50 protein-coding genes and 2 tRNA genes (1 of these 52 cut by a window edge) are annotated in these 56,734 nt (G+C 73.0%); 17 read left to right on the top strand and 35 right to left on the bottom strand.

The features are described from left to right. Both P3T41_RS21950 and pyrE read left to right on the top strand, forming a co-directional pair. A protein-coding gene (locus P3T41_RS21950) for a hypothetical protein (protein WP_280691698.1) crosses the window boundary here: on the top strand, positions 1-508 show its end. It extends 512 nt beyond the left edge of the window; the window shows 508 of its 1,020 coding nt (coding positions 513-1,020); its start codon lies beyond the left edge, outside the window; the stop codon is at positions 506-508. A gap of 26 nt (positions 509-534) precedes the next feature. Then, complete coding sequence (pyrE, locus tag P3T41_RS21945) at positions 535-1,098, top strand: orotate phosphoribosyltransferase (protein ID WP_280691697.1); 564 nt, start codon at positions 535-537, stop codon at positions 1,096-1,098. A gap of 114 nt (positions 1,099-1,212) precedes the next feature. Here pyrE and P3T41_RS21940 read toward each other — a convergent pair whose 3' ends face one another. Beyond that, complete coding sequence (locus P3T41_RS21940) at positions 1,213-1,950, bottom strand: VTT domain-containing protein (RefSeq protein WP_280691696.1); 738 nt, start codon at positions 1,948-1,950, stop codon at positions 1,213-1,215. A gap of 327 nt (positions 1,951-2,277) precedes the next feature. Between P3T41_RS21940 and fbaA the strand changes: the two genes are divergently transcribed. From fbaA to P3T41_RS21925, 3 genes are all read left to right on the top strand, one after another. Further along, on the top strand, positions 2,278-3,300 hold the full coding sequence (gene fbaA, locus P3T41_RS21935) for a class II fructose-bisphosphate aldolase (RefSeq protein WP_280691695.1): 1,023 nt from the start codon (positions 2,278-2,280) through the stop codon (positions 3,298-3,300). 229 nt (positions 3,301-3,529) lie between these two features. Beyond that, positions 3,530-5,836 carry a glycosyltransferase family 39 protein gene (locus P3T41_RS21930; protein WP_280691694.1) on the top strand — a complete coding sequence of 769 codons (2,307 nt, stop codon included), beginning with the start codon at positions 3,530-3,532 and terminating at the stop codon, positions 5,834-5,836. A 92-nt stretch (positions 5,837-5,928) separates the two neighbouring features. Continuing rightward, entirely contained in the window at positions 5,929-6,348 is a 420-nt protein-coding gene (locus tag P3T41_RS21925; RefSeq protein WP_280691693.1) for a DUF3151 domain-containing protein, read from the top strand. A 78-nt stretch (positions 6,349-6,426) separates the two neighbouring features. On the opposite strand, the gene P3T41_RS21920 is transcribed toward P3T41_RS21925, so the two are convergent. The 4 genes from P3T41_RS21920 to purS form a co-directional block, all read right to left on the bottom strand. Continuing rightward, a complete protein-coding gene (locus tag P3T41_RS21920) occupies positions 6,427-7,266 on the bottom strand; it encodes a sterol carrier family protein (RefSeq protein ID WP_280691692.1) in 840 nt (279 codons plus the stop codon). Between the two features lie 95 nt (positions 7,267-7,361). Beyond that, positions 7,362-9,617 (bottom strand): phosphoribosylformylglycinamidine synthase subunit PurL, encoded by a 2,256-nt coding sequence (gene purL / locus P3T41_RS21915; RefSeq protein ID WP_280691691.1) that lies wholly within the window; start codon positions 9,615-9,617, stop codon positions 7,362-7,364. Between the two features lies 1 nt (position 9,618). Then, positions 9,619-10,317, bottom strand: coding sequence for a phosphoribosylformylglycinamidine synthase subunit PurQ (purQ, locus tag P3T41_RS21910; protein WP_280691690.1), 699 nt, complete (start codon positions 10,315-10,317; stop codon positions 9,619-9,621). Further along, positions 10,314-10,571: a phosphoribosylformylglycinamidine synthase subunit PurS gene (gene purS, locus P3T41_RS21905; RefSeq protein ID WP_280691689.1), complete on the bottom strand. Its 258-nt coding sequence runs from the start codon at positions 10,569-10,571 to the stop codon at positions 10,314-10,316. The genes purQ and purS overlap by 4 nt, the downstream gene beginning before the upstream one ends. Before the next feature lie 471 nt (positions 10,572-11,042). Here purS and P3T41_RS21900 point away from each other — a divergent pair, with 471 nt between their 5' ends. The 7 genes from P3T41_RS21900 (at position 11,043) to P3T41_RS21870 (ending at position 15,566) form a co-directional block, all read left to right on the top strand. Next, on the top strand, positions 11,043-11,360 hold the full coding sequence (locus tag P3T41_RS21900) for an Lsr2 family protein (RefSeq protein WP_184936468.1): 318 nt from the start codon (positions 11,043-11,045) through the stop codon (positions 11,358-11,360). Positions 11,361-11,499: 139 nt separating this feature from the next. Continuing rightward, positions 11,500-11,572: transfer RNA gene (locus P3T41_RS21895), tRNA-Gly, on the top strand. Positions 11,573-11,620: 48 nt separating this feature from the next. Beyond that, positions 11,621-11,693: transfer RNA gene (locus tag P3T41_RS21890), tRNA-Gly, on the top strand. Between the two features lie 154 nt (positions 11,694-11,847). Beyond that, a complete protein-coding gene (locus P3T41_RS21885; RefSeq protein ID WP_280691688.1) occupies positions 11,848-12,849 on the top strand; it encodes an ABC transporter ATP-binding protein in 1,002 nt (333 codons plus the stop codon). Then, complete coding sequence (locus P3T41_RS21880) at positions 12,846-13,682, top strand: ABC transporter permease (RefSeq protein ID WP_280691687.1); 837 nt, start codon at positions 12,846-12,848, stop codon at positions 13,680-13,682. Before P3T41_RS21885 ends, P3T41_RS21880 begins: the two co-directional genes overlap by 4 nt. A gap of 43 nt (positions 13,683-13,725) precedes the next feature. Next, positions 13,726-14,955: a histidine kinase gene (locus P3T41_RS21875; RefSeq protein ID WP_280691686.1), complete on the top strand. Its 1,230-nt coding sequence runs from the start codon at positions 13,726-13,728 to the stop codon at positions 14,953-14,955. Beyond that, entirely contained in the window at positions 14,952-15,566 is a 615-nt protein-coding gene (locus P3T41_RS21870; protein ID WP_280691685.1) for a response regulator transcription factor, read from the top strand. Before P3T41_RS21875 ends, P3T41_RS21870 begins: the two co-directional genes overlap by 4 nt. A 43-nt stretch (positions 15,567-15,609) precedes the next feature. Here P3T41_RS21870 and P3T41_RS21865 read toward each other — a convergent pair whose 3' ends face one another. From P3T41_RS21865 to purD, 4 genes are all read right to left on the bottom strand, one after another. Beyond that, the gene (locus P3T41_RS21865; RefSeq protein ID WP_280691684.1) at positions 15,610-16,509 is read right to left on the bottom strand and encodes a phosphoribosylaminoimidazolesuccinocarboxamide synthase; all 900 of its coding nucleotides are present in this window, start codon (positions 16,507-16,509) and stop codon (positions 15,610-15,612) included. Positions 16,510-16,586: 77 nt separating this feature from the next. Further along, positions 16,587-18,143 carry a N,N-dimethylformamidase beta subunit family domain-containing protein gene (locus P3T41_RS21860; protein WP_280691683.1) on the bottom strand — a complete coding sequence of 519 codons (1,557 nt, stop codon included), beginning with the start codon at positions 18,141-18,143 and terminating at the stop codon, positions 16,587-16,589. Positions 18,144-18,288: 145 nt separating this feature from the next. Then, positions 18,289-19,839 (bottom strand): hypothetical protein, encoded by a 1,551-nt coding sequence (locus tag P3T41_RS21855; protein WP_280691682.1) that lies wholly within the window; start codon positions 19,837-19,839, stop codon positions 18,289-18,291. A gap of 506 nt (positions 19,840-20,345) precedes the next feature. Next, positions 20,346-21,602 (bottom strand): phosphoribosylamine--glycine ligase, encoded by a 1,257-nt coding sequence (gene purD, locus P3T41_RS21850; protein WP_280691681.1) that lies wholly within the window; start codon positions 21,600-21,602, stop codon positions 20,346-20,348. A gap of 381 nt (positions 21,603-21,983) precedes the next feature. Here purD and P3T41_RS21845 point away from each other — a divergent pair, with 381 nt between their 5' ends. Continuing rightward, a complete protein-coding gene (locus P3T41_RS21845; protein ID WP_280691680.1) occupies positions 21,984-22,778 on the top strand; it encodes an SLATT domain-containing protein in 795 nt (264 codons plus the stop codon). 58 nt (positions 22,779-22,836) lie between these two features. On the opposite strand, the gene P3T41_RS21840 is transcribed toward P3T41_RS21845, so the two are convergent. From P3T41_RS21840 to P3T41_RS21830, 3 genes are all read right to left on the bottom strand, one after another. Further along, positions 22,837-23,484 carry a hypothetical protein gene (locus P3T41_RS21840; RefSeq protein ID WP_280691679.1) on the bottom strand — a complete coding sequence of 216 codons (648 nt, stop codon included), beginning with the start codon at positions 23,482-23,484 and terminating at the stop codon, positions 22,837-22,839. A gap of 97 nt (positions 23,485-23,581) precedes the next feature. Further along, the gene (locus tag P3T41_RS21835; protein ID WP_280691678.1) at positions 23,582-24,439 is read right to left on the bottom strand and encodes a GntR family transcriptional regulator; all 858 of its coding nucleotides are present in this window, start codon (positions 24,437-24,439) and stop codon (positions 23,582-23,584) included. 143 nt (positions 24,440-24,582) lie between these two features. Continuing rightward, positions 24,583-25,380 (bottom strand): carbon-nitrogen family hydrolase, encoded by a 798-nt coding sequence (locus P3T41_RS21830; RefSeq protein WP_280691677.1) that lies wholly within the window; start codon positions 25,378-25,380, stop codon positions 24,583-24,585. 121 nt (positions 25,381-25,501) lie between these two features. On the opposite strand from P3T41_RS21830, the gene P3T41_RS21825 reads away from it, so the two are divergent. Beyond that, positions 25,502-26,338: a maleylpyruvate isomerase family mycothiol-dependent enzyme gene (locus P3T41_RS21825; protein ID WP_280691676.1), complete on the top strand. Its 837-nt coding sequence runs from the start codon at positions 25,502-25,504 to the stop codon at positions 26,336-26,338. A 33-nt stretch (positions 26,339-26,371) separates the two neighbouring features. On the opposite strand, the gene P3T41_RS21820 is transcribed toward P3T41_RS21825, so the two are convergent. The 6 genes from P3T41_RS21820 to pdhA form a co-directional block, all read right to left on the bottom strand. Then, positions 26,372-27,643, bottom strand: coding sequence for an MFS transporter (locus P3T41_RS21820; RefSeq protein WP_280691801.1), 1,272 nt, complete (start codon positions 27,641-27,643; stop codon positions 26,372-26,374). A gap of 160 nt (positions 27,644-27,803) precedes the next feature. Then, on the bottom strand, positions 27,804-29,048 hold the full coding sequence (locus P3T41_RS21815; protein ID WP_280691675.1) for a M64 family metallopeptidase: 1,245 nt from the start codon (positions 29,046-29,048) through the stop codon (positions 27,804-27,806). A 135-nt stretch (positions 29,049-29,183) separates the two neighbouring features. Further along, complete coding sequence (locus tag P3T41_RS21810; protein WP_280691674.1) at positions 29,184-30,404, bottom strand: benzoate/H(+) symporter BenE family transporter; 1,221 nt, start codon at positions 30,402-30,404, stop codon at positions 29,184-29,186. 130 nt (positions 30,405-30,534) lie between these two features. Further along, positions 30,535-31,962 carry a dihydrolipoamide acetyltransferase family protein gene (locus P3T41_RS21805; protein WP_280691673.1) on the bottom strand — a complete coding sequence of 476 codons (1,428 nt, stop codon included), beginning with the start codon at positions 31,960-31,962 and terminating at the stop codon, positions 30,535-30,537. A gap of 13 nt (positions 31,963-31,975) precedes the next feature. Then, positions 31,976-32,947 (bottom strand): alpha-ketoacid dehydrogenase subunit beta, encoded by a 972-nt coding sequence (locus P3T41_RS21800; protein WP_280691672.1) that lies wholly within the window; start codon positions 32,945-32,947, stop codon positions 31,976-31,978. A gap of 6 nt (positions 32,948-32,953) precedes the next feature. Further along, complete coding sequence (pdhA, locus tag P3T41_RS21795; protein WP_280691671.1) at positions 32,954-34,105, bottom strand: pyruvate dehydrogenase (acetyl-transferring) E1 component subunit alpha; 1,152 nt, start codon at positions 34,103-34,105, stop codon at positions 32,954-32,956. Positions 34,106-34,459: 354 nt separating this feature from the next. Here pdhA and P3T41_RS21790 point away from each other — a divergent pair, with 354 nt between their 5' ends. Both P3T41_RS21790 and P3T41_RS21785 read left to right on the top strand, forming a co-directional pair. After that, the gene (locus P3T41_RS21790; RefSeq protein WP_280691670.1) at positions 34,460-35,119 is read left to right on the top strand and encodes a response regulator transcription factor; all 660 of its coding nucleotides are present in this window, start codon (positions 34,460-34,462) and stop codon (positions 35,117-35,119) included. Positions 35,120-35,228: 109 nt separating this feature from the next. Beyond that, positions 35,229-36,323: a phosphotransferase gene (locus P3T41_RS21785; RefSeq protein WP_280691669.1), complete on the top strand. Its 1,095-nt coding sequence runs from the start codon at positions 35,229-35,231 to the stop codon at positions 36,321-36,323. 12 nt (positions 36,324-36,335) lie between these two features. On the opposite strand, the gene P3T41_RS21780 is transcribed toward P3T41_RS21785, so the two are convergent. The 14 genes from P3T41_RS21780 to P3T41_RS21715 all read right to left on the bottom strand — a co-directional run bounded on the left by P3T41_RS21780 (position 36,336) and on the right by P3T41_RS21715 (position 53,394). Next, positions 36,336-38,063, bottom strand: a complete 1,728-nt coding sequence (locus P3T41_RS21780) for a protein kinase (protein WP_280691668.1) — start codon at positions 38,061-38,063, stop codon at positions 36,336-36,338. 135 nt (positions 38,064-38,198) lie between these two features. Beyond that, positions 38,199-39,653: a protein kinase gene (locus P3T41_RS21775; RefSeq protein ID WP_280691667.1), complete on the bottom strand. Its 1,455-nt coding sequence runs from the start codon at positions 39,651-39,653 to the stop codon at positions 38,199-38,201. Between the two features lie 116 nt (positions 39,654-39,769). After that, positions 39,770-40,405 (bottom strand): bacterial proteasome activator family protein, encoded by a 636-nt coding sequence (locus tag P3T41_RS21770; protein WP_280691666.1) that lies wholly within the window; start codon positions 40,403-40,405, stop codon positions 39,770-39,772. A 56-nt stretch (positions 40,406-40,461) separates the two neighbouring features. Then, a complete protein-coding gene (locus P3T41_RS21765) occupies positions 40,462-41,466 on the bottom strand; it encodes a hypothetical protein (RefSeq protein ID WP_280691665.1) in 1,005 nt (334 codons plus the stop codon). A gap of 157 nt (positions 41,467-41,623) precedes the next feature. Then, entirely contained in the window at positions 41,624-42,838 is a 1,215-nt protein-coding gene (locus tag P3T41_RS21760; protein ID WP_280691664.1) for a GNAT family N-acetyltransferase, read from the bottom strand. Positions 42,839-42,859: 21 nt separating this feature from the next. Further along, positions 42,860-43,750, bottom strand: a complete 891-nt coding sequence (locus P3T41_RS21755; RefSeq protein ID WP_280691663.1) for a pyridoxamine 5'-phosphate oxidase family protein — start codon at positions 43,748-43,750, stop codon at positions 42,860-42,862. Between the two features lies 1 nt (position 43,751). Beyond that, on the bottom strand, positions 43,752-45,092 hold the full coding sequence (locus P3T41_RS21750) for an MFS transporter (protein WP_280691662.1): 1,341 nt from the start codon (positions 45,090-45,092) through the stop codon (positions 43,752-43,754). Beyond that, positions 45,089-45,925, bottom strand: a complete 837-nt coding sequence (locus tag P3T41_RS21745; RefSeq protein WP_280691661.1) for an alpha/beta fold hydrolase — start codon at positions 45,923-45,925, stop codon at positions 45,089-45,091. The genes P3T41_RS21750 and P3T41_RS21745 overlap by 4 nt, the downstream gene beginning before the upstream one ends. Beyond that, the gene (locus P3T41_RS21740; RefSeq protein ID WP_280691660.1) at positions 45,918-49,121 is read right to left on the bottom strand and encodes an amino acid adenylation domain-containing protein; all 3,204 of its coding nucleotides are present in this window, start codon (positions 49,119-49,121) and stop codon (positions 45,918-45,920) included. Before P3T41_RS21740 ends, P3T41_RS21745 begins: the two co-directional genes overlap by 8 nt. Positions 49,122-49,123: 2 nt before the next feature. Further along, the gene (locus P3T41_RS21735; RefSeq protein ID WP_280691659.1) at positions 49,124-50,239 is read right to left on the bottom strand and encodes a pyridoxal phosphate-dependent aminotransferase; all 1,116 of its coding nucleotides are present in this window, start codon (positions 50,237-50,239) and stop codon (positions 49,124-49,126) included. Then, positions 50,236-51,177 (bottom strand): diaminopimelate epimerase, encoded by a 942-nt coding sequence (gene dapF, locus P3T41_RS21730; protein WP_280691658.1) that lies wholly within the window; start codon positions 51,175-51,177, stop codon positions 50,236-50,238. Before dapF ends, P3T41_RS21735 begins: the two co-directional genes overlap by 4 nt. A gap of 105 nt (positions 51,178-51,282) precedes the next feature. Continuing rightward, positions 51,283-51,990, bottom strand: coding sequence for a 2OG-Fe dioxygenase family protein (locus tag P3T41_RS21725; protein WP_280691657.1), 708 nt, complete (start codon positions 51,988-51,990; stop codon positions 51,283-51,285). A 43-nt stretch (positions 51,991-52,033) separates the two neighbouring features. Beyond that, positions 52,034-53,053, bottom strand: coding sequence for an iron-containing redox enzyme family protein (locus P3T41_RS21720; protein ID WP_280691656.1), 1,020 nt, complete (start codon positions 53,051-53,053; stop codon positions 52,034-52,036). 134 nt (positions 53,054-53,187) lie between these two features. Then, positions 53,188-53,394 carry a hypothetical protein gene (locus tag P3T41_RS21715; RefSeq protein ID WP_280691655.1) on the bottom strand — a complete coding sequence of 69 codons (207 nt, stop codon included), beginning with the start codon at positions 53,392-53,394 and terminating at the stop codon, positions 53,188-53,190. A gap of 262 nt (positions 53,395-53,656) precedes the next feature. Between P3T41_RS21715 and P3T41_RS21710 the strand changes: the two genes are divergently transcribed. Continuing rightward, the gene (locus P3T41_RS21710; protein WP_280691654.1) at positions 53,657-54,586 is read left to right on the top strand and encodes a helix-turn-helix transcriptional regulator; all 930 of its coding nucleotides are present in this window, start codon (positions 53,657-53,659) and stop codon (positions 54,584-54,586) included. 127 nt (positions 54,587-54,713) lie between these two features. Here P3T41_RS21710 and P3T41_RS21705 read toward each other — a convergent pair whose 3' ends face one another. The 3 genes from P3T41_RS21705 to P3T41_RS21695 form a co-directional block, all read right to left on the bottom strand. Next, entirely contained in the window at positions 54,714-55,322 is a 609-nt protein-coding gene (locus P3T41_RS21705; RefSeq protein WP_280691653.1) for an NAD(P)H-dependent oxidoreductase, read from the bottom strand. After that, positions 55,315-56,118: a 4'-phosphopantetheinyl transferase superfamily protein gene (locus P3T41_RS21700; protein ID WP_280691652.1), complete on the bottom strand. Its 804-nt coding sequence runs from the start codon at positions 56,116-56,118 to the stop codon at positions 55,315-55,317. The genes P3T41_RS21705 and P3T41_RS21700 overlap by 8 nt, the downstream gene beginning before the upstream one ends. Positions 56,119-56,122: 4 nt before the next feature. Next, on the bottom strand, positions 56,123-56,734 hold a 612-nt coding region (locus tag P3T41_RS21695), incomplete at its 5' end, for a DHHA1 domain-containing protein (RefSeq protein ID WP_280691651.1).

The following is a 56,734-nucleotide window of genomic DNA, read 5'->3' as shown; positions in this document are numbered from 1 at the left end:
GGACGACCGGGACGAGGACGAGTCGCGCGAGGAGGACGGCGACCAACTCCCCGACGACCTCTTCGCGGACGACCTCTCCGACCTGATCGCCTTCTCGCCGGAGACCCCCGCCGAGCCGGATGCCGGCAACGGCGAGGCCCCGGAGAGCGAGGGCACCTCCGAGCCGGTCGAGCCGGCTGCCCGGATGGACCTCCCCTACGGCTACCCGCGCGCCGTCGAGGAGCCGTTCTCCCCCGACGACCCGCTGGGCGGCCCGGTCCGCCGCAGCATCGTCGGTCGCTCGGCCGAGGAGGTCGACCACGCCCCGCCGCGCGGCCGCTACGCCCCGGCGCTGCCGGCCCGCAGCGCCCGGGCCCGGGCCGCCAGCCGCTGGTACGGCGACCAGCAGAGCACCGCGCCGGTGGCCACCCGGCTGCCGGGACGGATCAGCGCACCCTGGGTGATCGGTGGCGGCGTCGCCCTGCTCGGCGGTGCCGTCATCGTGGCCCGCGCCCTGCGCAGGCGCTGATCAGCGGCCACTTAGACTGACTGTCCATGAGCAACGAGCCGACCAACGCCCCGAGCACCGACCGCGACGCCCTGCTGGCCCAGATCAAGACCAAGGCCGTGGTGCACGGCAAGGTCATCCTCTCCTCCGGCCGTGAGGCCGACTACTACGTGGACCTGCGCCGGATCACCCTGGACGCGCAGGCCGCCCCGCTGGTCGGCCGGGTCCTGCTGGACGCCACCGCCGACCTGGCGTACGACGCGGTCGGCGGCCTGACGCTGGGCGCCGACCCGGTCGCCGCCGCGATGCTGCACGCCGCCGCCGCGCGCGGTCGCGAGCTGGACGCCTTCGTGGTCCGCAAGGCCGGCAAGGCGCACGGCCTGCAGCGCCGGATCGAGGGCCCGGACGTCAAGGGCCGCCGGGTGCTGGCCGTCGAGGACACCTCCACCACCGGCGGCTCGGTGCTGACCGCCGTCGAGGCGCTGCGCGAGGCGGGCGCCGAGGTGGTCGGCGTCGCGGTGATCGTCGAGCGTGGCGCCGCACCGGCGATCGAGGCCACCGGGCTGCCGTACTACACGGTCTTCACCGCCCAGGACCTCGACCTCGCCTGAGCCGTCGAGCCCCGCACAACGGCCGGGGGCCGCACGGTTTCACGTGAAACCGTGCGGCCCCCGGCCGTTGGTCCTGCGCCGTCGGTCCTGCGCCGTTGGTACTGAGCAGCCCGGTCAGCCCCGGCGGTGCCGCCCGCCGGCCTGCAACGCGTCGGCGGCCTCGGCCTCGGCCTCGGTGGCGTAGGCCGCGCCGCCCGCCTTGCGCTTCTTGCGCTCCCGCACCACCTCGACCAGGATCGGCGAGATCGACAGCAGGATGATCAGGGCCATCGCCGGGATCAGGTACTTGTCGATCACCGGAGCCATCGAGTCACCGAAGAAGTAGCCGATGCAGAGCATGGCCTCGGTCCAGATGACGCCGCCGATCGCGTTCCAGACGAAGAACTTGCGGGCCGGCATCTCCAACGTGCCGGCCACCGGGTTGAGGAAGGTCCGCACGATCGGGATGAAGCGGGCGATCACCACGGCCTTCTCCGGCCCGAACTTGTCGAAGTACTCCTCGGCCTTCTGCACGTACTCGCGCTTGAAGATCCGCGAGTCCGGCTTGTCGAAGAGCCTGCCGCCCACCTTCGCCCCGAGCAGGTGCCCGAGCTGCGCGCCCGCGATCGCGCAGAGCGGCGCGCCGATCAGCAGGGCGGCGATCGGCATCTGCACGCCGGGCCCGAAGGCCTTGGCGGCGGCCGAGGAGGCGGCCACGCCGCCCAGGATCAGCAGCGAGTCGCCCGGCAGGAAGAAGCCGATCAGCAGGCCGGTCTCGGCGAAGATGATCGCCAGCAGGCCGACCGTCCCGACCGAGCTGATCAGCGACTTGGCATCGAGGAGATTGACCGCTAGGTCGGTAGTGGTAGTCACGGGCGCAGAATAGCGCGGTCGGGTGTCCTGGACGGCAGAGCCTCGCACGGCGGACCGGTCCGCCGGCACCCGGCGTCGGGGCCCGGCGGGCCGCCACGGCGGGCCCACGGGCGGTCCCGCGGACGGTCCCGCGGACAGTTACAGTCGACTGCCGATCGCCCGGAATACCGCCCCCGACCTGCCCGAACGTTACCTTTCGTCCGCAAAGGTCCGGCCTTCTGTCCCGTGTGGCGAGCGGCATGATGAAGCCGACGGACGAGTCTGGGAGGATGTCACCGGCGTCCGGGCCGCGGCGCACAACATTCCCCCCGACAGGAGCGTTTTCGCATGCCTATCGCAACCCCCGAGGCCTACAACGAGATGCTCGACCGGGCCAAGGCAGGCAAGTTCGCCTACCCGGCCATCAACGTCACCTCGTCGCAGACCCTGCACGCGGCGCTGCGCGGCTTCGCCGAGGCGGAGAGCGACGGCATCATCCAGATCTCCACCGGTGGCGCCGAGTTCCTGGGCGGCCAGCACAACAAGGACATGGTGACCGGCGCCGTCGCGCTGGCCGAGTTCGCCCACATCGTGGCCGCGAAGTACGACGTCACCATCGCGCTGCACACCGACCACTGCCCCAAGGACAAGCTGGACGGCTACGTCCGCCCGCTGCTCGCGGTCTCCGCCGAGCGCGTGGCCAACGGCCGGAACCCGCTCTTCCAGTCGCACATGTGGGACGGCTCGGCCGAGACCCTGGCCGACAACCTGGCCATCGCCGAGGAGCTGCTGGCCCAGGCCCGCGCCGCCAAGATCATCCTCGAGGTCGAGATCACCCCGACCGGCGGTGAGGAGGACGGCGTCTCGCACGAGATCAACGACAACCTCTACACCTCGGTCAACGACGTGGTGCGCACCGCCGAGGCGCTGGGCCTGGGCGAGAAGGGCCGCTACCTGCTGGCCGCCTCCTTCGGCAACGTGCACGGCGTCTACAAGCCGGGCAACGTCGTGCTCCGCCCCGAGCTGCTGCGCGACCTGCAGGACGCGATCGGCGCCCAGTCGGGCAAGAAGGACCCGTTCGACTTCGTCTTCCACGGCGGCTCGGGCTCCTCGGCCGAGGAGATCGCCACCGCGCTGGAGAACGGCGTGGTCAAGATGAACCTGGACACCGACACCCAGTACGCCTTCACCCGCCCGGTCGTGGACCACATGTTCCGCAACTACGACGGCGTGCTGAAGGTCGACGGCGAGGTCGGCAAGAAGAACACCTACGACCCGCGCACCTGGGGCAAGCTGGCCGAGGCCGGCATGGCCGCCCGCGTGGTCGAGGCCACCAAGGCGCTGCGCTCGGCGGGCACCCGCCTGAAGTAGGCACCAGCGGTCAACGCACGAGCCCCGGTCGGCACCAGTCGACCGGGGCTCGTGCGTGCCCGGGCCCGTTGCCGCTCCGGGCGAATCCTGAGAGCGGGCTGTAAATCTGCCCGGCGAGCTGGAAGTAAAGAAGCCGGACGGCAAAATCTTTCCCTGGTACCGGTATGGATTTCGCCGAAATGCCCTGTCTGTCAGGTTCTTCTCATGGACGCCACGAAGGCTGTCACTCATGGCTACCACCGTGCTACCGATCGCCCCTGAGCTGCCGGACAGCCCCTGGCCGATCCGCCGCGCCCCGTGGCGCTCGCCCGAAGGGCAGCCGGCCTACGCCAGGCCCGCCCTGTTCGGCATCGCGATTCTCGCGGGGATCCTGTACTTCTGGGGGATCGGTCAGAGTACCTACCACACCTTCTACGCCGACGCCGTACGGAGCATGACGGAGAGTTGGAAGGCCTTCGTCTTCGGCTCGTACGATCCGGCCAACACCATCACCCTCGACAAACTGCCCGGCTTCCTCTGGCCACAGGCCCTCTCCGCGCGGCTCTTCGGCTTCCACCCCTGGGCGCTGACGCTGCCTCAGGCGATCGAGGGGGTGCTCTGCGTCCTGGTGCTGTACCGCGGCGTCCGCCGCTGGGCCGGCGCCAACGCCGCCCTGCTCGCAGCCGGCGCCTTCACCCTGACGCCGGTGCTGGCCGGCCTGTTCCGCACCGCGGTCGAGGACCCGCTCTTCACCCTGCTGCTCCTGCTGGCGGCCGACGCGACGATGCGCGCCGCGCAGAGCGCGAAGCCGCGCTCCCTGCTGCTGGCCGGCGTCTGGGTCGGCCTGGCCTTCCAGGCCAAGATGCTGGAGGCCTGGGCCGTGCTGCCCGCGCTCGGCCTGGTCTACCTGGTGGCCGCGCCGACCCGGCTGCGCCGGCGGCTGGGCCACGTCGCGCTGGCCGGTCTGGTCGCGGTGGCCGTCTCGGCCTCCTGGATACTGCTGGCCACGGTCACCCCGGCCAAGGACCGCCCGTACATCGACGGGACCACCGACAACTCGGCCTACAGCATGGTGGTCGGCTACAACTTCCTGAACCGCTTCACCTCGGTGGGCCTGAACGCCGGTGAGACCGGCAGCGTGACCTCGGGGCAGGGGCAGGGCGGCGTGATGGGCTTCGGTGGCGGCGGCCACGGCGGCGCGGGCGGCGGGGCCCAAGGTGGTGCCCAAGGTGGTGCCCAAGGCAGTGGTGCCCAGGGCGGTACCGGCAACCCCGCCCAGCAGGCTCGGCAGGGCGGCGGCCACCAAGGCGGCCAGGCCGGTCAAGGCGGTCAGGGCGGCCCGGGCGGCAGCGACGGCGGCTGGACCAAGATGTTCAGCTCCCAGTTCGCCCCGCAGACCGGCTGGCTCTACCCGCTCGCCGCGCTCTCGCTGCTCTGCGCGCTGGCCTGGCGCCGCCGCGAGCCGCGCACCGACCGGCTGCGCGCCGGCTACCTGCTCTGGGGCAGCTGGCTGGCCGTCTTCTTCCTGGTCTTCAGCGCGGGCAGCGTCGGCGGGCACAGCTACTACATGGGCGTGATCGCCACCCCGCTGGCCGCGCTGAGCGGCGCGGGCACGGTGCTGCTCTGGCAGGCCTTCCGGGCGGGCGGGCGCAAGGCCTGGGCCCTGCCCGTCGCGGTGGCCGGGACGGCCGGCTGGGCCGCCTACCTGGCCCACCTGTTCCCCACCTTCCTGCCCTGGCTGGCCCCGGCCACCCTCGGGGTCGGTGCGCTGGCGCTGGTGCTGCTCGGCCTGGCCCGCAGCACCCGGTTCGGTGAGCGCCGGATCGGCCGGCTGCGGCTGGCCACCGTGGGCCTGATCACCTCGCTCTTCGCGATGCTGCTGGCGCCCGGTGCCTGGGCCGCCTCGGTCCTGGACGCCAAGTACGGCAACTCCGGCATGGGCACGGTCGGCCCGCAGGCCGCCCGCGGCTTCGGACGGCCCGCCGCCGGCGGCGGCCACACCGGTGCGCGCGGCGGTGCGGGCGGCGGTGCCTGGGCCCAGGGCTCCTGGGGCGCGGGCCCCGGCGCCGGCGGCTTCGGCCGCGGGACCGGCGGTGCGGCGGGTGCCGGCAGCGCGCTGGCGGCCGCCTTCGGCCAGTCCGGCAGCACGCTGACCAAGGCGCAGCAGGACATCCTCGACTACACCCAGGCGCACGACGGCAACGCCCGCTACCTGTTCGCCGCCACCAGCTGGAGCGCCTCCTCCCCCTACATCCTGGCCACCGGCAAGGAGGTGCTGCCGATGGGCGGCTTCACCGGCAAGGTCCCCTCGCCGAGCCTGGCGCAGTTCCAGGGCATGGTCAGCAGCGGCCGGCTGAAGTACGTGCTGCTCGGTCCGACCGGCGGGTTCGGCGGCTTCGGCGGCGGTGGCGGGGGTGGCCGCAGCGGTGCGCAGTCCACGCCGACCACGGCCATCACCGACTGGGTGCGCAGCAGCTGCGCGCCGGTCGCGCCCGGTGACTACGGCCAGTCGGTGAGCAGCCCGAGCCTCCAGCTGCTCTACCAGTGCTCCGCCTGAACGAACCCCCGCTGAACACCCCGGGAGCGTCCGTGCGCGCAGTGTGCACGGGCGCTCCCGGCCGTTCAGCGGGGGCTGGCAGACTGGGAGGCATGACTGAACGGAAGAACTTGCTCTCGGGCCCGGAGCCGACGCTGCTCTCCGAGGAGGCCGAGCCGTACCGCCGGCTCGCCGAGGAGTCCGCTTCGCCCACCCAGCTCGCGGCGGACTACCCGTGGTTCTCCCTCGCCTGGGCCATGCTCGCCGATGACGCCTTCACCGAGGGCCGGGTGGTCGAGTCGTACGCCTACGCCCGCACCGGCTACCACCGCGGCCTGGACGCCCTGCGCCGGGCCGGCTGGAAGGGCCACGGCCCGGTCCCGTGGGAGCACCGCGCCAACCGCGGCTTCCTGCGCTGCCTGGCCGCCCTGGCCCGGGCCGCCGACGCGATCAAGGAGACCGAGGAGGCCGAGCGCTGCTGGAAGTTCCTGAAGGACAGCAGCGACGAGGCCTACACCGCGCTCAAGCAGTAGCTCCCGCCGCGAAGGGCACCCGCTCGCCGACCACCGGTCGGCGAGCGGGTGCCCTTCGCACGTCAGCCTGACCGACCGTCAGTTCATCACCGGGAGCAGCCCGCTCAGGTCGCTGCGCTCGCCGCTGGCGCTCACCCTGGCGGCGTCGACCGCCGCGGCCCAGTCCTGGCGCCCGGTGGCCAGCCGCAGCCAGGTGAGCGGGTCGGTCTCGACCACGTTCGGCGGGGTGCCCCGGGTGTGCCGCGGGCCGGGCACCGCCTGCACCACGGCGAACGGCGGGATCCGCAACTCGACAGCCCCACCGGGTTGTTGAGCGGCGAAGGAGTCGGCCAGCAGCCGGCAGACCGAGGCCAGCGCGAACCGGTCGTGCGGGAACTCGGGCAGCTCCAGCGCCGCCGCCAGGTCGTCGGCGTGCACCACCGCCTCGACCAGCCGGGTGACCAGCAGGTCGGCCAGCGACATCGAGCCCAGCCGGATCTCGAACCGCCGCTGCGGGTCCAGGACTTCGGGCCCGGCCAGCAGTGCGAGCAGGGCATCCGCCGCCGCGTCGAACTCCGCCGCCACCTCGGCCGGCGTACCGGCGAAGGCCTGCGCCGTGTGCGCCAGGGTGCCCGCGTCTAGCAGCTCGGCCAGCGAGCCCACCCCGGCCACCCAGGCGGTCAGCTCCAGCGGCGCCCGCCCCTCCGGGGGCTGGTCCAGCCGGCTTGGCGCCCAGGCCAGTTGGACCGCCAGGTGGGCCACCAGCTCGCGCACCCGCCAGTCGCCCAGCCGGGTCGGCAGCGCCAGCAGCCGCTCCGCCTGCGGGTCGGCGCAGAGCCGGTGCACGGCGGCCCGCAGCGCCTCGGTCTGCGCGCCCAGCGCGGCCCGGACCTTCGCCGGGTCGTAGTCACGCGCCTTGCGGGTCACCGTCTTCGCCATGCCGCCCAACCTACCCAGCGCTCCGAGTGAAGCGGAAACGGCCCGCTCCGCCAGGCGGGGAGCAGGCCGTTTCAGGCTGGTTCAGGCGGCGCGGCTCAGCCGAGCAGCGCCTCGATCACGCCGGTGTGCGCCTCGGTCAACTCGGCCAGCGAGACCGAGAACTGGCCCTGGACCTCCAGCGCGTCCCCGTCCACCACGCCGATCCGGGTGGCCGGCAGGCCCCGCGCACCGCACATGTCGGTGAACCGCAGCTCCTCGCTGCGCGGCACCGCGACGACCGCGCGGCCCGCGGACTCGGAGAAGAGGAAGACGAACGGGTCCAGCTCGGCGGGCACGATCACCCGGGCGCCCTGGCCGCCGCGCAGGCAGCTCTCCACCAGCGCCTGGGCCAGGCCGCCGTCGGACAGGTCGTGCGCCGCGTCGATCATGCCGTCGCGCGAGGCGGCGATCAGGATCTCGGCGAGCAGCCGCTCGCGCTCCAGGTCCACCTTCGGCGGCAGGCCGCCCAGGTGGTTGTGGACGACCTGGGTCCAGGCCGAGCCGCCCAGCTCGTCGGCGGTGTCGCCGAGCAGGAAGAGGTGCTGGCCCTCCTCGGCGAAGCCGATCGGGGTGCGCCGGGTGACGTCGTCGATGACGCCGAGCACCGCGACCACCGGGGTCGGGTGGATGGCGACCTCGCCGGTCTGGTTGTAGAGCGAGACGTTGCCACCGGTCACCGGGGTGCCCAGGATCTGGCAGGCGTCGGCCAGGCCGCGGGTGGCCTCGGCGAACTGCCACATCACGTCCGGGTCCTCGGGGGAGCCGAAGTTGAGGCAGTCGGAGACCGCCAGCGGCTTGGCGCCACCGGCCGCCACGTTGCGGTACGCCTCGGCCAGCGCCAACTGGGCGCCGGTGTACGGGTCCAGCTTGGCGAACCGGCCGTTGCCGTCGGTCGCCACCGAGACGCCGAGGTTGGTCTCCTCGTCGATCCGGATCATGCCGGAGTCCTCGGGGGTGGCCAGCACGGTGTTGCCGATCACGAACCGGTCGTACTGGTCGGTGATCCACGCCTTGGACGCCTGGTTCGGCGAGCCGGCCACGGCCAGCAGGGCCGCCTTCAGCTCCTCACCGTTCGCCGGACGGACGAGGCGAGAAGCCGTCGGCGCGTCCGCCTGCAGCGCGTCCTGCCAGGACGGGCGGGCGTACGGGCGCTGGTAGACCGGTCCGTCGTGCGCGACGGTGCGCGGCGGCACGTCCACCACCAGCTCGCCGTGCCAGAAGATCTCCAGCCGCTCGCCGTCGGTCACCTCACCGATCACGGTGGCGATGACGTCCCACTTCTCGCAGATCTCCAGGAAGCGCTCGACCTTGTCGGGCTCGACGATCGCGCACATCCGCTCCTGCGACTCGCTCATGAGGATCTCCTCCGGCGAGAGCGTGGCGTCGCGCAGCGGCACGGTGTCCAGCTCGATCCGCATGCCGCCGGAGCCGGCCGAGGCCAACTCCGAGGTGGCGCAGGAGAGTCCGGCGCCGCCGAGGTCCTGGATGCCGAGCACCAGCTGCTCCCGGAACACCTCCAGGGTGCACTCGATGAGCAGCTTCTCCTGGAACGGGTCGCCGACCTGGACGGCCGGACGCTTGGTCGGCTTCGAGTCGTCGAAGGTCTCCGAGGCCAGCACCGAGACGCCGCCGATGCCGTCGCCGCCGGTCCGGGCCCCGTACAGGATGACCTTGTTGCCGGCGCCGCTGGCCTTGGCGAGGTGGATGTCCTCGTGCTTCATCACGCCCACGCAGAGCGCGTTGACCAGCGGGTTGCCCTGGTAGCAGGGGTCGAAGACGACCTCGCCGCCGATGTTCGGCAGGCCCAGGCAGTTGCCGTAGCCGCCGATGCCCGCGACGATCCCGGGCAGCACCCGGCGGGTGTCGGGGTGGTCGGACGCGCCGAAGCGCAGCGGGTCCATCACCGCGACCGGGCGGGCGCCCATCGCCAGGATGTCGCGCACGATGCCGCCGATGCCGGTGGCCGCGCCCTGGTAGGGCTCGATGTAGGACGGGTGGTTGTGCGACTCCACCTTGAAGGTGACCGCGTAGCCCTGGCCGACGTCGACCACACCCGCGTTCTCGCCGATGCCGACCAGCATCGCGTCGGACTGCGGGGCCTTCTCGCCGAACTGCTTGAGGTGCACCTTGGAGCTCTTGTAGGAGCAGTGCTCCGACCACATCACCGAGTACATCGCGAGCTCGGCGCCGGTGGGGCGGCGGCCGAGGATCTCCCGGACCCGGGTGTACTCGTCTTCCTTCAGGCCGAGTTCGGCCCAGGGCTGGGCGGCGTCCGGAGTCTGCTCGGCGTTCTTGACAGTGTCGAGAGTCATCTCAGGAACTCACCAACTGCTTGAGGACGGACGTGAAGAAGCCCAGACCGTCGGTCCCGCCGGTGCCGACCAGCGGTTCGACGGCGTGCTCCGGGTGCGGCATCAGACCGACCACGTTGCCGGCCGCGTTGGTGATCCCGGCAATATCGTTGATCGAGCCGTTCGGGTTACCCACCTCGTTCGGGCCGCTGGCGAGGTAACGGAAAACCACCCGGCCCTCGGACTCCAGCTCGTCGATCGTGCGCGCGTCCGCCGTGTACCGGCCGTCCATGTTCTTCAACGGGACGGAAATCTCCTGGCCCGCCTGGTAATCCGTGGTCCAGGCCGTGGTGGCATTCTCCACCCGCAGCTTCTGGTCCCGGCAGATGAAGTGCAGGTGGTTGTTCCGCAGCATCGCGCCGGGCAGCAGGTGCGACTCGGTGAGCACCTGGAAGCCGTTGCAGATACCGAGGACCGGCATTCCGAGCTTCGCCTGCTCGATGATGGTGGCCATCACCGGCGAGAAGCGCGAGATCGCCCCGGCCCGCAGATAGTCGCCGTAGCTGAATCCGCCGGGCAGGACCACCGCGTCGACCTGGTGCAGGTCCTTGTCGCGGTGCCAGAGCGCGACCGGCTCGGCGCCGGCCAGCCGGATCGCGCGCTGCGCGTCCCGGTCGTCCAGCGAGCCGGGGAAGGTGACGACGCCGACCCGGCTGGTCACGAAGTCTCCTCGACGCGGACGGTGAAGTCCTCGATCACGGTGTTGGCCAGGAAGGTCTCGGCGGCCTCGCGGATCCGGGCGAGCGCGGCGTCGTCCACCGGGCCCTCCAGTTCCAGCTCGAAACGCTTGCCCTGGCGGACGTCGGCGATCCCGGTGAATCCGAGACGGGGCAGTGCGCGCTGCACCGCCTGTCCCTGGGGGTCGAGGATCTCCGGCTTGAGCATGACGTCGACTACGACGCGTGCCACTGGCACTCCCAAAGGTGTGGTGCGTGAAGGCGGGGGACCTTCAGAGTACCGGGGTTCAACGGCCGTTCGACGGGCCGGGGATCTCGACGCGCGTAGACCCGTACCCCTTACGTCACACGGGTTCCGGCGTTCCGGCCCGCCCGTTTCCTCCCTCTTTAAAGAACTTCCCAGGTTCACCGGGACCCCGCTCGATGACCCCCACGAATACCGGCACACCGGACAGATCGACCACGGATACCCGGTGGTATCCGGCGCGAAGTATCGGTACGGAGGCGAAGCGAGGTGAATATCCGGAAAAAGAATGCAAGGCCCATCGATTTTCGCCGTGCTCCGGGTGCAGAATAGGGCCACCGGCGGTGCCAGGAGCTGCGCAGGCGGTGTGCCCCAGGCGCACCCGTATGCCCCTGGAACGCCGGAGCACAGGGCCGCCGCGGCACACCGCGCCCGTCGGCCGAATTGCCGAGAGGATTGACACCCATGGCTCAGCGTGTAGTTGTCACGCTCTCCGACGACCTGGACGGCGGCGCCGCCGCGGAAACCGTCCACTTCGGCGTCGACGGGAAGTCGTACGAGATCGACCTGTCCCTGGACAACGCGGAAAAGCTGCGGGAGGCACTCGCTCCCTTCGTCGCGGCCGGCCGCCGTCAGAGCCGCACCGGAAAGTCCTTCCGCCGCACCGCACTCGCGCCCGACCCGGCCGCCGTACGCGCCTGGGCCCAGTCCCGGGGCATGGAGCTGCCGGCCCGCGGGCGGATCCCCAAGCACGTCTACGAAGCGTTCGCGGAGGCCAACTGACCTCGTGCCACCCGCCCTTCCGTCGCCGCCGGACGGCCGCGACGGAAGGGATGCGTGAGCAGTCCCGACGATGGGGTAGAGTATTTCTCGTCGCCGCAACCGCAAGTCGGGAGCAGCGGCCGGTGCCCACCAGCACCGTGCGGACGTGGCTCAGTTGGTAGAGCATCACCTTGCCAAGGTGAGGGTCGCGAGTTCGAATCTCGTCGTCCGCTCGCAGTACAGCAGTGCACCTGCGGTATCGTAGGACAACTAAAGATCATGCGGACGTGGCTCAGTTGGTAGAGCATCACCTTGCCAAGGTGAGGGTCGCGAGTTCGAATCTCGTCGTCCGCTCGCAGTCGAAATGGGTCTCCCTCGGGAGGCCCATTTCGCGTTTCCCGCCGTCGCCCACCGGTGACATTTGTCACCGCCGACCCGTGGAAACTCATCCGGGACCGGTGAGCGCCCGCACTGCCCGACGGCCCGGTCCGCCGGGATCGTTGAGGCCATGAACAGCGATTCTCCCGCCGTCCAGGCCCAGGGCCTGCGCCGGCGCTACGGCAGCACCCGGGGCGGCGGCTTCACGGCCGTGCGCGGGCTGGACCTCACGGTGGCGCGCGGCGAGCTGTTCGCGCTGCTGGGCACCAACGGGGCCGGCAAGACCTCCACCATGGAACTGATCGAGGGGCTGGCCAGGCCCACCGCCGGCACCGTCCAGGTGCTGGGCCACGACCCCCACCGGGAGCGGGCGGCACTGCGGCCGCGGATCGGGATCATGCTCCAGGAGGGCGGCTTCCCGGGCGACCTGACGGTGGCGGAGACGGTCACCGGCTGGGCCCGCAGCACCAGCACGCCCCGCCCGGTCGGCGAGGCCCTGGACCTGGTCGGGCTCGCCGACCGGGCCGGGGTCCGGGTCAAGCAGCTCTCCGGCGGCGAGAAACGCCGGCTCGACCTGGCGGTGGCGCTGATCGGGCGCCCCGAGGTGCTCTTCCTGGACGAACCGAGCACCGGCCTGGACCCGCAGGCCCGCGCCGCCGTCTGGCAGCTGGTCCGCGACCTGCGCGCCCAGGGCACCACGATCCTGCTCACCACGCACTACCTGGAGGAGGCCGAGGAGCTGGCCGACCGCCTGGCGATCATGCACCACGGCCAGGTGGTCACCAGCGGCACGGTCCCCCAGGTGATCGCCGACCGGCCCGCCCGGATCAGCTTCGAACTGCCCGAGCAGCCGGCCGAACCGCTGCTCTCGCTGCCCGGCGCCGAGGTCGGCTTCCAGGACCGCAAGGTCACCGTGCGCACCCGCGAACTCCAGCGCACCCTCACCGAGCTGCTCGGCTGGGCCGCCGAGCGGGGCGTCACGCTGCACGGCCTGGACGCCCGCAGCGCCACCCTGGAGGAGGCCTTCCTGGCCATCGCCGCCGAGGCCGCACCGCCCGAGCCGACCGAACCGGACGCCCAGGCCCGCACCGCTCCCCGCCGCCGCCGCACCCTGATCGGAGCGAGCCGATGACGCTCACCGCCCCGCGTCCCGCCCGCCCGCTCCCGACCCGGCGCCCCGCGCTGCGCCGGCCGGCCGGGCTGGTCCGCACCGAGCTGCTGCTGCTCGGCCGCAACCGCACCGCGCTCGCGATGGCGGTGCTCATGCCGATCGCCATGGTCAGCGGCCTGCACTCGCTGCTCAGCGCCGAACGCGCCCAGTTGCCCGGGGTCGACCTGCACGCCGCCCTGGTGGTCAACCTCACCGCGGTCGCGCTGCTCTTCGGCGTCTACACCAACCTGACGGCGGCTTATGTCGCCCGGCGCGGCGAACTGGTGCTCAAGCGGCTGCGCACCGGCGAGCTGACGGACGGCGAGATCCTGGCCGGCACCGCACTGCCCTCGGCGCTCCTCGCGCTGCTGCAGACCGCGCTGATCACGGCCGCCACCGCCGTGCTGCTCGGCCTCGCGGCCCCGGTCAACGCGGTGCTGGTGCTGCTCGGCCTGCTGCTGGCCATGCCCCTGCTGGCCGCGCTCGCCGCACTCTCCAGCAGCCACACCCGCACGGTTGAGGCCGCCGGACTCACCACCCTGCCGGTGGTGCTGGTCACGCTCGTCGGCTCCGGCCTGGTGGTCCCGTACAGCGTCATGCCGGCGCAACTGGCCGACCTCTGCCGCCTGCTGCCCGCCAGCTCGGCGCTGCAGCTGCTGCGGATCGGCTGGCTGGGCGGCGACGGTTCCGGCGCACCCACCGGCTTCGCCGGCAGCTGGCTCCTCGCCCTCCCCTACCTCGGCGGCGCCGCGGCCTGGCTCGCCGTCGCCGCCTGGGCGGCCCGGCGTCGGTTCCGCTGGGAACCCCGCAGGTAAGGCGTCTGGTAGGAAGAGGGCGACACGGGACGAGGGGGCGGCCATGGGTGTTCGGGCCTGGCGCGACTACAGCAAGCCGAAGCGGATCGAGATCTACATCCGCTGGTCGATGTACACGATGACGGTCTTCGTGCCGCTCACGATGCTCCCCCTCGCCGCCGAGGAGGTGACCCGGCAGGCGTCCGGGTTCGCGGCGGTCCTGCTGAGCGGGCTGGTGCTGCTGGGCGCCGCGCTCTCGGTCCCGCTGGTCCGCGCCGCCTTCGAGTGCCACCTGCGCGGCGGTCCGACGCCGGTGCGACTGCTGCTGGCGCAGGCGGTCCTCACCCAGGCCGCCATCTGGGGCCCACTGCTGGCCGGCTCGCGCCACGGCCACCGATCGACCGCGCTGCTGGTCTGCGCCGAGTTCCTGCTGGTGCTCTGGGCCGTCGTCCCCGCGATCGCGCTGCGACCGCGCGCCCTGGCGCTCTGGGGGGTGGCCATGGTGGTGCTGTCCCTGCCACCGGTGGCCGTCGCCGGCGACAGCCCCGCGGCGGCGGTGGGCCAGGCGTTCGGCGGTCTGCTCGGCCTGGCGGGATGCGCGGCGAGCTGCCGCTGCTCGGCCTGGATGGTTCAGGTGACCTGGGAACTGGACACGGCCCGCGAGGCCCAGGCCCGGCTCGCGGTGGCCGAGGAGCGGCTGCGGTTCTCCCGCGACCTGCACGACGTGCTCGGCCGCAACCTGACCACGATGGCGCTCAAGGCCGAACTCGCGGTCCAACTCGCCCGGCGCGGGCGCCCGGAGGCGGCCGACCAGATGGTCGAGGTGCAGCGGATCGCCCAGGACTCGCAGCGCGAGGTGCGCGAGGTGGTGCGCGGCTACCGGACCGCCGACCTGGCCGCCGAGGTGACCGGGGCCCGCTCGGTGCTGCGGGCCGCCGGGATCGAGTGCCGGATCGACCTGGGGCCCGACCCCGCCACGCTGCCCGCACTCACCCAGTCGGTGCTCGGCTGGGTGGTCCGCGAGGCCGCCACCAACGTGCTGCGGCACAGCGAGGCCGCCCTGGTCTCGGTCCGGCTCTGGACCCACCAGGAGCAGGCGGTGCTGGAGTTGGTCAACGACGGCGTCCGCCCCGCCGAACCCTCCCAGGGCGGCAGTGGACTGGCGGGCCTGCGCGAGCGGCTGACCGCCCACGGCGGCGAGCTGAGCTGCGACCGATCCGCCGAGAGCTTCACCCTGCGCGCCAGCCTGCCGCTGGCCCGCGTCGCCACCGAGCAGCAGGAGTTGGCCGTATGACCGCCCCCGTCCGGATCCTGCTCGCCGACGACGAGCACCTGATCCGCGGCGCGCTGGCCGCGCTGCTCGCGCTGGAGGAGGACCTCACCGTGGTCGCCCAGGCCGCCTCCGGGCCCGAGGCGCTGGCGATGGCCAAGGCGCACCGGCCCGAGGTGGCGGTGCTCGACCTGCAGATGCCGGGACTGGACGGGATCGAGGTGGCCGCCGAACTGCGCCGGCTGCTGCCGGACTGCCGCACCATGATCGTCACCGGGCACGGTCGCCCGGGATACCTCAAGCGGGCGCTGGAGGTGGGGGTGCGCGGCTTCCTGCCGAAGACCGTCTCGGCCGCCGACCTGGCCGGCATCATCCGCACCGTGCGCTCCGGCGGCCGCTACGTGGACCCGGAGCTGGCGGCCGAGGCGATCAGCGCCGGCGACAGCCCGCTGACGCCGCGCGAGACTGACGTGCTGGAGCTGGCCGCCGACGGCACCCCGGTCGCCGAGATCGCCGTCCGGGCCGGGCTCTCGCCCGGCACGGTGCGCAACTACCTCTCCTCGGCGGCCGGCAAGCTGGGCGCCGAGAACCGCCACGCGGCGGTCCGGCTGGCCCGCGAGCACGGCTGGCTCTGACCGGCTGTCCGGTGCCCGAGCCGACGCCCGAGCCGACCTGGGCTCAGACCCACTCGGTCCCGGTCAGCCGCTCGTACGCCTCGACGTACTTGGCCCGGGTGCGCTCCACGATGTCCGCGGGCAGCGCCGGCGGCGGCTGCTCGCCGGTGCGGTCCCAGCCGGAGGCGGGCGAGGTCAGCCAGTCCCGGACGAACTGCTTGTCGTAGCTCTGCTGCTGCTTGCCCGGCTCCCACAGGTCCGCCGGCCAGTAGCGCGATGAGTCGGGGGTCAGCACCTCGTCCCCGATCACCAGCTCGCCGTCGCGCAGGCCGAACTCGAACTTGGTGTCGGCCAGGAGCAGACCGCGCTCCCTGGCGATGTCCCGGGCCCGGATGTAGACGGCCAGCGTGGTCTGGCGCAGCTCGGCGGCCCAGTCGGCGCCGATCCGGCGGGCCGTCTCCTCGTACGGGACGTTCTCGTCGTGCTCGCCGACCTCGGCCTTGAGCGCCGGGGTGTAGATCGGCGCGGGCAGCTCGGAGCCGTCCACCAGGCCCTCGGAGAGCACGATGCCGCAGACCGTCCGGGTCTCCCGGTACTCCAGCAGGCCGGAGCCGGTCAGGTAGCCGCGGGCCACGCACTCGACCGGGAACATCTTCAGGTCGTCGCAGATCATGGTGCGCCCGGCCCAGTCGGCGGGGGCGCCCTCGGGCAGCTCGGTGGAGAGCACGTGGTTGGGCACCAGGTCGGCGATCTGAGCGAACCACCAGAGCGAGAGCTGGGTCAGGATCCGGCCCTTGTCGGGGATCTCGTTGGGCAGCACCCAGTCGAAAGCCGAGGTGCGGTCGCTGGCCACCATGACCAGGCGGCCTGCCTGGTCGCGGTAGAGGTCGCGCACCTTGCCGGTGTGCAGGTGGACCAGGCCGGGGACCTGGACCGGCTCGGGCTTGGTGACAAATCCGCTCAAGGTTGTTCAGTCCTCAGGAGTGGGGGCCGCTGCTCGGACAGCCCGAGTCTTTCATGCGGCCCCGAGCCCGCCCGGGCTCACCCGTCCTTGCAGACCTGGTCGAGCAGGTTGGCGGTGGCCTTCTGGATCCGTTCGTCGGCGTGCCCAGGGCGATCCAGGGCGGGCGACCAGGCGAAGGTGCCGGAGGCGAAGACGTAGGCGCCGCTGGGTGCCCGGTAGAGCGAGGTCTCCTGGTGGCGGGGGCGGCCCCGCTCGTCCTGGTAGGGCGAGTGGGCGAGCAGGATCCGCTCGCTGTGCGGGGGCAGCGCGACCTTGGGGAAGTAGCGGTCGGCCTCGCCCGCCACCAGGTTCGCCACCTCGTCGCCGTCCCGCAGCCCGGTGCCGGCCCAGAGCCAGTGCCAGGTGTTGCCGGCCAGCAGCGGCACCGGCTGGGCCACCCGGCCCGCGTACTGGACGCCCAGCAGGTGCTGCTCGGGCTCCCCCGCGTCCCGCCACAGCGCGCTGGCCGCGCCGGCCGGGCCCGCGGCCGGCGAGTCGGCGGGCACCCGCTGGCGCTTGCGGCAGTTGAGCAGCCGGCCCGGCTCACCGGAGGCGCCACTGGTCAGCTCGACCCGCCAGTACATGGTGTTGGCGGAGAGGAAGATCAGCGAGGTGCCGCCGTCCCTGGCCCGCTCGACGGTGCGGCGCATCGGCTCCGACCAGTACTCGTCGTGCCCGGGGAAGATCAGCGCCCGGTGCCGGGACGGCTCGACCAGCCCCGCGTGCAGGTCGGAGGCGGTGGCGTAGGCGAGGTCGTAGCCGTAGCGCTCGGCCCAGCGGATGAAGTCGTAGGCGTGCCCGACGTGCAACGGCAGGCCCGCGCCCGCGTGCGGCCGGTCGAAGGAGACGGTGACCGCCGCCTGCGACTCGCCGAGCAGCCGCCCCTGCCCGTCCCAGGCGTGGTAGAGGCTGGCACCGGTGTGCCCGTCCTCCGGGAACAGGTTGTAGGCCTGCCAGGTGATGTCCGGCAGCACCAGCAGCAGGTCCGCGGCCGGTCCGGTGTCGGCCGGGCCCGCGGCCAGCGGGTCGCGCACGGTGAACGGGACGTGGCTGCGGTGGCGCTGGTCGGCGGTGGTGAGCACCGCGACGTAGGCGCCGGGCCGCCAGTGCGCCGGGATCTGCTGGCGCCAGGAGTGCCACCAGTGGTGGCAGCTGACGGTCCGGTCGACCACCAGCGGGGACGGCTGCTGCAGCCCGGCGATCAGCGGACTGGCCGTCATGTGCTGGGCACCGGCGCCCGCGTCGTGGCCGATCCGGTAGATGTCCACCAGGAAGTCGCGCGGCGGGTGCACGGTGACCCGCAGGTCCACCGAGCCGCCGGGGTAGACCGGGCCGGCCGAGGCGAAGCCCTTGATCTGCTGGACCACGTCGTCGGAGTTGCGCGGGGTGCCCACCAGCGGTGCGGGCGGCGCGGCGGGCAGTGGCTGCTGCCCCGGGGCGTCGGTGCTCACGTACCACGGGATGGCGCCCTCGGTGCCGGCCAGATACTGGTCGGGGCTGCGCAACCAGGGCAGCGGCCCCTGTCCGAACGGATCCGGGACGCCGTGCGCGAGCGTCCCGGACTCCCATCTGCGATCCGCCGACTCCTTGTCCACGTCGCCCCTCCCACGGTGCGCCGCCAGTGGCATGTGCCACCGAAATGTGCGTGTGGTCCAGCAGACCACACGGGGCCCGCCACGCGTCACCCCGAGTTCACGATTCGCCTCAACGGTGACTTCCGGCACGGGTGTTGACGTGTACTCAGCCGAGCCGGACGGGCTTCTCCAGGCGGATCCCGGCGGCCTCCAGCCAGGCCCGCAGCGGCCCCGCGGCGCCCTGCTCGACCGCCTCGACCACCGGGTCGGCCAGGTCGCCGCGGCGCACCCCGCCGAGCAGCAGGACCGGGCCGTCCAACCAGTCCAGGCCCGGCCGACCGCCGGCGCCGTCCACCGCCGCGCAGCAGACCAGCGCCGTCACGCAGTCGGCCAGCAGCTCGCGTCCGCCCCGCTCGGCGGCGCCGGGCACCGCCGGAGGCGGGGCGGCCGCCAGGGCCCGGGCGAGGTCGTCCCCGCCGCCGGCGGCGAGCCGGTCGAGCAGCCGGGCCAGGGTCGGCGACTTGGCGCCCGCCCCGACCGGACGGGCCCCGGCGGACGCGGCGATGGTGTCCAGCGCCTCCTGCAGCGCCATCGCCTGCAGCCGCCAGCCGCGGTCCACCACCTGCTCCGGGTAGTCCTCCCAGAGCAGGTCGGCCTGGCCGGCCGGGACCGGGCCGTGGAACAGCTCGGCGGCCAGCAGCGAGACCGCCGCGTCCATCCCGCCCGGCTCCTCCAGCAGGTCACAGGCCGGACGGTCGCCGAGCCGGCTCTCGTACCCCGAGGCCAGCCGGTCGCGGCGGGACAGCTCGGTCAGCGCGGCGACCACTCCGGCGTTCAGCTGGCCCGGGCAGCGCCCCAGCCGCCAGGCCGGCAGCGCCACCCGGGTGAGCAGCCGGTCCCACCCGGCGTAGGCCAGGCCGACCTGGCCCTGGGCGGCGATCCGCAGCCCGTAGTCGACCGCCTTGGCCTGCTCGGAGGCGGCCGCGGCGGCGGCCCGCTCCAGCTCGGCCACGTGCTCGCGGCAGGCCTTCAGCAGCGCACGGGTGATCCGGTCCAGCAGCCGGGCCAGCGGGGTGCGCCGACCCGAGCCGAGCGCGGCGTCCAGACCGCGGACGAAGCGGCGGGCGGCGGCGATCTCCGGATCGACGGCGGCCGCGGTGCCGGCCACCACCGGGGCCAGCAGGGCCCGCAGCTCGCCGGCCCGCATCCACCACAGGAACGGCGAGCCGATCACCAGCAGCTGCCCGGCCGGCCGGTGCGACCCGGCGGACTGGCGGTGGCCGCGCAGCGCCGACAGCCGCGACGGCACCGGGCCTGCCGGCTCCTCCAGCCAGCTGTCGCAGTCCGGGGTGAGCGCGATCGCGACCGGGCCCGGCACCCCGAGCCGGTCGGCCAGCTCCTGGATCAGGCGGTGCAGTTCGGGGGCCTGCTCGGGCGGCACGGGCACCGCCGGGGTGCTCGGTGGCACCGCGCGGGCGTGCCGGTGGGCGGCGGCCAGCGCGAGCAGGCCGACCAGCACGGCGAACCCGCCGACCGCCCAGCGCACCACGTCCCAGCCGGCGGCGTCCGGTGCGCCGGGCGCGCCGATCCGGCCGGTGAACCGCCCGGCCAGCAGCACCACGGCGACTGCGGCGGGCAGTACCGCCGCGGCCCGGGCCAGGGCGCGGATCCGCAGCACGGCGTGCGCCCGTGCGCGTGCGGCGTCGAAAGCGGCCATCGTGTGCTGCACCCCCTTCGGAGTCGGGACCTTCGAGATTCCTTCGCGCGGCCGGATCGGCTCCTGCCGACCGGGCGGTACACGCCTGGGGGCACCTGCCGGCCGCCGGGCTGGGGGTTGGCCGACCGGTGAAACGCCCGGCCACCCGTCCCGCACGTCCTGCTGCCAGTTCTGACGCGCCCACCGTCGCGGGTGTTCCGGTCCGGCCCGGTTTCCACCCGTCCTGGTGACGGCGCGCCGGTCCTTGCAGCTTCCCCCCGCGCGAGCCCGCGCACCCGGCGGCGATCGCGGATTCACCCCCATCGGCACCGCGGTTCAGCGCACCCTATGGCCACCGCCGCTGATCCGTCAGCCCGATGACGCGTCATTCACTCGAAGGACTGGAATCGCCCCGCCGTACGCAACCATCGGTCGCCGGGCCGAACAACCGGGCGAACGCCGAAGGGCGCTGCGCCCGGTGGGATGACCGGGCGCAGCGCCCCTGGTGAATGCCTGGCGGCAGCGGTTCAGCCGGCCTCGCGGGCCGCCTGCAGCGCGATGTCGGTGCGGTGCTGCGAGCCGTCCAGCCGGATCTCGGCCACGCCCTGGTAGGCGCGCTCGCGGGCCTGGGTCAGGTCCGCGCCGGTCGCGGTGACCGAGAGCACCCGGCCGCCGGCACTGAGCACCCGGCCCTCGGCGTCCGCCCTGGTGCCCGCGTGCAGCACCCAGACCGTGCCGTCGGCGGCCTCGGCCTTCTCCAGGCCCTCGATCGGGTCACCGGAGCGCGGCGCGGCGGGATAGCCCTCGGCAGCCACCACGACGGTCACGGCGGCCTGCTCGGACCAGCGCAGCGGCTCCAGGTCGGCCAGCGTGCCGTTGGCGGCGGCCAGCAGCACGCCCGCCAGCGGGGTGCGCAGCCGGGCCAGCACCACCTGGGTCTCCGGGTCGCCGAAGCGCGCGTTGAACTCGATCACCCGGGTGCCGCGCGAGGTGAGCGCCAGGCCCGCGTAGAGCAGGCCGGAGAACGGGGTGCCGCGCCGGCGCAACTCGTCCACGGTCGGCTGCAGCACGGTCTCCAGCACCTCGGCGACCAGGCCCTGCGGGGCCCAGGGCAGCGGCGAATAGGCGCCCATGCCGCCGGTGTTGGGGCCGGCGTCGCCGTCCAGCGCGCGCTTGAAGTCCTGCGCGGGCTGCAGCGGGAGCACGGTGCTGCCGTCGGTGATCGCGAAGAGCGAGACCTCCGGGCCGTCCAGGTACTCCTCGATCACCACCCGGTCGCAGGCGGCGGCGTGGGCCAGCGCGGCGGTGCGGTCGGCGGTGACCACCACGCCCTTGCCGGCCGCCAGACCGTCGTCCTTGACCACGTACGGGGCGCCGAAGGCATCCAGTGCCTCGGCGGCCTCCTCGGGCGTGGTGCAGAGGTAGGAGCGGGCGGTGGGCACGGCCGCGGCGGCCATCACGTCCTTGGCGAAAGCCTTGGAACCCTCCAGCTGGGCGGCCTCGGCCGACGGGCCGAAGACCGGGATGCCGGCCGCGCGCAGCGGATCGGCGACGCCGGCCACCAGCGGGGCCTCGGGGCCGACCACCACCAGGTCGGCGGCCAGCCGCCGGGCGAGCGCGGTGACCTGGGCGCCGTCGAGCTGGTCGACGGGGTGGACCGTCGCCACCCGCGCGATCCCGGCGTTGCCCGGGGCGCAGTGCAGCTCACTGACGGCGGGATCTTGGGACAGAGAGCGGCACAGGGCGTGTTCGCGGGCGCCGCCGCCGATGACGAGGACCTTCACGGTTGGCAAGGGTAGTCGGTGGCCTGTTCTCGCCGACCCACCGGGCTGTGCGGATCTCCAGCTGCCGGGCGCCGAACGGCGATTCTGCTTGTTCGATCCGCCAAGCGACGGACCCCGGTCAGGTTCGCGGCGCGCGACGCACTCGCTCGGAAGAGTGAAATCGCGCCGACTTCCGCAACCCCGCCACCACGGGTTACGGACGCCTTTTCGGGTAACGATCATGGGGGAGGCATCACACGGTCAGCCATTTGGCGGTAAGAAGTGCTGTTGGATACCCAGCAGTGCCAACCCGGCAGTGCCAGAAGTCGACCAGTGCCCACAGCAGTCCGCGCAGCAGTCAGGCCTGTCAGCAGAGTCAGGCCCGTCAAGGGAGCCCCACAGGTGAGCCAGCCCGAAATGCAGCCCGAGGAGAGTCCCTGGGGCAAGGACCTCGGCGAGGAGGACCAGCCCGGCACGGCGGCCGCCACCGGGCGGGACCGTGCCGCCACCCGTCACCGGGCCGACCTGAGCGCCCGCCAGTTCCCGCTCGGCGACTGGGGCGAGCCGGCCGAGCGGCTGGAGGAGCTCTACCGCTGGTCCGAGGAGCGCGCGGTCGAGGCGATCGAGTGGTACCGCCAGGACCGGCTCTGGAAGCGCCGCTGGGCGCGGCTGCTGCGGGCCGGCGCGGCCACCCTCGGGGTGGCGGGGGTGACCCTGCCGCTGGTCCAGCTGACCGGGCGCCTGCCGCACGGCACCGCCTGGGGGTACGTCGCCCTCGCGCTGGCGGCGGGCTGCCTGGCCACCGACCGGGCGTTCGGGCTCAGCTCGGGGTGGATGCGGGACGTCTCCACCGCCCAGGCGCTGCAGCGGCGGCTGGAGGCCTTCCAGTTCGACTGGGCCTCGGAGTGCGTGCGCGAGGTGCTCGGCCCCACCGAGGGCACCGCGGGCGAGGCGGCCGAGCGCTGCCTGGGCGTGCTGCGGCGGTTCTGCGAGGACGTGTCGGAGCTGGTCCGCGGTGAGACCTCGGAGTGGATGCTGGAGTTCCGGGCCCGGATGACCCAGCTGCCCACGCAGGCCCCCGGCAGCTGGGGCGGCCGCTCGGAGGGCGGCACGCCGGCTCAGGTCCGGGTGCTGCCGGCGCCGGGTACCAGGCCCACCATGCCGCGGCAGCGGCCGCCGGAGGGGCCCCTGCGGTAGGGCGGGCGGGCAGTCGGCGGTAGCGCGGGGGCGGCGGAGGTCGCTCCCCGGGCTCGACTCAGGCGAAGACCACCATCGAACCCTGCGTCAGGCTCCGCGTGGCCGCCGCGTAGAGACCGGCCCACGCGTGCCGCTCGCGCGCGTACGGGTGCACGTCGTCCAGCGGCGGGGCGAACGGCTGCTCCAGACCGGTCGGCCCGAGCGGGCGGGTCGGACCCGGCGGGTCCAGCGGGTCGATGCCGAGTGCGGGCGCGATCGCCTGCAGCTCCCGCAGCAGCCCGTAGGAGGAACCCAGCGGGCCGCCGGAGCTCAGCAGTTCCTCGTCCACCAGCGGGACCTGGAACTCGATCGGCACGTACGCCCCGGCGTGGTCGAAGTGCCAGACCAGGTGCGACTGCTCGGCCGGCGCCTCGAACATCTCCAGCAACTGCTCGTAGTCGCCGCCGAGCGCGTCCACCGGGGTCAGCTGGAAGCCGGTCAGCTGGAGCAGGTACGCGCGGCGCAGGAAGTGCAGCGAGTCGTAGTCGAAGGCCGCTATCGGCTCCACCCCACCGGTGACCCCGGGGGCGAACTCGTACACCGGCACCCCGGGCAGGCCGCGCGCGGTCAGCGCCGCGTTGTAGACCGCGAGGTCCTCGCGAAACGGGTTCTCCGGGCTGCGGCTCAGTACGTCCACCAGCGGTACGAGCCAGAGGTCACAGGCCACGGGCCGCTCTTCCTCTCACTGGCTTCGGTTCCTCGGCGCGCCGGTACCCGGAGACCGCCGGCATCGGCCGGCCCGCCTCCGTGGCGCCCGAACCACCCTACCGGCCCAGCGGCGGGTGCGGAGCGGGGAGGATCGAACGCGGCCCGGGCGGGGCCTCACCCGGGCCTGGCAGCGTGCCGGTCGGCTCGGCCGTCAGCAGCGGCAGTACCGAGACGCTCTCCAGCGACTCCCCCGCCAGCTCGGCCAGCAGCCGCACGGTGAACAGGTTGTACTGGTTGATCATCCGTCGTGCCCCGGCCAGGTCACGCGAGGCGATCAGCTCGACCAGCTGGCTCTGCCGGTCCCAGCAGACGCCGGCCAGCTGCTCGCGGGCCCGCAGGTAGCGGGCCGCGAACATCCAGGACTGCACCCGCAGCCAGTCCAGGTACTCGGCGATCCGCTGGTTCTCCAGGAACCCGGACATCTCGTTCCAGAACCGGCGGTCGCAGCCGACCATCACGTCCAGCTGCCCCGCCCGGGCGGCCCGCGCGGCCGCCTCGGCCCGGCGCCGCAGCGAGCTGAGCCGCGACCAGTCGTAGCCGCTCGGCCGGGTCGACAGCCGGCGGAACGCGCTGTCGGTGAGCATCACCCGGGCCTCGAAGATCTCCAGGAAGTCGGTCCAGCCGAGCTCCGGCACGGTGAACCCGCGGTGGTGCTCGGCCCGCAGCAACCCCTGCGCCGCCAGGTCGACCAGCGCCTCCCGGGCCGGGGTGGCGGAGACGCCGTACAGCTCGGCGATCTCCTTCACGGTGAAGTTGCCGCCGGCCGCAAGGCGACCCGCCATCAACTCCTCGCGCAGCGCGCCGGCGATCTGCTCGCGCAGGCTGTTGCGCTGGATCGGGAGTCGCCCCTGACCACCCACGCTCACCGGCTCGACCTCCTTCGCCCCGCCGCCGGGCCCGCCGCGGGCCGCCATCGAGGGATCATCCTCTCAAAAGGTCCGCAAAAACCACACAACCCCGATCTGCGCCGCAGCCACGCCGGGCACGGCACCTGCCGTCATCCCGACGTGGCTGTCATCACGACGCGGCCGGAACCATCGTCCGGCCGCTCCCACCGTCAGCGCTGCACCGGCGCCGGGATGCCGAGCAGCCGGTCGCGCAGCACCGGGAACTCCGCACGCGTCTTGGCCACCTCGGCCGGGTCGAACTCCACCGACAGCACCTCCTCGCCCGCCCCGGCCTCGGCCAGCACGGTGCCCCACGGGTCCACCACCAGGCTGTGCCCGGCCTGCTCGACCCCGCCGTGGGTGCCGCCCGTGTTGCAGGCCAGCACGAAGGCCTGCTCCTCCACCGCGCGGGCCCGCGCCAGCAGGGTCCAGTGCTCGCGCCGCCGCGCGGGCCAGGCCGCCGGGACCACCAGCAGCTGCGCGCCGGCGTCCAGCAGCGCGCGGAACAGTTCGGGGAAGCGCAGGTCGTAGCAGGTGGCCAGGCCCAGCGTGCCGAAGTCGGTGGCCGCCGTGACGATCTCCTGCCCGGCGCCCATCACGACCGCCTCACCGCTGTCGAAACCGAAGCGGTGGATCTTGCGGTAGGTGTGCACCAGCTCGCCGCTCGGCGAGAAGACCAGCGAGGTGTTGTAGATCGGGCCGTCCGGATCGCGCTCCACGATCGAACCGGCGTGCAGCCAGACTCCGGTCGCCCGGGCCGCCGCTGACATCACGTCAGCCGTCGGCCCGTCCAGCGGTTCGGCGCCGTCCGACCAGGCGTCATACGCGAACCCGCCGACCGCCCAGAGCTCCGGCAGGACCACCAGGTCCGCGCCCTGTTGTGCGCGCACCAGGGCGGCTGCCCTGGCCCGTCGCTCGGCCGCCGGTTCGGCATCGGACACGGAGAGTTGGATCAATGAGGCGCGCACACTACCACCGTCCACGACAAGAGACCTACGATCGTCACCCGAAAGCGCTGCCTGCTCTCTCCCGGCAGCGTAACGTGCGGTTAGCGCGTAGAGCCGACGGATGGGCCGGAGAAGAAAACCTGTGACCGAGAATCAGGCCGTACAGTCCTACACGGATGCCTGGACGCACTCCATCGAATCCATAGCGGAGTTGTTGGCCGCACTGCCCGCCGACTCCTGGAACCGGCCCACCGAGTGTCCGGGCTGGTCGGTGCGCGACGTGGTCTCGCACGTGATCGCCGTGGAGTCCGAGATGTTGGGCGATCCACGCCCGATCCACTCGCTGCCCAGCGATCTGCGGCACATCAAGGACGAGGTCTCCCGCTACCTCGAACTCCCGGTGGACAAGCGCCGCTGCCACACCCCACCCGAGATGACCTCGGAGCTGGAGTACGTGATCATCCGCCGGTCGCGCGCCCTGCGCAACGCCACCACGGCCGCCGACGACATCGTGCGCTTCCCGGCCGGTCCGTACTCCTTCGACCTGCCCTACCGGCGCCTGCTGCAGATGCGGGCGCTCGACGTCTGGGTGCACGAGCAGGACCTGCGCCGCGCGCTGCTGCTGCCCGGCAACCTGGACTCCCCCGCCGCCCAGGTCACCCGTGACCTGCTGCTGCAGGGGCTGCCCAAGATCGTCGCCAAGGAGGCCGGCGCCCCAGCCGGTGCCGTGGTGGCCTTCGACGTCAGCGGCCCGCTGGAGTTCCTGCGCACCGTCCGGGTGGACGAGAACGGCCGCGGCTCGATCGACGCCCAGATCAGCCTGGGCCCCGACGTGCAGTTCACCCTCGACTGGGAGACCTGGCTCCGCCTCAGCTGCGGTCGCGTCCGCCCCGACGGGCTGCCCGCCGGCACGCTGCGGATCGACGGCGACCAGGAGCTGGCGCAGCGGGTCCTGGCGAACTTCGTCCAGACCTTCTGAGCCGTCGGACCCGGTCGGCCGCCTGCTCGCAGGCTAAGCCGACCGGGACGGGCCGGAAACCCTCGCCCGCAGCCGCAGGATCATCACCGTCCCCAGCACCAGCGGCACGTACATCCAGCAGAACGCCCCCCGGAACGCCGCCGCCGGGTACGTGTCACCGCCTCCGCCCGGCGACAGCAGGTCGAGCAGCACGCCGATGCCCAGCAGCGTCAGCATGGTGGCGATGAAACCGCCCATGTTGGCGATGCCCGAGGCGGTGCCCAGGCGGTGTGCGGGGTTGTGGGAGCGGGCGTAGTCGAGGCCGACCAGCGAGGCCGAGCCGTTGCTGCCCATCACGAACAGGAGCACGATCAGCAGCCACAGCGGCGGGTGGCCGCCGGGCCAGGCGAGGACGAGGGCCCAGCAGGCGCCGGTGGCGGCGATCACTGTGAGCACGATCGGCATCCGCACCGCGGGCCCGCGGGAGAGCAGGCGGCCGAAGAGCAGGCCGAAGAACATGTTGGCGAAGACCAGCAGGGTGAGCAGGCCGCCCGCCTGGCCCCGGCTCATGCCCTGGCCCTCCACCAGGTAGGGCAGGCCCCAGAGCAGGGCGAACGCGTTGGCCGGGAACTGGGTGGTGAAGTGCACCCAGAGGCCGAGTCGGGTGCCGGGCTCGCGCCACGACGCGCGGATCTGCTCCCGGATCGGCGGGCGGTCGCCACCGACGGCGGTGCCGCCGACCGTCGGGCCCGGCGGAGCCTCCCGCAGCAGCAGGGCGACCAGGGCGAAGACCAGCACCCCGAGCAGCGCGATCGCGGTGAAGCTCGCGGTCCAGCCCTCGGTGTGCAGCGCCGAGGCGAGCAGCACCGTGGTCACCAGGTTGCCGCCCATCCCGGCCAGACCGGTGAGTTGGGCGACCAGCGGGTTCTTCGCGGCCGGGAACCATCGGGCGGCGATCCGCAGCACGCTGATGAAGGTCATCGCGTCGCCGCTGCCGATGACTCCCCGGGAGATCAGCGCGGGTCCGAAGGAGGTGCTGAGCGCGAAGGCCAGCTGGCCCGCGCTGAGCAGCACCACGCCCAGCAGCAGCACCCGGCGCGGGCCGAAGCGGTCGACCAGCAGGCCGACCGGGACCTGCATCGCGGCGTAGACGAGCACCTGGACGATCGAGAAGGTGGACAGCGCCGCGGCGTTGACGCCGAACCGGTGCGCGGCGTCCAGGCCGGCCACGCCGAGGCTGGTGCGGTGGATCACCGCGAGCACGTAGACGCTGACGCCGATGCTCCAGGCGAACCACGCGGCCCGCCCACCGGGCGGCTGCGGCACCGCTGCCACTGCCCCAGCCGTGCCCGCAGCCGTGCCCGGGGGGTGCCGGGGACCGGGGACGGAGGGGGAGCGGGTCGCGCTGGCTGGGTCCACGGTCATAGTGCACCCAGATTAGTCATCCCATCATTCGATGCTCCGGGTCAGGAGCCCGTGATCCCGCTCACCCCGTCAGCACCCAGCTCACGCTCCGCGTCATGTGCTGCTCCCGGAACGCCTCGTCCCGCACCCAGTCGGTGCCGTCCCGCACCGTGGCGGTGACCGTCACCCGCCGGCCGGGCGACAGCGCCAGCTCCGCCGGGTCGAACCAGGTGTGGTCGGGCGAGGAGGGTTCCACCACCTTGCCGTCCACCTTCCACTCCACCTGGAGCTGCCGGTCACCGGTCAGGTGCAGCGGGCGGACCGTCAGCCGGGGTCGGCCGACCACCCGGCCCGGCTGCGGCTCGACGCCGTCCAACGGGCTGATCCGGCGGTAGAGCTGCTCGATGATCGCCTCCCGCGAGGGGAGGTTGTAGCTGCCGCCCAGGGTGCGCATCACCGAGTCGGCGGTGGGGCGGTAGACGCCGTTGGCACTGCGGAAGGCACCCACCGGGCCGCCGCCGTCCGGCGAGTCGGCGCCCAACCAGCGCCACCACTTGAGGTGGTCGTGCCGCATCGTGTCGGCGCTCTGGCTGGAGAGGTTGGGATAGTCGGTGTCCTTGGGAGCACTGTCGTACTCGTCGCCGAGGTCGCCGACGGTGTGCCCGATCTCGTGCTGGATGATCCGGCCCGCGTCGGGGCTGCCGCCGGAGAGCGTGGTCACCCCGGTGCCGCCGGCCCCGCCGTACTCGGTCGAGTTGGCCAGCGCGATCAGGTACTGCGGGCCGTCCCCGGGGCCCGCGTACTGGGCGGTGGCGGTCTCGTCGGCGCAGAGCAGCCGTGCTGTGCCCTCGCACCAGAAGTGCATGCCCAGCGGCGTGCCGGGCCGTTTGCCCTTGCTCTCCCCCTCGACTATCCCGGTGGTCGGGGAGACCACCTCGACCCGCCGTATGTTGAACAGGTCCTGATAGGTGCGGAACGGCTCGATGTCCATCAGCGCGCGCCAGGCCTGGTCGGCCTGCTGACGGAAGAGGTCCTGCTGGCTCGCGGTGTAGCCGTCGCCGAGCAGCACCAGGGTGACCCGGTTGGCCGGATCACCCGTGCGGCGTATGTCGAAGGTCGGGGCGGTGCCGGCGCGCAGCCGGACCGGCTGGGCCGCCGCCGCGCCGCGGGGTGGGGCGGCCCGGTCGGTGGTCGAGGTCCCGGCGGGGCCGATCACGGCGAACGGCGCCGGACCGGTCAGTTCCAGGGCGGCGGGCAGCACGGCTGCCGCGAGCAGGGCGAGTGCGGCCAGACTCCGGATGAGACGGCCATGGTTGCCAGGCGCCATACGGACGGTCCTCGGTGCTCCGGTCACCCGGCAGGCGCTCGGGTGGGGGTCGCACAGACGTACCCACCGCGTGCCCGGCAGTCGACTCTCCGTAGCACATCTCACCCGCCAGGCCCAGCAGCGACACCCGCCGGCTCACGCCCGCTTGCGCGCCGTCAGGACCAGCTGGGTCCCGACGCCGAGCAGCAGTCCCCAGAAGGCGGCGCCGATGCCGAACAGCGTCATCCCCGAGGTGGTGGCCAGGAAGGTGACCGCCGCCGCCTCCCGGCCCCGCTCGTCGGCCAGCGCCGCCGCCAGGCTGCCCTGGAAGGCGCCGAGCAGCGCCACCCCGCCGACCACCGCGACCAGCGCGGCGGGCAGCCCGGCGAAGAGGCTGACCAGCACCCCGCCGAAGCAGCCCACCACCAGGTAGCAGACGCCGATCGACATGCCCGCCGGGTACCGGCGGCGCGGCTGCGGGTGGCTCTCGGGGCCGGCGCAGATCGCGGCGGTGATCGCGGCGATGTTGACCCCGGGACCGCCGAACGGCGCCAGCAGCACCGAGACGGCGCCGGTCGCCCCGACCAGCAGCCGGTCCGGCGGCTGGTAGCCGAAGGTGCGCAGCACCCCGAGCCCGGGCGCGTTCTGCGAGGCCAGCGCGACCAGGGTGAGCGGCAGCGCGAGGCCGACCAGCGCCGAGCCGGAGAAGACCGGCATGGTCAGCACCGGACGGGTCAGCCCGCCGTGCCCCAGGTGCAGCGACAGGCCCACGGTCGACGCCGCCGCCACCGCCCCGACCAGCAGCGCGGCCGGCACGGCGTACCGGGGCAGCAGCCGCCTGGCCACCAGGTAGGCCGCCAGCGCGGCGAGCACCAGGGTGGGCGCACTGTGCAGCGAGCTGAAGATCTCGGTCCCGAATTCGAACAGGATGCCCGCCAGCATCGCGTTGACGACCGCGTTCGGGATCACCGCGATCAGCCGCCCGAACAGCCCGGTCACCCCGATCAGCGTCACCGCGACCCCGCTGACCAGGTAGGCCCCGATCGCCTCCGGGTAGGAGTACGCGCCCAGGCCGCCGACCAGCAGCGCCGCCCCGGGGGTCGACCAGGCGGTGACCACCGGCAGCCTGGTCCGCCAGCTCAGCAGCAGCGAGGTCACCCCGCTGCCGATGGATATCGCCCAGATCCAGGACACCGTCTGCGCCTGGTCCAGGTGCCCGGCTCGGGCCGCCGCGAGCACCACCACCAGCGGTCCCGAGTAACAGACCACCACCGCGATCAGGCCGGCCAGCAGGGCCGAGCCGGAGACGTCACGGCGCAGCGAGTACCCCTGGGGGGCGGGCTCGGCGGGGGCTTCGAGGGTACGGAGATCAGCCATCCGAGCAGTATTCAGGTCCGCGCGCGGGGCCTGGGGACAATATCCGGCCCGCCCCCTTGGACGGGCCGGACAGACCACGGGCCCCGCACCTCCAGGCTGGAGGTGCGGGGCCCGTCGGCTCGACGGAACGTCAGGCCCAGGTGATCAGCCGCTTCGGCCGCTCCAGGATGGCGGCCACGTCGGCCAGCACCTTGGAGCCCAGCTCGCCGTCGACCATCCGGTGGTCGAAGGAGAGCGCCAGCGTGGTGACCTGGCGGGGCACCACCCGGCCCTTGTGCACCCACGGCAGCTCCCGGACCGCGCCGAAGGCCAGGATGGCGGCCTCGCCGGGGTTGAGGATCGGGGTGCCGGTGTCGACGCCGAAGACGCCGACGTTGGTGATCGTGACGGTGCCGCCGGCCATGTCGGCCGGCGACGTCTTGCCCTGGCGGGCGGTGTCGACCAGCGAACCCAGCTCGGTGGCCAGGCCGGCCAGGGTGAGCGCGCCGGCGTTCTTGATGTTCGGCACGATCAGGCCGCGCGGCGTGGCGGCCGCGATGCCGAGGTTGATCTGGCCGCGCAGCACGATCTCCTGCGCCGCCTCGTCCCAGCTGGCGTTGACCTCGGGGTGCCGCTTGAAGGCGGTGAGCAGCGCCTTGGCGACCACCAGCAGCGGGCTGACCCGCACCCCCTGGCCCAGCTCGCCGGTCTCCTTCAGGGTGCGCACCAGCTTCATCGTGCGGGTGACGTCGACCTGGACGAACTCGGTGACGTGCGGCGCGGTGAAGGCGGAGGCGACCATCGCCGAGGCGGTGGCCTTGCGCACGCCCTTGATCGGGATCCGCACGTCGCCGCCGGTGACGGTGACCGGGGCGCTCTCGATCACCGCGGCGGTGACCGGCTCGGCCACCGTGGCCGGGGCCTGGGCCGGGGTCGCTGCGGCCGGGGCCGGCGCGGCCGCGGCGTGCACGTCCTCGCGGGTGATGATCCCGTCGGGGCCGGTCGGCACCACGGAGCGCAGGTCGATGCCCAGGTCCTTGGCGAGCTTGCGGACCGGCGGCTTGGCCAGCGGCCGCTCGGCACCCGGCTGGGTCACCGCCGGCGCGGGCGCCGGGACGACGGCCACCGGGGCCTGGACCGGGACCGGGGCCGAGGCCACGACCGCGGCGGCGGCGGCCACGGCGGCCGGCGCGGGAGTGCGGCGGGCCCGTCGCTGGCTCCCGCCGGTGCGCGGGCCGTAGCCGACCAGCACCTCGCGCCGCTCCGGCTCGGCCGGCTCGGCGTCGGCCGGAGCAGCGGCGGCGACCGGTGCGGGCGCGGCGGCCGGCCCGCCCGCCACCGCGACCGCGATGATCGCGGTGCCGACGTCGACCGTCGTGCCCTCGGGGAAGTGCAGCGCCTGGACCGTCCCGTTGAACGGGATCGGCAGCTCGACCGCCGCCTTCGCGGTCTCCACCTCGCAGACGATCTGGCCGTCCGTCACGGTGTCACCCGGCTGGACGTACCACTTGAGGATCTCGGCCTCGGTCAGGCCCTCGCCCACATCGGGCATCTTGAACTCGTGGAGAGCGGTAGTCATCGAGTCACTCCCCTCAGAACGCCAGTGCGCGGTCGACGGCGTCCAGCACCCGGTCCAGGTCGGGCAGGTACTGCTCCTCGACCCGGGACGGCGGGTACGGCGCGTGGTAGCCGCCGACCCGCAGGACGGGGGCCTCCAGGTGGTAGAAGCACCGCTCGGTGAGCCGGGCGGCCAGCTCGGCGCCCATGCCCATGAAGACCGGCGCCTCGTGCACCACCACGGCCCGCCCGGTGCGCTTCACCGAGGCCTCCAGGGTCGCGAAGTCGACCGGCGAGAGCGAGCGCAGGTCGACCACCTCGACCCGGTGGCCGTCCTGCTCGGCGGCCTGGGCGGCCTCCAGGCAGACCTTGACCATCGGACCGTAGGCGAGCAGCGTCAGGTCGGTGCCGGGGCGCACCACCTTGGCCGCGTGCAGGTCCAGCTCGGGGGCGCTGCTGATCTCGGCCTTGTCCCAGTAACGGGCCTTGGGCTCCAGGAAGATCACCGGGTCGTCGGACTCGACCGACTGGCGCAGCATCCAGTAGGCGTCGTCCGGGTTGGACGGGGTGACCACCCGCAGGCCCGCGGTGTGCGCGAAGTAGGCCTCGTGCGACTCGCTGTGGTGCTCGACGGCGCCGATGCCACCCGCGTAGGGGATGCGGATGGTAACGGGCATCTTGACGTGCCCGAGCGCGCGGGCGTGCATCTTGGCCAGCTGGGTGACGATCTGGTCGAAGGCCGGGTAGACGAAGCCGTCGAACTGGATCTCGACGATCGGGCGGTAGCCGCGCAGCGCCAGGCCGATCGCGGTGCCGACGATGCCGGACTCGGCGAGCGGGGTGTCGATCACCCGGTCCTCGCCGAAGTCCTTCTGCAGGCCGTCGGTGACCCGGAAGACGCCGCCGAGCTTTCCGACGTCCTCACCCATGATCAGGGTCTTCGGGTCGGTCTCGAGGCAGGCTCGAAGACCCTCATTGATGGCCTTCGACATGGTGAGCTTGGACATGTTCGACTACTCCCCGCCCTCGAAGGACTCCGCGTACGCGACATACTCGGCCCGCTCCTCCGCCACCAGGGCGTGCGGCTCCGCGTAGACATGGTCGAAGATCAGCGTCGCGTCCGGGTCCGGCATCGAGCGCACGCCCTCGCGCACCCGCAGCCCCAGGGTCTCGCTCTCGGCCTCGACGGCGGCGAAGAACTCCTCGTCGGCCAGCTGCTCGCGCTCCAGGTGCGCCTTGAGCCGGGAGATCGGGTCCTTGGCCTTCCAGGCCTCGGTCTCCTCGTTCGCCCGGTAGCGGGTCGGGTCGTCGGAGGTGGTGTGCGCGCCCATCCGGTAGGTGAAGGCCTCGATCAGCACCGGGCCGCTGCCGCTGCGCGCGCGGTCCAGCGCCCAGCGGGTGACCGCCAGGCAGGCCAGCACGTCGTTGCCGTCCACCCGGACGCCCGGGAAGCCGAAGCCGGAGGCGCGGCGGTAGAGCGGGATCCGGGTCTGGGTGGTGGTGGGCTCGGAGATCGCCCACTGGTTGTTCTGGCAGAAGAAGACCACCGGCGCGTTGTAGACCGAGGCGAAGGTGAACGCCTCGTTGACGTCGCCCTGGCTGGAGGCACCGTCGCCGAAGTAGGCGATCACGGCGTCGTCCGCGCCGTCCTTGGTGATGCCCATCGCGTAGCCGGTCGCGTGCAGGGTCTGCGAGCCGATCACGATGGTGTAGAGGTGGAAGTTCTTCTCGTTCGGGTCCCAGCCGCCGTGGTTCACGCCACGGAACATCCCGAGCAGGTTCAGCGGGTCCACCCCGCGGCACCAGGCGACGCCGTGCTCGCGGTAGGTGGGGAAGGCGTAGTCCTTCTCCCGCATCGCGCGGCCGCTGCCGACCTGCGCCGCCTCCTGGCCGAGCAGCGAGGCCCACAGGCCCAGCTCGCCCTGCCGCTGCAGTGCGGTGGCCTCGGCGTCGAAGCGCCGCACCAGCACCAGGTCACGGTAGAGGGAGCGCAGCTCCTCCGGGGTGACGGTCAGCGGGTAGTCCGGGTGCTCGACCCGCTCGCCTTCCGGGGTGAGCAGTTGGACGAGCTCGGCAGGGGCGTCCTTCCCCGTGGCGAGGCTGTCGGGGACGCCGGGGGACGCCTTCTTGCGCGCCCTCGCCGTGCTTTTGACGGTCACGTTCACTCCTCGGTCTGTCCGGCCGCCCGGGGTCGCCGGTGACCGGTCCGGTCACCTCCTCGCACGGAGCGCGGGGTATGCGCGCCGAATACGCGGCAGGTGGTGATCCTTTTCCGACGGCAGCCCCACGAGAACGTTACCCAGCGGGCGCTCTCGGCGCGCCTGCGCTAGGACGTCCTACTTGTTCCGACCTGGGTGGGGGTCGAGCCGGGCATGAAGCTCGCGCCGGCGGTGCCGTCAGGACACCAGCGCACGCTATCCGGGCAGCGCGTTTCGCGTAAGGGGGTTTGCCGGACGGATTGTGCGGACGACCGGTGCGGACGATAGATCCGTCCTGTCTGGATATGGGAGCCTTTGACAATGAGCGAAACCGGGCGAATCAGGGTGTTCCTGCTTGACGATCACGAGGTGGTCCGGCGCGGCGTGCACGAACTGCTCTCCGACGAGCCGGACATCGAGGTGGTCGGCGAGGCCGGCACCGCCGCCGAGGCGCTCGCCCGGATCCCCGCGGTGGCCCCGGACGTCGCGGTCCTCGACGTCCGGCTGCCCGACGGCAACGGGGTCGAGGTCTGCCGGGAGATCCGCTCGCAGCGGCCCGAGACCCGCTGCCTGATGCTCACCTCGTTCTCCGACGACGAGGCGCTCTTCGACTCGATCATGGCCGGGGCCTCGGGATACGTGCTCAAGGCGATCCGCGGCAGCGACCTGCTCTCGGCGGTGCGCGACGTGGCGGCGGGCCGCTCGCTGCTCGATCCGGTGGCCACCAGCCGGGTGCTGGAGCGGCTGCGCGGCGGCGGCGAGAAGGAGGACGAGAAGCTCGCCCAGCTGACCAAGCAGGAGCGCCGGATCCTGGAGTTGATCGGCGAGGGGATGACCAATCGGCAGATCGGCGGTGAACTTCACCTGGCGGAGAAGACGGTGAAGAACTACGTCTCCAGCCTGCTGGCCAAAATGGGGATGGCGCGACGCACCCAGGCGGCCGCGTACGTGGCCCGGCTGGGCACAGATCAGCACCATTAGCCGGTCGTTGCCGCTCCATCGGTGATCATCGCGCGAGGACGGCCGCTCACAACCGGGCAATTTCGGCCATCCAGCCCGCACACAGGGTGCGGAAGTACGATCACCAAGCGTGACCTACCGTGAGATCGTCCTGGCCGACGCCCCGCCGCTGGACGGCCCCGACGCCGCTGCCCCGCCGGTCGGCACGCTCAGCCCACCCGTCCCGCGCCAGGTCATCGCGCGGGTACTGCGTGACTTCCGGGTCGGCCGGCTGCTGGCCGCCGAGCCGGTGGCCGAGGGCCTGCTGAACCGCGGCTACCGGGTGACCACCGACAGCGGGCGGTACTTCCTGAAGTGCTACGTCGAGCCGGCCACCGCCACCTCGGCCGCGATCACCGCCCAGCACCGGGCCAGCGGCGCGCTGGCCGAGCTGGGCCTGCCGGTGCCGCCGCCGCTGGCCGCCCGGGACGGCCGCACCGTCACCGACCACCAGGACCGCCACTTCGCGCTCTACCCCTGGGTGGCGGGCCGGCATCGCACCGGCGCCGAGTTGACACCGACGGCGTGCGGCGCGCTCGGCACGCTGCTCGCCGAGCTGCACGGCGCCCTGGCGCGGGTCTGCGCCCCCGTCACCCAGCCCGTCGCGCTGCCCAGCGCCGACCCCGACGCCGGCCTCGAACTGGCCGCCCGGCTGGCCGAGCTGGCCGCCCGACGCCGCCCCTACCACGCCTTCGACCGGCTGGCCGAGTACCGGCTGGCCGAGCGGGCCGACCTGCTCGGCGCGCACCGGCACCGCCGGCCCGCGCCGACCGCGATCGCGCCCTCGGGCTGGGTGCACGGCGACTTCCACGGGCTCAACCTGCTGCACCGCGGTGAGCGGGTGGTGGCGGTGCTGGACTGGGACCGGCTGCGGGTGCGGCCGCGTGCCGAGGAGACCGTCCGGGCCGCCACGCTGATCTTCAACGACCCGGCCACCGGCGAGCTGGACCTGGCCCGGGTGCGGCACTACGCCCGCGGCTACCGGGCCACGGCCGGCGCCGGGGCCGAGGAACTCGCGCTCGCGGTGCACCGGGTCTGGTGGGAGCGGCTGAACGACTTCTGGATGCTGCAGTGGCGCTACCAGCGCGCCGATCCGCGCGCGGACCCGCTCTTCCCGGCCGCCGCCGCGCAGACGGTCTGGTGGTGCCAGGAGTACGAGCAGGTCCTCGACGCGTTCGTGAACTGACGAAACCGGCAGTTATCCGGGCAGGAGCGTCCCCGTGATCGGCGAGTGGCTGGACCCGCTCGGCGGCGCGCTGGTCGCGCTGCTCGGGACGCCGCTCGGCGACGAGCCCGAGCTCGCGCTGGACGAGGCGGAGGAGGACGCGGACGCCGAGGAGGACGTCGAGGCCGACGCCGAGGAGGACGCGCTGCCGCTCGGCGAAGCGGACCGCGTCGGCCGGTAGCTGGGCTGGCTCGGCGGCGTGTTGTCGCTGGGCGGCTGGTAGCTGCTCCGGCTGTGGCTCGAGCTCGCCGACGGGGTGGACGTCGGGCTCTGCGTGGTCGGCGAGTCGCTCGGCGTGTCGGTCGAGACCGAGCTGCTCTGCTGCGGCGGGAGCACGTTCTGGCCGCCACCGCCACCACCGCCGCCGTTGGCCGCGACCGCGACGCCGATCCCGGCCGCCAGCACCAGCACCACGCCGGCCGCCCAGGCCAACGCCTTGCGGCGGCCCGCGGGCCGCGGCTCGTCCTGGTACCCGTCGCCGTAGCCGTCGCCACCGCCGCTGCCGGACCCGCCGCCCGCGCCGCCGTAGGGCGCCCGCGGGGTCTGGTAGCCGTTCAGCACCGCGGTCCGGTCGTTCGGCGGCAGCGCGCTCGCCCCGAGCACCGCGGTGACCGCGGTGCCCTGCCCCGGCGTGCCGTCGTACCCGCCGAGCAGGGTGGTCGGGTAGCCGCCCGCGCCGCCGTGCATCTCGCGCAGCGCGTGCTGCACGTGGGCGCGGAACTCGTCGGCGCCCTGGAACCGGTCGTCCGGGTTCTTCGCCAGCGAGCGCAGCACCAGCTCGTCCAGCTGCCAGGGCACCCGGGAGTTGGCCTGCGAGGGCGGCACCGGAGCGTCCTGGACGTGCTGGTAGACCACCGAGAGCGGGGTGTCGCCGGTGAACGGCGGGCGCAGCGCGAGCAGTTCGTAGAGCATGCAGCCGGCCGCGTACAGGTCGGAGCGGTGGTCGACCGGCTTGCCCAGCGCCTGCTCGGGCGAGAGGTACTGCGGGGTGCCCATCACCATGCCGGTCTGGGTCATCGTGCTGGCCGCGCCGTCGAGCGCGCGGGCGATGCCGAAGTCCATCACCTTGACCGCGCCGCTGGTCGTGATGATCACGTTCGCGGGCTTGATGTCGCGGTGCACGATGCCGTGCCGGTGGCTGTAGTCCAGCGCCTCCAGCACCCCGGCGATGATGATCAGCGCCTGGTCGACCGGCGGCGCCTGCTCGGCCACCAGCAGCTCGCGCACCGTGCGGCCCTCGACCAGCTCCATCACGATGTACGGGGTCGACTCACCGCCCACCAGCTCCTCGCCGGTGTCGTAGACCGCGACGATCGAGTGGTGGTTCAGCGAGGCCACCGAGTGCGCCTCGCGGGTGAACCGCAGCCGGGCCACCTCGTCCTGGGCCAGCTCGGGGCGGAGCAGCTTGACGGCGACCTGGCGGCCGAGCCGGATGTCCTGGGCGGCCAGCACCTCGGCCATGCCGCCGCGGCCCAACCGGTGGGTCAGCCGGTAGCGGCCGTCACCGAGAGTGCCGAGCGCCGCCGCGATGCCCCGGCTCGGAGTGCCGGGGCCGCCGTAGGGCGCGCCGGGCGGCTGGCCCAGGGCGCGGGCCGCGGTGGTCTCCTCGGCGTCGCTCTCGGGCAGGGGCGGCTGTTCAGGACCGGCACCGGGGGCGGGAGTGAACTCCTCGCCGTCGCTGGGCTCATGCGTCTGTGCCATTACTCCTCGCCCCGGGCCGACGCTCTGGTCGCGGTCGCCCTTTCGATTCGCTCCTCCAGAACGCTACCGCCTCCGGCCCCCGCACCCCGAATGCGTTGCGGGGGGCGGGGTGGCCGAACCGGTGCCGGCCCGGTGTCAGCCCAGGTCGGGCCCGGGCGACAGCTGGGCGACCACGGCGGGCAGGTGCGGCAGGCCGCTGGAGCTGGTATCCGTGCTCCTGGTCGCCACGATGGCGATGATGATGACCATCAGCACGATCAGGCCGATGATCACCCCGACCACCACCAGCGCCGTGGAGCACCCGCGGTTGTCGGCCTTCACCAGGGCCGGCGGCTGCTGGTACGGGGCCCCCTGCTGCAGCGGGCCCGGCATCGGCGGCGGGGTCTGGCCCTGCCGCGGGAAGGCGGGCGGGGTCTGGAACGGCTGCGGCACCGGGGTCGGGTACGCCTGCGGCTGCTGGAAGCCCGGCGGCTGGGCGGTCGGGCCCGGACCGTAGCTCGGCGGCGGCGGGGTGTGCGGCCCCGGGCCGTACGGCGAGCCGGTGTGCATCGGCTGGTAGGGCTGGGCGACCTGCGGGTTCGGGGTGTTGATGTCACCGATGACCGGCGGGAAGTTGGCCAGCGACGACGAGGCGGCGTGCGCCGACCGCGGGCCCTCGCTGATCACCAGCGGGGTGCCGCCACCACCGCCGCCCCGCTCCCCTGCCGCGACCCGCTCGACCTCCTCGCGCATCGCGGCGGCGGTCGGGAACCGGTGCGACGGGTCCTTGCGCAGCGCGCGGGCGACCAGCGCGTCCACCGCCGGGCTGACCGCCCGGTTCACGCTGGACGGCGCCGGCGGCTGCTCCTGGACGTGCTTGTAGGCGATCGAGAACGGCGAGTCCCCGTCGAACGGCAGCTGCCCGGTGAGCAGTTCGAAGAGCATGCAGCCGACCGAGTAGAGGTCGGAGCGGGCGTCCACGCTCTTGCCGAGCGCCTGCTCGGGCGAGAGGTACTGCGGGGTGCCGACCACCATGCCGGTCTGGGTCATCGAGGTGACCCCCGACTGCATGGCCCGGGCGATGCCGAAGTCCATCACCTTGACTTCGCCCTTGGTGTTCACCATGACGTTGCCCGGCTTGATGTCGCGGTGCACCAGACCCTGGTCGTGCGAGGTGTCCAGGGCGGCCAGCACCGCGCCGGTGATCCGCAGCGCCTGCTCGGTGGGCATCGCGCCGTGCTCGGCGATCGCCTGGTTCAGCACGTCGCGCAGCGAGAGGCCCTCGACCAGCTCCATCACGATGTACGGGGTGGTCGCGCCGTCCGGCGCCACCTCCTCGCCGCTGTCGTAGACGGTGACGATGTTGGCGTGCGACAGCCGGGCGACGGCCTGCGCCTCGCGGCGGAAGCGCTCGCGGAAGGACGCCTCCCGGCCCAGCTCGGTGTGCAGGGTCTTCACCGCGACATTGCGGCCCAGCGTGTTGTCGTAGGCCAGGTGGACCGAGGCCATGCCGCCCTCGCCCAACAGGCGTTGCAGGACATACCGGCCGTGGCCCAGCGAGTGGAGCTGCCCCATCGGTTGGTCCACTCCGGTGCTGCCGTCCTCGCTCATGGTCCTCTGCTTCCCCCTCGGCGGGCCGTCGACAGGGGTCAGGGTATCGGCTGCCGTGCGGCCCGGTGCCACCGCTCCCGGCCCAGCGGGCGGGGGCGCGGTGCACCGGGTACGAGCTACAGGTACGGGCCCGAGCGCAGGCCGCGGCCCTCGCCCGGCTCCTCGAAGTCCAGGTCCTGCGGCGCGCTGCCGGGCGGCAGCGCCCGGCGCATCTGCTCCAGCTGGGCCCGGGCGGCCATCTGCTGGGCGAAGAGCGCGGTCTGGATGCCGTGGAACAGGCCCTCCAGCCAGCCGACCAGCTGGGCCTGGGCGATCCGCAGCTCGGCCTCGGTGGGAATGGTGTCCTCGGTGAACGGCAGCGAGAGCCGCTCCAGCTCGGCCACCAGCTCCGGGGCCAGGCCGAGTTCCAGCTCCTTGATCGAGCTGGCGTGGATGTCCTTCAACCGGACCCTGCTGGCCTCGTCGAGGGGAGCGGCGCGGACCTCCTCCAGCAGCTGCTTGATCATGCTGCCGATCCGCATCACCTTGGCGGGCTGCTCGACCATCTCGGTCACCGGCAGCTCGCGCTGCTCGCCCTGTCCCTCACCGGCGCGACCGAAGGCGCGGCCCGCGCCGCCCGGCGCCGTGCCGACCGCCATCCCGTCCGGGCCGACGATCAGCACCTGCTGCGGGCCCTCCTCGGACGGAGAGTCCGATCGCGTCGATCCCTGGTACGGCTCGTGCTCGGGCCGTTCGTTCAGCGGCTTCGTCATACCTCCTTCATATGCTTCGACGCTCCGGAGGGTCAACCGACCACCTCACGGCTGGCTCAGTCGCGGCGCAGCCGCAGGCCGACCAGGGCCAGTCCGAGGCCGATCAGCACCAGTCCGGCGCCCATCGGCAGCACCAGCACCACCGGGCCGCGCAGCCGCACCACGGCGAGCGACCCGGGTACCCCCGGCCGCGCGGTCGCGGGCGCGGCCGGCAGGGCGGGGGTGCCCGGGTCGGCCACCGGGGCGGGCGTGGCCTGGTCGGCGGGCCGGGCGAGGGCGGCGGGATCGGCCGGCACCGCGGGGACGGCGCCCTGGGCCTCGGTCGGCGGGGCGGCCGCGGGGATCACCGAGATCCAGCCGGCGCAGCCGCCGTCGGACGGGCCGGCCGGCAGGCCGCTGGGTGGGTCGCCCACCGGATCGGCAGGTGGGTCGCCCGCCAGATCGGCAGGTGGGTCGCCCGCCGGATCGGTCGGCGGGTCGCCGGGCGTCGGCCGGGTCGTGGCCGGGCGGGTCGCGGTGACGCCGGCGGCGGTTGGCGAGGCGGTGGGGCGGGCGGCGGTGGGACTCGGGTGCCGGGTCGCGGTGGGCGAGCCGGCGGCACCGGGGGTGCCTGGCGCGGCGCCGGGCGGGGTGGCGGCGGCGGTCTGCGGCGGGGTGGAGCCGGGGACGGCCGTCGCGGAGCCCGTGCTTCCCTCCCCCGGCGGGGTCGCGGTGCTCGGCGACGGCTCGGGTATCGGGCGCAGCTTCGGACGGAACGGCGAGCCGGACGGATCCGGCTGGGCGGGCTGGACGGCCTGGTCGGGCTGGTCCGACGAGGCACCGAGGGGCACGACCACCGGCGCGGCGACGGCTGCCGCCTGCGCGGTGGTCGCGGGTATCAGCAGCGAGAGCAGCACCGGGGCCGTCACCGCGGCGCCGACCGCGGATCGGCCGGCCCACCGGACCCGGCGGCGCAGCGCGGACGAGGCGGCAGGGTGGCCCGGGGCGGAAGAACGCGGGGTGGAAGAACGCAGGGGGGAAGAAGGGGAGAGCGGGAGCGACGAGAGCGAGGGCTTGGCCACGGACGACGGTCCTTCCGACGGCCGACGCTCCGCGAGGAGCGCCGGCGGCGGGACAGCTCCGCTCCAGGGTCACACAGGCCGCCGCGCCGGGCATGCCGGGACGGATCGGCGGGCCGGGGGCCGGTCACCGCACGGCTCGCGCCAGGCGGCGGCCCGGTCAGAACGCGTGCAGGCAGTGCGGGGGCCGCTCGGTGCGGAAGAGGGCGTCCGCGCGGGCGGCGGCCCGCGGGTGGTGGGCCCGGATCCGGCCGGCCCGGACCAGGGCGCCGGCGGCCACGCCACCCAGGTAGAGCGAGGCCAGGTCGCTGATGTCCAGGGTGAGGTCCGGCTCGCGCTCGGTCGGCTCGCAGCGCGCGCCGTCCGGGGTCACGGTCAGCTCGTACCGGCCGCCGGTGGCGGGACGGAACGGGTCCAGGACGTCCAGCACCAGCCGCCCGTCGGCGAGGTAGCGGCGGGCGGTGAGCGCGCGCGGGACGTCGAGCAGGCGCAGCCAGAGCGCGTCCTGATCCTCCGTCAGCTGGGCGCCGCGGTGATCGGCCAGCTGCCAGCGCACGTCGTTCTCCGGCGGCAGGTTGGCCAGCACGACCCGGTGGACCAGGTCGTGCGAGAGGCAGTAGCGCACCAGCGCCCGGTGCGCCGCGCTGTCGACCGCGACGATCTCGTCCACGGTGAGTTCCCGGGTGCGGGAGACCGGATCGGTGGGGCCGACCAGGTAGCTGGCGTAGCCGTCGGCGGTGCCGCTCGGATCGCGGTGCACGGCGAGGTGGCGCGGGGCGAGGGACACCGGCGGCTGCCCCGCGCCCAGCGCCCACCAGTGCGCCGGGCGGGAGAGCTCGCCCGGCTGGGTGCGCCGGTAGCGGTCGTAGATCTCGGCCAGCAGCTCGGCGCTGCCGGCCCGCTCGCGCAGTTCGATCGAACCGGGCACCGCGGGTCCGGCGACGGCCGCCCGGTGGCGCGGCACGGTCAGCCGCTGCCGGAAGGTGGCCGGGCCGTAGCCGAAGCGGCGGTAGATCAGCGCCTCCGAGGCGATCAGCACGGCGAGGAACTCGCCCTGCCCGCACAGCTGGTCGAGCTGGTGGCGCATCAGCGCGGTCAGCACCCCCTGCCGCCGGTGGGTGGGCAGCACGCCGACCGCGGTCACCCCGGCGACCGGGGCCACCGGGCCGCCGGGCAGGGTGAGTTCGAAGCTGTACGCGCCGGCGGTGCCGATCGGCACGCCGTCCCGCTCGGCGAACAGGTTGCGGTCCATCTCGTAGGCGTACCACCAGCCGCCCTGCCCCTGGGCCGGGGGCTGCGGGAGCTGCCCGAAGGCGGCCAGCAGGGTGCGCAGGAAGCTCTCCCGCTCGGATTCGAACGCTGATCGTACGTCCATGGCGGGCATCGTAACGGTCGGTCAGATCGGCTGGCGACGGCCCGAATCGAGGGGCTCGGGGGTCGACCAGCGCAGCGGGCTGCCGGCCGGGTTCGCCACCGCCTCGGCCAGTTCGAAGTGCACGGTGCGACCCGCCGCGCCGAACTCGGCGTGAGCCGTGCCGGTGAGGTGCAGGGTGGCCCCGGTCGTCCAGTCGAGGAACAGCAGGCCGGCGCGGGCGTCGAGTTCCAGGTTGCCGAGGGTCATGAACATCGCGTTGCCCGGGTAGTCCGGCCAGGCCAGCCGGGTGGACGAGAGCACCTGGACGAAGCCGGGGTCGCCGCCGCGGTGGCTGGCGTCCGCGCTGCCGGAGTCGGCGGCGGTGGCGATGAAGAAGGTGTCGCAGCGGCCGATCAGCTGCCGCTGCTCGGCGTCGAGCGCACCGGTTCTGGCCACCGGTCCTGGCCCGGTGGCCAGAACCGGTGCGCCGTCCAGGAGTCGACGCCTGCGCAGGTACCTGGGGCAGTTGGCGAAGACCTGCTCGGTGTCGATCGCGAGCCCGCGCGGGGTGGGCCGCGCGGTGCCGTTCACGCGCAGCCGGCGGGGGATCCGGGGATCGAGGGCGAGCACCCCGACCGGGGCCGGGCGCGCGGTGAGCGCCTCGGCCAGCGGGTCGCCGGCCACCGGGCGGGCGGCGACGGCGGCGGTGTACGGGCCGGTGGCCCGGGCGAAGCCGGCCGGCCCGGTGAGCGGCGAGGCCCACAGCCGCCCCTCGTCGTCCGCCGCGCCGAGCACCAGCATCCGCTGGACGCCCAGGAAGACCCCGGCCATCTCGCTGATGCCGCGCCCGACGCTCCGGCCGATCCGGTCGGCCTCGGCGAGCACGTCCACCCGGCTCTGCACGGCCCGTTCGCCCCGGTGGTAGACGCTCACCTCAAGCACCTCCGACGGCCGCACCCTCCTCGGCCGAGGGCGGCATCTCCCGCAGCTTACCCACCGGCGAGAGGATGATCGGGACCAGCATCACGGCGGCGGCCACCCCGGCGACCCAGAGCGCGGCGTGCAGCCCCATCAGCCCGGCCAGCAGCCCGCCGACCGGGCCGCCCAGCGCACCGCCGCCGTAGAGCAGCATCCGCATGCCGGCGGTCATCCGGCCCATCAGCTTGTGCGGGGTGATGGTCTGACGCAGGCTCACGATCAGCACGTTCGAGACGCTGCTGCCGAAGTACTCGACGAAGAAGGAGACCACGAAGAGCGAGATCAGCAGCCAGCGCGGCCCGCCCGCGGCGGGAACCAGCAGCGGGCCGAGGAAGATCACCGACACCGAGGCCCGGTAGACGGTGCCCACCGAGAACCGGCGCACCACCACCGCGGAGAACATGGCGCCGAGCAGGCCGCCGACCGCCGCCGCGCCCATGATGAACCCCACGGCGGCCGGCGGCAGGTGCTTCTCGCGGACCGCGTAGAGCAGGAAGAGCGTCTGCACCATGGTGAGGAAGAAGTTGCAGGAGCAGCCGACCAGCCCCATGGCCCGCAGCCAGGTGTTCCCGAAGACCCAGCGCAGCCCCTCGGCCACCTCGGTGCGCAGCCGCCGCTTGGTCTCCGGTGCCGCCGGCTTGGGCTCCGGCGTGCGGATGATCAGCAGCGAGACGACCGACAGCGCGTAGGAGAAGGCGTTGGCGGCCATCGCGGCGGGTGCCGACAGGGCGCTCACCAGCACACCGGCAAGGCCCGGGCCGGCGATGTCGGAGGAGGCCGAGGTGGCGTTCAGCTTGGTGTTGGCCTCCATCAGGTACCGGCGGTCCTTCACCAGCACCGGCACGTACGACATCCAGCTGACGTCGAACAGCACCGTCGCCACCCCGATGCCGACCGCGATCAGGTACAGCAGCGACAGCCGCAGCGTCCCGGTGTAGTGCAGGATCGGCACCAGGCTGATCAGCGCCATCCGGACCAGGTTGGCACCCAGCATCACCGGCCGCTTGCGGACCCGGTCCACCCAGACGCCGAAGAGCAGCGCGAGGGCGAGGAAGGGCACCAGCTGGGCGAAGCGCAGCAGCCCCAGCTGCTCGGGGCCCACGTTGAAGACCAGCACCGCGGTGAGCGGCAGCGCCAGCGTGGTGATCTGCGTGCCGTACAGGGAGAGGGTCTCCCCCGTCCAGAAGGTGACGAAGTCCCGGTTGCGCCAGAGCGCGCCCGCCGGCGGCGGTGCCGCGGCGAGTTCCGGCACCTCCTCCACCGCCTCCTGCGCGGCGTCGTCCACCTTGTCCGTCACACCGTGCCTCCTTCCTCGGGTTCGGCGCGGGCCGCGCGCAGGGCGGCCGCGACGACGGCGCTCAGCGCCGCCAGGCCCTCCCCCGTCCACATCGAGTGGTGGTCGCCGGGCACGGTGTGCTCCTCGACCCGGGTGGCCAGCGGGCCCCACCGCGTCTCGGCCGGGTCCGACTCGGCCGCCATGACCGAGATCAGCGTGCCCTGGTGGACGGCCTCGATCCGATGCCGCATCAGCAGCGAGACGTGCGCCTCGAAGAGCGTGAAGCGCTCTTCGAGGAACTCCGCGTCCAGCTCCTCGGGGAACTGCCCGGACCGCTCGGCGGCGGCGAACCACTCCACCAGCGGGGAGTCGTCGCCCAGTCCTGCGAGAGCCGCGTCCAACTCCGGCGTGCGGCCCGCGGTGAGCCCGAGCAGGTCCCGCAGGAAGTGCGGGAGCATCGAGCTCAGCGGCCAGGACTCGATCGGCTCGGGCACCGGGGAGTCGACCAGCACCAGCACCGGCACCCGCTCGCCGGCGGCGGTCAGCCGGCGGGCCATCTCGTAGGCCACCACCCCGCCCAGCGACCAGCCGAGCAGGTGGTAGGGGCCGTGCGGCCGGGCGGCACGCAGCGAGGCCACGTGCCGCTCGGCCAACTCCGCCATGTCGGCGGCCGGTTCCCCGATCCCGTCGAAGCCCGGGGCCTCGAACCCGAACACCGGCTGGTCCGCCCCCAGCGTCCGGGTCAGCACCGAGTAGCCGTACGGCGAGCCCGAGACCGGGTGCACGCAGTACAGCGGCGGCAGGCTGCCCGGCTCGGACAGCGGGACGAGTGTGCTCTCCTGACCGTCAGCCACCGGACTTGGCCGTCTCCCGCTTCTTCGCCAGCAGCTCCTCGACCGCCGCGGCGACCCCGCCGACCGTGGCATTGCCGTACAGCGTGCGGACGTTGACCTTGACCCCGAACCGCTTGTTGAGCCGGCTGACGGCCCGCATCGCCTGCAGCGAGTTGCCGCCGAGCGCGAAGAAGCTGTCGGTCGAACCGACCCGCTCCGCGCTGAGCACGGCGGCGAAGACCTCCGCCACCTGCTCCTCGGTGGGCGTGCCGGGGGCCACGTAGCTGTCTCCACCGGCCAGGTTGACCGGGGCCGGCAGGGCCGCCCGGTTGATCTTCCGGGCCGGGGTCAGCGGGAACTCCGCCAGCTCGACGTAGGCCGTCGGCACCATGTACTCGGGCATCGTGCGGCCCAGGTGGGCGCGCAGCTCGTCCACCGTCGGCGACACCTCGCCGAGCACGGTGTAGTAGGCGACCAGCTGCTTCTCGCCGCCGTCCTCGCGCAGCAGCACGATCGCCATCCGCACCCGCGGGTGGGCGACCAGCCCGGACTCGATCTCGCCGAGCTCGATCCGCAGGCCGCGCAGCTTCACCTGGTGGTCGAGCCGCCCGATGAAGTCGATCTGCAGGTCGGGGGTCCAGCGCACCAGGTCGCCGGTGCGGTAGACCCGGCCCTCGCCCAGGAAGGGGTCGGGGGTGAACTTCTCGTCGGTCAGCTCGGGCAGGTTCAGGTAGCCGCGGGCCAGGCCCTCGTCGCCGCCGATCAGCAGCTCGCCGGGGACCCCGATCGGGACCAGGTTGTTCGCCTTGTCGACCACGTAGTGCAGGCGGCTGAACTCCGGCCGCCCGATCGGCGGCGAGGACTGCCACTCGATCCGCTCGCAGAGGTACTCGGTGGTCGCCACCGACGCCTCAGTGGGGCCGTACAGGTTGACGAACTTGCGACCCGGCAGGTTCCACTTGGTGACCAGCTCGCCGGGCAGCGCCTCCGCGCCGCCCATCACGTACTTGAGGTGCGGGTAGGGCTCGGCCTCCACCAGCGAGAGGATCGCGGGCGACAGACCGGCGTAGGTGACCCGCTGATCGCGCATCAGGGCCGCCAGCGACTCCGGCGAGGAGGCGTCCTCGGGGGCCACCAGCACCATGGCGGCGCCGCTGATCAGGCCGGCGAAGATCTCGCCCTGCGACATGTCGAAGGTCAGCGCGGGCAGCTGCAGCAGGCGGTCCTCCGAGGTCCACTCGCCGAAGGTGCGGCGGTAGGCCTCGACGAACATCCGCAGGCCGCGCTGCTCGATCATGACGCCCTTGGGCATCCCGGTGGAGCCGGAGGTGTAGAGGATGTAGACCAGCGACTCGCGGTCGGCCCACTCCTCCAGCGGCTCGGTATCGGCTGCGGCTTCGATGGCCGCCCACTCGGTGTCGATCAGCACGGTGCCCCAGCCGCTGGACTCGGGCAGCTCGGCGACCGCCGTGGAGCGGGTGATCACCAGCGGGGCCTGGGTGTCGCGCAGCATGTGGTCCAGGCGGGCGTTGGGGTGCGCCGGATCCATGATCGTGTAGGCGGCGCCGGAGAACATCACGCCCAGGATCGCCACCAGGGCGTCCAGGTCGCGGTCCATCGCGATGGCGACCACCTGCTCGTGCTTGACACCCAGCGAGCGCAGGTGGCGGGCCAGCAGCCCGGCCCGCCGGACCAGCTCGCCGTACGTCATCTCCACCCCGCGGCAGACCGCCGCCACCAGCTCGGGCCGCTCGGCGGCGATCCGGGCGATGGTGGCGTGCACCGGCTCGGTGGGGTAGTCGAAGTCCTCGCCGCGGCCGACCGCCAACAGCCGCGCGCGCTCCGCCTCGGTGAGCAACGGGAGCCGGGAGATCGGCAGCTCCGGGTCGGCCACGGCCGCCGCGAGCAGCGTGCCGAGCTGGTCGGTGAGGCCCTCGACGCGCCAGCGGTCGAACAGGTCGGTGGCGAACTCCACGGTCAGCCGCAGCCGTTCGGCGCCCTCGACGAAGGTGAACGACAGGTCGAAGCGGGACCGGGTACCGGCCACCGGGACGATCTCCGACTCCAGGCCCTCCAGGTCGAAGCCGAAGCCCGAGGTGCTCTCGCCCAGGACCTGCGTGGCGATCTGGAAGAGCGGGTTGCGGCCCGGCTCGCGGACCGGCTGGACCCGGTCGACCACCTGGTCGAACGGGACGTTCTGGTTGTCGTAGGTGTCCAGGTTCGCCTCGGCGAGCCGGTCGACCAGCTCCGCGAAGGTGGGATCGCCGGACAGGTCGGTGCGCAGCACCGTCATGTTGATGAACAGCCCGACGACGTCCTCGAGTTCCTCCTCGGGGCGGCCGAGCATCGGCATGCCCAGCGGGATGTCCTCCTCGCCGGTGTAGCGGCCGATCACCACGTTCAGGGCCGCGGTGAGCACCATGAAGAGCGAGACGCCCCGCTCGTGGGCCAGTTCACGGGCCTTCACCAGCAGGTCCAGCGGGAAGTCGACCTGGAAGGTCTCGCCGTCCTGGGTCGGCTGGGCCGCCCGCACCCGGTCGGCCGGCAGCTCCAGCACCGGCAGGCCGGCCAGCCGCTCCGCCCAGAAGTCCAGCTCCTGCGCCCACTCGCCGTCGGCGCGCTGCTGGTGCTGCTGCGCGATGTGGTCGGCATAGGTCGCGCGGGCCGGCGGCAGCTCGGGGGTCCGCCCGGCCCGCAGGTCACGGTAGGCCTGGGCGAGCTCCCGGCTGATCACCCCGCCCGACCAGCCGTCCGTGATGATGTGGTGGTAGCTGCAGCAGAGCACGTGGTGGTCGGCGGCCAGCCGGAACAGCTGGAACCGGTACATCGGCCCGGTCGCCAGGTCGAAGGGCAGGTCGGCCTCGATCCGCAGGGCCTCGTCCAGCGCCTCCTCCCGGGCCTGCGGCGCCGAGCCGGACAGATCCACGACCGGAAGCCGCACCGGCGTGTGCGGCGCGACCACCTGGTGCGGCACCCCGTCCCTCGCGTGGAAGCTCACCCGCAGCATGTCGTGCCGCTCGACCAGCAGATCGAGCGCCCCGCGGATCGCGTCCTCGTCCAGCGGACCGCGCAGCCGGTAGGCGCTGGTCACGTTGTAGGTGGTCTCGCCGGGGGACATCTCGTTCAGGAACCACAACTGCTCCTGGCCGGAGGAGAGTCGCAACTCGGACCCGGCCGTCGCAGGCTCCACTGCCGTCGCCTCGTCAGCGCGCGCCATGGCTACACCACTCCATTCGAAACATCGTTCAGTAGTTGATCAGCGGCCGCGGTCGCCACGGCGGCGGGCCGCAGGACGCGTTCGGTGCGCCGCAGGCCTTCGGCGACCACGGCGGACTCCCGGGCGAAGCAGACCCGGAAGCCGTCGTGGGCCCCCAGGGTCTCGCCGGGAATCAGCAGGACGCCGGCGTCCAACGCCCGCCGGCACATCTCCAGAGGTGCCTCGCCCGTCCGCAGCCAGAGCCAGGCGAACGGGGTGTCCTCGGGCTCCACCAGCTCGACCGCGTCGGCGTTGCGCCGGGCGAAGTCACGCACCAGCTCGAGCCCGGCCCCGGTCACCTCGCGGTAGGTGCCCACGTACCGCTCGCGGTCGCGCAGCACCTCGCAGGCGAGCGTCTCGCAGAGCACCGAGTTGGCGATGGTGGAGAAGAACTTGCGGCGCATGCAGGCTTCGACGAACTCCGGCGAGCCGTAGAGCCAGCCGACCCGCAGCCCCGGGAAGCCGTACACCTTCGACAGGCTCGACACCGACACCACCCGGTCGCTGCGCAGCGCCGGCGAGCCCGCCAGGTCCAGCCGGTACTCCTCGTCCAGCAGCAGGTGGGCGCCGGTGCGGTCGGCCAGCTCCAGCAGGACGCCGAGGTCGGCTTCCGCGATCCGCCGACCGGTCGGGTTGCAGGGGGAGTTGACCACGATCAGCCGCAGGTCGGGCCCGGCGCAGGCGAGGGCGGCCTCGATGTCGAAGGACAGGTCGGGCCGGTAGCCGACGGCGTCGACCCGGCAGCCCAGGTCGGCCGGGATGTCCCAGGACTGCTGCCAGCCCGGGCGGAAGGTGATCACCTGCGCGCCGGGGGTCAGCAGCGTGGCGTACACCAGGTAGAGCGCCTGCTGGGCGCCCTGGGTGATCAGGACCGAGTCGGCGGTGCCGCCGTAGAGGCCGGCCACCGCCTCGCGCAGGGCGAGGATGCCGCGGTCGTGTCCGTAGTCGAGGCTCAGCTCGTCGGGGACGGTCAGCTCGCGCATCGTCCAGGGGCGCATGTTGCTGCCGCCGAGGTCGATGTCGAAGCGTCCGGCGGCGTCCTGGAACACCCAGCGCTGCATGGGGTATCCGGCGGTCATACCGTCGCTCCCGCAGGCTGGTCGGTGGCGACAGCGGCAGCAGGGGCCCGGCCGTGCGCGCGCAGCCGGGCGGCCAGGGCGGGTGCGAAGAACCCCTTCGCCACCTGCTCGGCGCCGCCCGTCATGGTGATCCCGCCGTCCTCGGCGATGCTGATGTCGATGCTGCCGCCGGGCATCAGGACCTCGACCCGGCGGTCCACCAGGCCCAGGCGCGCGGCGACCGCGGCCGCCGCGCAGGCGCTGCTGCCGGAGGCGAGGGTGTAGCCGGCGCCGCGCTCGTAGACCTCGATCCGCACCGTGGCGCGGTCCAGCACCTGCATGAACTGCACGTTGGTGGCCTGCGGGAAGCGCTGGTGACGCGCGATCAGCGGGCCCAGGCGCCGGGCCAGGTCGGCGTCGACCTCGGGCAGCGGGACCACGGTGTGCGGGTTGCCGTTGTTCAGCGAGGTGACGGTGAACCGCTCCTCGCCCACGGTGAGCGGGACGGAGACCGCCAGGCCGGCCGGCGCGCCGCCGTCCTCGGCCAGCAGCGGGACGTCGGCGGCGGCGAAGCCGGGCTGTCCCATGGCGACCTGGACCACCCCGGCAGCCAGGTCCAGGATCCGCACGGCGACCTCGCCGGACTCGGTCAGGACGGTGAACTCCTCTTCGGTGAAGTGGGGTTGACCGTCTTCCTCAGCAAGATACAGCGCGAACAGCCGCAGCCCGTTGCCGCTGCGGCCGCAGACGCTGCCGTCCGAGTTGAACATGCGCAGCCGCACCGGGACACCGGGACGCGGCTGCTCCAGCGGGCCGAACAGCACGCCGTCGGCGCCGACGCCGAAGTGGCGGTCGCAGAGCAGCCGGACCGCGTCGGGAGAGGGGGTGAAGTCACTGTGCCGGGGGTCGATCACCAGATAGTCGTTGCCCAGCGCTTGGTACTTGGCGAAGTCGGTCATGGCCCCGTCTCTTGTGGTGTCCGGTCGATGGCCTGCGGGTGCGGCCCGTTCCCCCGCGGATCGCGCGGGGGAACGGGCCCGGCACCTCTCTCCTGGAGCGGTGGCTCAGCTCTCCTGGTCGGTCAGCGCCGCCTCGTCGTGCTCGTCGCCGTACCACTTCTCGGCCCAGCGGGAGAAGGCGATGATCACGATGTCGCGGTGGCCCGGCCGGCCGTCCGCCGACAGCACGTCGGTCACGTCGTGCGCCAGCCCGCGGTCGTCCAGCAGCACGGCCTGCCCCGGCTCCAACGTGCCGGTCCAGAAGGGCGCTTCGTCGCCCTCGTGCCACAGCCGGGTCATCCCGCCGGCCACGTTCTCCTTGTTCAACACGGCGATCATGACGAACTCGTGGCCGTCGTGGTGGACGCCCTCGGGGGTGAGCGGCCCGGGCTTGCCGCCGTCCGCCTTGGTCCGGTTCTGGTGGACGTTGATCTGCCAGGCCTCGGAGCGGTCGAGCCCGAGCTCCTTGACGCCGAAGGCGATCAGCGGGGTGAAGTCCACCTTGATCGGCTCGTAGACGCGGCGGATGCCGCCGCCCACCGAGTTGAACTTCTTGAACGTGGTGTAGTCGCGGTGGGCGAGGCGCTCGAACGTCCAGTCCGCCGCCCCGGCCGGCTCGAGCTTGTACTGTGAGAAACGCTTGAAACGGGTGCCGTTGCCCATGTACTCGTCGACCGGGCAGTCGTCATAGCTCGGAAGAAGGTCCGGCTCGATCTCCGGCAGGTCGATGACGGTGAATCCCTGGCTACCGAGGGGCATGGTGATGCCTTTCATGATGCTCATGCTGCGAACGAGGACGGTGTCCCATGACGGGAGATCAGGCGGCGATCATCGGCATGCGCTCGTCGAGGTAGGCCGCGGAGGCGTTCAGGCGCCAGAGGATGCCGCGCGCGATGGCGCGGCGCATCTGCTCGGACTCCGCGGCCGGCAGCACCACGTTGTGGAACCAGCCCTGGGCGTGCTGGGAGTCGATGGTGATGTGCAGCTTGTGGTAGGTGATGCCGACCTCGGGCAGCCCCAGCCGCTCCCAGGCGTGCACCACCTGCACGAAGCGGTCGGGAGCCATCCACTCGGTCATGCCGAGGTAGCCGACCGCCTCCGGGTACAGGGTGCGGTACCGGCAGAGCATGACCGCCAGGTTGCCGTTGAGCAGCGAGTTGGCCGTCAGCGCGCTCTCCAGCTCGCTGTCGGGGATGTCGAAGACCTCGAAGATCTTGTTGAACAGGTGGGTGTGGACCTGCTCGTGGTCCCCGTTGCCCATCTCGTCCCAGAAGTTGGCGGCGATCTCCATCTTCGCCGCGCCGGCGGTGCCGACCTGCATCATCGCGAGCAGGTCGTCGAACCGGCCGTCCACCACCGACTCCTGCATCACGTAGTTGCGCAGGTCGTCGGTGGTCGCCTGGTTGCGGACGAACTCGTGGTAGTAGGGGTGCTTGTAGACCCGGTGCTCGCGGGCCAGCTGCTTGAGCCAGGACAGGTAGGCGCGGGGCTCGGCAGGGGCCTGGTCGATCAGGCCGGGCTCGATCAGCCGGTCCTGGGCCTCGGCCGTGGCGGCCTCCAGCAGCCGGGTGATCTCATGGATGACCGAGGAGCCCTCGGCGGTGGGCTGGTCGGTCAACTGCGTGTGCATCCGGTAGATCCGGTCCAGCAGGAACTGCTGTGCGTACAGGGCCGCCCCGTCGTTCTTCGCCGCGGCCGCGTTGATGGCGGTCACCTGGTCGAGGATCCGCAGGCGCTCGGCGCCGGTGAGCGCGGCGTCCACCGTCTCGGGCGCGGAACGGAGCCATCCGGTGATCTCGTCGACGACGGACCGCAGGTCGGAGTCCGACGCTGTCAAGGATGCAGAGTGTCCGGTGATGGGCGTAGCAGACATAGAAGACCCCCTGAGCAATTGAAAAGCAACTGTGCGTCAGCGCGATCGGCGCTTGATGACTTTCAGTGACATTCGTTGTGGGGCGCCCTGATCGGGGCTCAGCCCCAGCCGGTGTCGCCGGCCAGTGCGCCCGTGGTTGGGGCGCTCTGACCGGCCATCAGTGCGGAGTCCTGCCGCACCGTCCGCACGGTGCGCGGGACCGATCCGGCGGCGGTCGGGCCCGCCATCGATGCGGCAGCGCCCTGGAAGGCGAAGGCCGTCAGGGCCACGGTGGCCAGCAAGGGAAAGAGTTGACGTTTCGTCATGACGCGAACTTCCGGAGAGGTGAGTGGCTCTACGCGGGACGGCACGCTGTCCCCCCGTCACCTCAAACATTTCATCCAGACAGTGGCAGGTCAGCAGCTACCGGGGATCATGTTCCTGGCAGGCGGGATTCAGAAGGGTGAACCAACTATGGGAAAGCTGGACATAGGTGACGAACTCCTGTCTACACTCGGTGCACCGGTCTTGACTGAGGATGCCGTTCGTATCTATCGGTACGCGGCCCGTCACGATCAGTTCCGATCGGTGGACCTCACCGACGCGTTGGAGCTCCCACCGGCGGCGGCGGACGAGGCGGTGGCGCTGCTGGTTCGACTGCGGCTGCTCCAACCGGCCGTCGACGGCGAGGGCTGGGTCTGTGTGGCCCCCGACTCCGCGGCCGCCCGCCTGCTGGCCCCGGCGGAGCAGGAGGCGCACCGGCGGCAACTCGCCCTCGAGGAGGTGCGCAGCACCCTGCGGGGCCTGGCGCCCGTCTACGCCTCCGCCACCCGGGGCGGCCGGCGCGGCTCGCTGGAGCTCATCACCGATGTGCACGCCGTCCGCGAGTTGCTCACCGAGCTGGCCGCCTGCTGCGAACACGAGGTGCTGACCTCACAGCCGGGCGGCGGCCGCCCGATCGACCACCTGGAGGACGCCGTCACCCGCGACGAGGACATGCTGCGCCGCGGCGTCGGCATGCGCTCGATCTACCAGCACTCCGCCCGCTACAACCCGCCCGCCGTCGCCTACGCCGAACGCGTCGCCGCGCTGGGCGGTCAGGTCCGCACCCATGGCGACGGCCTCGTCCGGATGATCATCTTCGACCGGACCACCGGGATCATGGGAGTGCGCCAGTCCTCCGGCGCCGCCCTGGTGGTGCGCGACCCCGATGTGGTCGCCTTCATGATCGCCGCGTTCGACCGCGCCTGGCTGGCCTCCCTCGACTTCCCGACCGGCTACGCGCGCGAGGAGGCCAAGGCCGTCTCCAGGGACATCAAGCACGTGATCACCAAGCTGCTGGCCGAGGGTTTCGACGACAAGAGCATCGCCCGCCGGATCGGCGTCTCGGAGCGCACCTGCCAGCGCCACATCTCCGAGATCATGACCCAACTGGGCGCCGCCTCCCGCTTCCAGGCAGGCTTCCTGCTGCGCGGCGGACTGCCCGACGGCGACGACCCGCAGCCCCGGAGGTCCTGACCGGTGTGCCCTGCTGACCAGACGTCGAGCAGCGGCCTCCGCGCCGCGCGACCTGCCAAGGTCGTACGCGACCAGAACGCGGCTGACGGCACGTCAAAGACGCACCGTCAGCGTGATCGGGTGGAGCTCAGCTGTGCTGGAGCGGGCGGTCCGCGAGTCGCTCCGCCAGGCCGAAGAACGACCCCGCCTTCTCCAGCGCCTCGGCATCGGTGAGGATCTGGCCGGGAGAGTTGGCGTAGCCGAGCAGCGAGCCACCCCACCGCATCGCCATGTAGTCGGCGCTGTTGCGCAGCGTCCCGAGCAGCGGGTCGGCCACGCTCTGGTCGTCGGTCGCGAGCGCGCTGATCGCCCACATCGTCTTGCCGCCCATCCGGGGCTTGAAGTCCAGGCCCGCCACGCGCATCCACCCCGACCAGTGGTCCAGGTAGAGCTTGGTGCTCGCCGAGACGCTGTACCAGTAGAGCGGCGAGGCGATCACCAGGTCGGTGGCGGCCAGGGTGGCGTCGAGCAGCACCCGGGCCTCGTCGACCGGGTCCGGATAGATGCCTTCGCCGTCGTGCCGGCGGTCCTCGAAGGCCGGGAGCGCCAGGTCGCTCAGGCGCAGCCACTGCTGCTGCACGTCCGCCGGCAGGCCCGCCGCCGCGCGGCGCGCGAGCGTCTCGGTGTTGCCACCCTGGCGGGCGCTGCCCAGCAGGAAGAGGAACTTCCGGTCACCGGGCTCGGTTGCTTCAAGCATGCTCTGACATCTCCTCATGGTCGGCGCTATGAGTTGGAAGGCCGAGGCCCACCGGGGTGTTCCCGCTCGTGCCGTCGTACCAGTTCACGGGGCCCGCGCAGCTCTCCGGCCGGGCGATCGCCGCCAGCGCGGACCCGGCCGGCGGCAGGTCCTGCACCAGCCAGCCGCCCGGTGCGCGCAGGGCGTCGCGCAGCAGTTCGACCCGCACCACGGTGGGCCCGCGCGATGGCACCAGCACCTGGTGCGGCGCGGTGGCGCGCGGCAGGCCCGCCGCCTTCATGACCGCCTGCTTGCGGGTCCAGGCCCGCACGAAGGCCGCGTCGCGCGCGCCGCCGGACAGCGTCCGCACCTGCCGCTGCTCCTCCGGTGCCAGACACCGGTCGATGAGTCCCTCGGTGTCGAACCCGCGGACGTGTTCGACGTCCACCCCGATCGGGTCGTCGACCGCCAGCCCGAGCACCCACAGATCCTCGGACCGGGCGACGCTCAGGCAGACGCGCGGCTGCGACGTCTCCACCACGAGCTGCGGGTAGCTGCCGCTGTCCCGCGCCGCGGACCGGCCGGCGCCCAGCCGGATCTCGCCGGGGCCGGTGTCCAGGTAGCCGGCCAGCACCCTGCGGACCGCGGCCCAGGCGGCGACGTAACGGCGCCGGTCCTCGGGGCTGAAGAACCTGGTACATCGGCTCCGCTCGGTGTCGGAGAGCAACGTCAGGTCCTGGACCGGATCGGACGAACTCCCGTCGCCGAGCCAGACATGCGCCGCACCCCGCAGCGGCAGGGGGTAGCCGCTCAGCACGCGATCAGCCGTTCCCGTGCACGCTGTGGCGCACGGCGGCGATGGCGGCGTCCACGGCGCGGGCGTCGGTGCCGCCGCCCTGGGCCACGTCGTCCTTGCCGCCACCGCCACCGCCGAGCGTCTTGGCGGCGGTGCGGACCAGTTCACCGGCCTTGACGCCGCGCGCGCGGGCCTCCTCGTTGGTGGCGATCACGGTCAACGGACGGTCGTTCACCACCGTGAAGGCCGCGACCACGGCCGGACGCGAGCCCAACCGGTTGCGCACATCCAGGACCAGCTTGCGCAGCTCGTCCGCGCCGACACCGTCGGCGACCCGGGCCGCGACCAGTGCCACGCCCCGCACGTCCTCGGCCGCGTCGGCCAGACCCGCCGCGGCGGCCAGCACCTTCTCCGCGCGGAACCGCTCGATCTCCTTCTCGGCGTCCTTCAGCTTGCCCAGCATCGCGGAGATCTTCTCCGGCAGCTCCTCCGGACGACCCTTGACCAGCTCGGTCAGCTGCGCCACCACCGTGTGCTCGCGGGCCAGGAACTTGTAGGCGTCCACGCCGACCAGCGCCTCCACCCGGCGCACCCCCGAGCCGATCGAGGACTCGCCGAGCAGCTTCACCAGACCCAG

Source organism: Kitasatospora sp. GAS204B, assembly GCF_029892155.1.
Taxonomy (GTDB): Bacteria; Actinomycetota; Actinomycetes; order Streptomycetales; family Streptomycetaceae; genus Kitasatospora.
The sequence above is the reverse complement of the archived record's forward strand: the minus strand, read 5'-3'. Positions and strand labels throughout refer to the sequence as shown.

What these genes read in the sequence shown, in the direction of transcription:
- P3T41_RS21920 (WP_280691692.1), bottom strand. Translation starts at nt 7,266, where the DNA reads ATGGCGAAGACGGTGACCCGCAAGGCGCGTGACTACGACCCGGCGAAG.
- P3T41_RS21760 (WP_280691664.1), bottom strand. Translation starts at nt 42,838, where the DNA reads ATGGACGTACGATCAGCGTTCGAATCCGAGCGGGAGAGCTTCCTGCGC.
- P3T41_RS21715 (WP_280691655.1), bottom strand. Translation starts at nt 53,394, where the DNA reads ATGACGAAACGTCAACTCTTTCCCTTGCTGGCCACCGTGGCCCTGACG.
- P3T41_RS21770 (WP_280691666.1), bottom strand. Translation starts at nt 40,405, where the DNA reads ATGACGAAGCCGCTGAACGAACGGCCCGAGCACGAGCCGTACCAGGGA.
- P3T41_RS21725 (WP_280691657.1), bottom strand. Translation starts at nt 51,990, where the DNA reads ATGAAAGGCATCACCATGCCCCTCGGTAGCCAGGGATTCACCGTCATC.
- purL (WP_280691691.1), bottom strand. Translation starts at nt 9,617, where the DNA reads ATGACTCTCGACACTGTCAAGAACGCCGAGCAGACTCCGGACGCCGCC.
- P3T41_RS21925 (WP_280691693.1), top strand. Translation starts at nt 5,929, where the DNA reads ATGACTGAACGGAAGAACTTGCTCTCGGGCCCGGAGCCGACGCTGCTC.
- fbaA (WP_280691695.1), top strand. Translation starts at nt 2,278, where the DNA reads ATGCCTATCGCAACCCCCGAGGCCTACAACGAGATGCTCGACCGGGCC.
- P3T41_RS21800 (WP_280691672.1), bottom strand. Translation starts at nt 32,947, where the DNA reads ATGTCCAAGCTCACCATGTCGAAGGCCATCAATGAGGGTCTTCGAGCC.
- pyrE (WP_280691697.1), top strand. Translation starts at nt 535, where the DNA reads ATGAGCAACGAGCCGACCAACGCCCCGAGCACCGACCGCGACGCCCTG.
- dapF (WP_280691658.1), bottom strand. Translation starts at nt 51,177, where the DNA reads ATGACCGACTTCGCCAAGTACCAAGCGCTGGGCAACGACTATCTGGTG.
- P3T41_RS21735 (WP_280691659.1), bottom strand. Translation starts at nt 50,239, where the DNA reads ATGACCGCCGGATACCCCATGCAGCGCTGGGTGTTCCAGGACGCCGCC.
- P3T41_RS21775 (WP_280691667.1), bottom strand. Translation starts at nt 39,653, where the DNA reads ATGAGCGAGGACGGCAGCACCGGAGTGGACCAACCGATGGGGCAGCTC.
- P3T41_RS21900 (WP_184936468.1), top strand. Translation starts at nt 11,043, where the DNA reads ATGGCTCAGCGTGTAGTTGTCACGCTCTCCGACGACCTGGACGGCGGC.
- P3T41_RS21870 (WP_280691685.1), top strand. Translation starts at nt 14,952, where the DNA reads ATGACCGCCCCCGTCCGGATCCTGCTCGCCGACGACGAGCACCTGATC.
- P3T41_RS21790 (WP_280691670.1), top strand. Translation starts at nt 34,460, where the DNA reads ATGAGCGAAACCGGGCGAATCAGGGTGTTCCTGCTTGACGATCACGAG.
- P3T41_RS21805 (WP_280691673.1), bottom strand. Translation starts at nt 31,962, where the DNA reads ATGACTACCGCTCTCCACGAGTTCAAGATGCCCGATGTGGGCGAGGGC.
- P3T41_RS21705 (WP_280691653.1), bottom strand. Translation starts at nt 55,322, where the DNA reads ATGCTTGAAGCAACCGAGCCCGGTGACCGGAAGTTCCTCTTCCTGCTG.
- P3T41_RS21880 (WP_280691687.1), top strand. Translation starts at nt 12,846, where the DNA reads ATGACGCTCACCGCCCCGCGTCCCGCCCGCCCGCTCCCGACCCGGCGC.
- P3T41_RS21835 (WP_280691678.1), bottom strand. Translation starts at nt 24,439, where the DNA reads ATGGCGGCCCGCGGCGGGCCCGGCGGCGGGGCGAAGGAGGTCGAGCCG.
- P3T41_RS21855 (WP_280691682.1), bottom strand. Translation starts at nt 19,839, where the DNA reads ATGGCCGCTTTCGACGCCGCACGCGCACGGGCGCACGCCGTGCTGCGG.
- P3T41_RS21740 (WP_280691660.1), bottom strand. Translation starts at nt 49,121, where the DNA reads ATGGCGCGCGCTGACGAGGCGACGGCAGTGGAGCCTGCGACGGCCGGG.
- P3T41_RS21875 (WP_280691686.1), top strand. Translation starts at nt 13,726, where the DNA reads ATGGGTGTTCGGGCCTGGCGCGACTACAGCAAGCCGAAGCGGATCGAG.
- P3T41_RS21810 (WP_280691674.1), bottom strand. Translation starts at nt 30,404, where the DNA reads ATGGCTGATCTCCGTACCCTCGAAGCCCCCGCCGAGCCCGCCCCCCAG.
- P3T41_RS21815 (WP_280691675.1), bottom strand. Translation starts at nt 29,048, where the DNA reads ATGGCGCCTGGCAACCATGGCCGTCTCATCCGGAGTCTGGCCGCACTC.
- P3T41_RS21780 (WP_280691668.1), bottom strand. Translation starts at nt 38,063, where the DNA reads ATGGCACAGACGCATGAGCCCAGCGACGGCGAGGAGTTCACTCCCGCC.
- P3T41_RS21930 (WP_280691694.1), top strand. Translation starts at nt 3,530, where the DNA reads ATGGCTACCACCGTGCTACCGATCGCCCCTGAGCTGCCGGACAGCCCC.
- P3T41_RS21885 (WP_280691688.1), top strand. Translation starts at nt 11,848, where the DNA reads ATGAACAGCGATTCTCCCGCCGTCCAGGCCCAGGGCCTGCGCCGGCGC.